General features: G+C 72.0%; 59 protein-coding genes. 28 read left to right on the forward strand and 31 right to left on the reverse strand.

Features of this window, described 5'->3' with window-relative positions:
- The first annotated feature begins 398 nt into the window (after window positions 1-398).
- The gene (locus tag ABTY56_RS31285; RefSeq protein WP_350632723.1) at window positions 399-824 is read left to right on the forward strand and encodes a DUF7144 family membrane protein; all 426 of its coding nucleotides are present in this window, start codon (window positions 399-401) and stop codon (window positions 822-824) included.
- 73 nt (window positions 825-897) lie between these two features.
- Here ABTY56_RS31285 and ABTY56_RS31290 read toward each other — a convergent pair whose 3' ends face one another.
- Window positions 898-1,506 carry a TetR/AcrR family transcriptional regulator gene (locus tag ABTY56_RS31290; protein ID WP_350632724.1) on the reverse strand — a complete coding sequence of 203 codons (609 nt, stop codon included), beginning with the start codon at window positions 1,504-1,506 and terminating at the stop codon, window positions 898-900.
- A gap of 91 nt (window positions 1,507-1,597) precedes the next feature.
- On the opposite strand from ABTY56_RS31290, the gene ABTY56_RS31295 reads away from it, so the two are divergent.
- Together ABTY56_RS31295 and ABTY56_RS31300 are read left to right on the forward strand one after the other, a co-directional pair.
- Window positions 1,598-2,026, forward strand: a complete 429-nt coding sequence (locus ABTY56_RS31295) for a nuclear transport factor 2 family protein (RefSeq protein ID WP_350632725.1) — start codon at window positions 1,598-1,600, stop codon at window positions 2,024-2,026.
- On the forward strand, window positions 2,023-2,925 hold the full coding sequence (locus ABTY56_RS31300) for an NAD(P)H-binding protein (RefSeq protein ID WP_350632726.1): 903 nt from the start codon (window positions 2,023-2,025) through the stop codon (window positions 2,923-2,925). Before ABTY56_RS31295 ends, ABTY56_RS31300 begins: the two co-directional genes overlap by 4 nt.
- A gap of 38 nt (window positions 2,926-2,963) precedes the next feature.
- Here ABTY56_RS31300 and ABTY56_RS31305 read toward each other — a convergent pair whose 3' ends face one another.
- From ABTY56_RS31305 to ABTY56_RS31315, 3 genes are all read right to left on the reverse strand, one after another.
- Entirely contained in the window at window positions 2,964-3,746 is a 783-nt protein-coding gene (locus ABTY56_RS31305; RefSeq protein ID WP_350632727.1) for a DUF6083 domain-containing protein, read from the reverse strand.
- A 414-nt stretch (window positions 3,747-4,160) separates the two neighbouring features.
- A complete protein-coding gene (locus ABTY56_RS31310) occupies window positions 4,161-5,252 on the reverse strand; it encodes a Fic family protein (RefSeq protein WP_350632728.1) in 1,092 nt (363 codons plus the stop codon).
- A complete protein-coding gene (locus tag ABTY56_RS31315) occupies window positions 5,249-5,920 on the reverse strand; it encodes a DUF6426 family protein (RefSeq protein WP_350632729.1) in 672 nt (223 codons plus the stop codon). Before ABTY56_RS31315 ends, ABTY56_RS31310 begins: the two co-directional genes overlap by 4 nt.
- Before the next feature lie 520 nt (window positions 5,921-6,440).
- On the opposite strand from ABTY56_RS31315, the gene ABTY56_RS31320 reads away from it, so the two are divergent.
- Complete coding sequence (locus ABTY56_RS31320; RefSeq protein WP_350632730.1) at window positions 6,441-7,484, forward strand: hypothetical protein; 1,044 nt, start codon at window positions 6,441-6,443, stop codon at window positions 7,482-7,484.
- 148 nt (window positions 7,485-7,632) lie between these two features.
- Here ABTY56_RS31320 and ABTY56_RS31325 read toward each other — a convergent pair whose 3' ends face one another.
- The 3 genes from ABTY56_RS31325 to ABTY56_RS31335 all read right to left on the reverse strand — a co-directional run bounded on the left by ABTY56_RS31325 (window position 7,633) and on the right by ABTY56_RS31335 (window position 9,897).
- Window positions 7,633-8,241, reverse strand: coding sequence for an ABC transporter substrate-binding protein (locus ABTY56_RS31325; RefSeq protein WP_350632731.1), 609 nt, complete (start codon window positions 8,239-8,241; stop codon window positions 7,633-7,635).
- Complete coding sequence (locus tag ABTY56_RS31330; RefSeq protein WP_350632732.1) at window positions 8,238-9,026, reverse strand: 2OG-Fe(II) oxygenase; 789 nt, start codon at window positions 9,024-9,026, stop codon at window positions 8,238-8,240. The genes ABTY56_RS31325 and ABTY56_RS31330 overlap by 4 nt, the downstream gene beginning before the upstream one ends.
- A gap of 217 nt (window positions 9,027-9,243) precedes the next feature.
- Window positions 9,244-9,897: a TetR/AcrR family transcriptional regulator gene (locus ABTY56_RS31335; RefSeq protein WP_350632733.1), complete on the reverse strand. Its 654-nt coding sequence runs from the start codon at window positions 9,895-9,897 to the stop codon at window positions 9,244-9,246.
- Window positions 9,898-10,038: 141 nt separating this feature from the next.
- Here ABTY56_RS31335 and ABTY56_RS31340 point away from each other — a divergent pair, with 141 nt between their 5' ends.
- Entirely contained in the window at window positions 10,039-11,049 is a 1,011-nt protein-coding gene (locus ABTY56_RS31340; protein WP_350632734.1) for an alpha/beta hydrolase, read from the forward strand.
- Window positions 11,050-11,059: 10 nt separating this feature from the next.
- Complete coding sequence (locus tag ABTY56_RS31345) at window positions 11,060-11,932, forward strand: AAC(3) family N-acetyltransferase (RefSeq protein ID WP_350632735.1); 873 nt, start codon at window positions 11,060-11,062, stop codon at window positions 11,930-11,932.
- 334 nt (window positions 11,933-12,266) lie between these two features.
- Here ABTY56_RS31345 and ABTY56_RS31350 read toward each other — a convergent pair whose 3' ends face one another.
- Window positions 12,267-13,226, reverse strand: a complete 960-nt coding sequence (locus tag ABTY56_RS31350; RefSeq protein ID WP_350632736.1) for a hypothetical protein — start codon at window positions 13,224-13,226, stop codon at window positions 12,267-12,269.
- 267 nt (window positions 13,227-13,493) lie between these two features.
- On the reverse strand, window positions 13,494-14,417 hold the full coding sequence (locus ABTY56_RS31355) for an NADP-dependent oxidoreductase (protein ID WP_350632737.1): 924 nt from the start codon (window positions 14,415-14,417) through the stop codon (window positions 13,494-13,496).
- A 125-nt stretch (window positions 14,418-14,542) separates the two neighbouring features.
- Between ABTY56_RS31355 and ABTY56_RS31360 the strand changes: the two genes are divergently transcribed.
- Window positions 14,543-15,634, forward strand: a complete 1,092-nt coding sequence (locus tag ABTY56_RS31360) for a GlxA family transcriptional regulator (RefSeq protein ID WP_350632738.1) — start codon at window positions 14,543-14,545, stop codon at window positions 15,632-15,634.
- Between the two features lie 43 nt (window positions 15,635-15,677).
- On the opposite strand, the gene ABTY56_RS31365 is transcribed toward ABTY56_RS31360, so the two are convergent.
- From ABTY56_RS31365 to ABTY56_RS31375, 3 genes are all read right to left on the reverse strand, one after another.
- A complete protein-coding gene (locus ABTY56_RS31365; protein WP_350632740.1) occupies window positions 15,678-16,424 on the reverse strand; it encodes a hypothetical protein in 747 nt (248 codons plus the stop codon).
- 114 nt (window positions 16,425-16,538) lie between these two features.
- On the reverse strand, window positions 16,539-17,105 hold the full coding sequence (locus tag ABTY56_RS31370; RefSeq protein ID WP_350520601.1) for a Uma2 family endonuclease: 567 nt from the start codon (window positions 17,103-17,105) through the stop codon (window positions 16,539-16,541).
- A 136-nt stretch (window positions 17,106-17,241) separates the two neighbouring features.
- On the reverse strand, window positions 17,242-18,417 hold the full coding sequence (locus ABTY56_RS31375; protein WP_350632741.1) for a serine hydrolase domain-containing protein: 1,176 nt from the start codon (window positions 18,415-18,417) through the stop codon (window positions 17,242-17,244).
- A gap of 343 nt (window positions 18,418-18,760) precedes the next feature.
- Here ABTY56_RS31375 and ABTY56_RS31380 point away from each other — a divergent pair, with 343 nt between their 5' ends.
- A complete protein-coding gene (locus tag ABTY56_RS31380; protein WP_350632742.1) occupies window positions 18,761-19,480 on the forward strand; it encodes a GbsR/MarR family transcriptional regulator in 720 nt (239 codons plus the stop codon).
- 64 nt (window positions 19,481-19,544) lie between these two features.
- Window positions 19,545-19,958: a hypothetical protein gene (locus ABTY56_RS31385; RefSeq protein WP_350632743.1), complete on the forward strand. Its 414-nt coding sequence runs from the start codon at window positions 19,545-19,547 to the stop codon at window positions 19,956-19,958.
- 17 nt (window positions 19,959-19,975) lie between these two features.
- On the opposite strand, the gene ABTY56_RS31390 is transcribed toward ABTY56_RS31385, so the two are convergent.
- Together ABTY56_RS31390 and ABTY56_RS31395 are read right to left on the reverse strand one after the other, a co-directional pair.
- On the reverse strand, window positions 19,976-20,593 hold the full coding sequence (locus tag ABTY56_RS31390; RefSeq protein WP_350632744.1) for a hypothetical protein: 618 nt from the start codon (window positions 20,591-20,593) through the stop codon (window positions 19,976-19,978).
- Window positions 20,594-21,453: 860 nt separating this feature from the next.
- Complete coding sequence (locus tag ABTY56_RS31395; RefSeq protein WP_350632745.1) at window positions 21,454-22,314, reverse strand: LysR family transcriptional regulator; 861 nt, start codon at window positions 22,312-22,314, stop codon at window positions 21,454-21,456.
- 98 nt (window positions 22,315-22,412) lie between these two features.
- Between ABTY56_RS31395 and ABTY56_RS31400 the strand changes: the two genes are divergently transcribed.
- From ABTY56_RS31400 to ABTY56_RS31425, 6 genes are all read left to right on the forward strand, one after another.
- Window positions 22,413-22,766, forward strand: a complete 354-nt coding sequence (locus ABTY56_RS31400; RefSeq protein ID WP_350632746.1) for a carboxymuconolactone decarboxylase family protein — start codon at window positions 22,413-22,415, stop codon at window positions 22,764-22,766.
- 409 nt (window positions 22,767-23,175) lie between these two features.
- Window positions 23,176-23,919 (forward strand): DUF4232 domain-containing protein, encoded by a 744-nt coding sequence (locus ABTY56_RS31405; protein ID WP_350632747.1) that lies wholly within the window; start codon window positions 23,176-23,178, stop codon window positions 23,917-23,919.
- A 55-nt stretch (window positions 23,920-23,974) separates the two neighbouring features.
- Window positions 23,975-24,103, forward strand: coding sequence for a hypothetical protein (locus tag ABTY56_RS31410; protein ID WP_350632748.1), 129 nt, complete (start codon window positions 23,975-23,977; stop codon window positions 24,101-24,103).
- 247 nt (window positions 24,104-24,350) lie between these two features.
- Entirely contained in the window at window positions 24,351-25,127 is a 777-nt protein-coding gene (locus tag ABTY56_RS31415) for a DUF4232 domain-containing protein (protein ID WP_350632749.1), read from the forward strand.
- A 385-nt stretch (window positions 25,128-25,512) separates the two neighbouring features.
- Complete coding sequence (locus tag ABTY56_RS31420; protein ID WP_350632750.1) at window positions 25,513-26,268, forward strand: DUF4328 domain-containing protein; 756 nt, start codon at window positions 25,513-25,515, stop codon at window positions 26,266-26,268.
- 1,100 nt (window positions 26,269-27,368) lie between these two features.
- Entirely contained in the window at window positions 27,369-28,010 is a 642-nt protein-coding gene (locus ABTY56_RS31425) for a DedA family protein (RefSeq protein WP_350632751.1), read from the forward strand.
- Between the two features lie 79 nt (window positions 28,011-28,089).
- On the opposite strand, the gene ABTY56_RS31430 is transcribed toward ABTY56_RS31425, so the two are convergent.
- Entirely contained in the window at window positions 28,090-28,833 is a 744-nt protein-coding gene (locus ABTY56_RS31430) for an ArsR/SmtB family transcription factor (RefSeq protein ID WP_350632752.1), read from the reverse strand.
- 438 nt (window positions 28,834-29,271) lie between these two features.
- On the opposite strand from ABTY56_RS31430, the gene ABTY56_RS31435 reads away from it, so the two are divergent.
- The 3 genes from ABTY56_RS31435 (at window position 29,272) to ABTY56_RS31445 (ending at window position 31,312) form a co-directional block, all read left to right on the forward strand.
- Window positions 29,272-29,643, forward strand: coding sequence for a hypothetical protein (locus ABTY56_RS31435; protein ID WP_350632753.1), 372 nt, complete (start codon window positions 29,272-29,274; stop codon window positions 29,641-29,643).
- 210 nt (window positions 29,644-29,853) lie between these two features.
- Window positions 29,854-30,099 (forward strand): hypothetical protein, encoded by a 246-nt coding sequence (locus ABTY56_RS31440; RefSeq protein WP_350632754.1) that lies wholly within the window; start codon window positions 29,854-29,856, stop codon window positions 30,097-30,099.
- A gap of 262 nt (window positions 30,100-30,361) precedes the next feature.
- On the forward strand, window positions 30,362-31,312 hold the full coding sequence (locus ABTY56_RS31445; protein WP_350632755.1) for a hypothetical protein: 951 nt from the start codon (window positions 30,362-30,364) through the stop codon (window positions 31,310-31,312).
- A 111-nt stretch (window positions 31,313-31,423) separates the two neighbouring features.
- On the opposite strand, the gene ABTY56_RS31450 is transcribed toward ABTY56_RS31445, so the two are convergent.
- The 6 genes from ABTY56_RS31450 to ABTY56_RS31475 form a co-directional block, all read right to left on the reverse strand.
- Complete coding sequence (locus ABTY56_RS31450; RefSeq protein WP_350632756.1) at window positions 31,424-32,161, reverse strand: hypothetical protein; 738 nt, start codon at window positions 32,159-32,161, stop codon at window positions 31,424-31,426.
- A gap of 15 nt (window positions 32,162-32,176) precedes the next feature.
- Window positions 32,177-32,488 (reverse strand): hypothetical protein, encoded by a 312-nt coding sequence (locus ABTY56_RS31455; RefSeq protein WP_350632757.1) that lies wholly within the window; start codon window positions 32,486-32,488, stop codon window positions 32,177-32,179.
- Between the two features lie 45 nt (window positions 32,489-32,533).
- On the reverse strand, window positions 32,534-33,274 hold the full coding sequence (locus tag ABTY56_RS31460) for a hypothetical protein (protein ID WP_350632758.1): 741 nt from the start codon (window positions 33,272-33,274) through the stop codon (window positions 32,534-32,536).
- A gap of 65 nt (window positions 33,275-33,339) precedes the next feature.
- Complete coding sequence (locus tag ABTY56_RS31465; RefSeq protein WP_350632759.1) at window positions 33,340-33,732, reverse strand: hypothetical protein; 393 nt, start codon at window positions 33,730-33,732, stop codon at window positions 33,340-33,342.
- Between the two features lie 179 nt (window positions 33,733-33,911).
- Window positions 33,912-34,829, reverse strand: a complete 918-nt coding sequence (locus tag ABTY56_RS31470) for an undecaprenyl-diphosphate phosphatase (protein WP_350632760.1) — start codon at window positions 34,827-34,829, stop codon at window positions 33,912-33,914.
- A 339-nt stretch (window positions 34,830-35,168) separates the two neighbouring features.
- The gene (locus ABTY56_RS31475; protein ID WP_350632761.1) at window positions 35,169-36,029 is read right to left on the reverse strand and encodes a YhjD/YihY/BrkB family envelope integrity protein; all 861 of its coding nucleotides are present in this window, start codon (window positions 36,027-36,029) and stop codon (window positions 35,169-35,171) included.
- A 1,015-nt stretch (window positions 36,030-37,044) separates the two neighbouring features.
- Here ABTY56_RS31475 and ABTY56_RS31480 point away from each other — a divergent pair.
- The 3 genes from ABTY56_RS31480 to ABTY56_RS31490 are packed head-to-tail and all read left to right on the forward strand — an operon-like array spanning window position 37,045 to window position 39,537.
- Entirely contained in the window at window positions 37,045-37,602 is a 558-nt protein-coding gene (locus tag ABTY56_RS31480) for a TetR/AcrR family transcriptional regulator (RefSeq protein ID WP_350632762.1), read from the forward strand.
- Window positions 37,599-38,492, forward strand: coding sequence for an aldo/keto reductase (locus ABTY56_RS31485; protein ID WP_350632763.1), 894 nt, complete (start codon window positions 37,599-37,601; stop codon window positions 38,490-38,492). The genes ABTY56_RS31480 and ABTY56_RS31485 overlap by 4 nt, the downstream gene beginning before the upstream one ends.
- Window positions 38,493-38,517: 25 nt before the next feature.
- A complete protein-coding gene (locus tag ABTY56_RS31490) occupies window positions 38,518-39,537 on the forward strand; it encodes an NADPH:quinone reductase (RefSeq protein WP_350632764.1) in 1,020 nt (339 codons plus the stop codon).
- 56 nt (window positions 39,538-39,593) lie between these two features.
- Here ABTY56_RS31490 and ABTY56_RS31495 read toward each other — a convergent pair whose 3' ends face one another.
- Together ABTY56_RS31495 and ABTY56_RS31500 are read right to left on the reverse strand one after the other, a co-directional pair.
- Window positions 39,594-39,779 (reverse strand): hypothetical protein, encoded by a 186-nt coding sequence (locus ABTY56_RS31495; protein WP_350632765.1) that lies wholly within the window; start codon window positions 39,777-39,779, stop codon window positions 39,594-39,596.
- Window positions 39,780-40,559: 780 nt separating this feature from the next.
- Window positions 40,560-40,733 (reverse strand): hypothetical protein, encoded by a 174-nt coding sequence (locus ABTY56_RS31500; RefSeq protein ID WP_350632766.1) that lies wholly within the window; start codon window positions 40,731-40,733, stop codon window positions 40,560-40,562.
- A gap of 349 nt (window positions 40,734-41,082) precedes the next feature.
- Here ABTY56_RS31500 and ABTY56_RS31505 point away from each other — a divergent pair, with 349 nt between their 5' ends.
- Complete coding sequence (locus ABTY56_RS31505) at window positions 41,083-41,577, forward strand: hypothetical protein (RefSeq protein ID WP_350632767.1); 495 nt, start codon at window positions 41,083-41,085, stop codon at window positions 41,575-41,577.
- A gap of 109 nt (window positions 41,578-41,686) precedes the next feature.
- Here ABTY56_RS31505 and ABTY56_RS31510 read toward each other — a convergent pair whose 3' ends face one another.
- On the reverse strand, window positions 41,687-42,676 hold the full coding sequence (locus ABTY56_RS31510) for an aldo/keto reductase (RefSeq protein ID WP_350632768.1): 990 nt from the start codon (window positions 42,674-42,676) through the stop codon (window positions 41,687-41,689).
- A gap of 479 nt (window positions 42,677-43,155) precedes the next feature.
- On the opposite strand from ABTY56_RS31510, the gene ABTY56_RS31515 reads away from it, so the two are divergent.
- Window positions 43,156-43,626 carry a hypothetical protein gene (locus tag ABTY56_RS31515; protein WP_350632769.1) on the forward strand — a complete coding sequence of 157 codons (471 nt, stop codon included), beginning with the start codon at window positions 43,156-43,158 and terminating at the stop codon, window positions 43,624-43,626.
- Window positions 43,627-43,846: 220 nt separating this feature from the next.
- Here ABTY56_RS31515 and ABTY56_RS31520 read toward each other — a convergent pair whose 3' ends face one another.
- Window positions 43,847-44,620, reverse strand: coding sequence for a glycosyltransferase family 2 protein (locus tag ABTY56_RS31520; RefSeq protein WP_350632770.1), 774 nt, complete (start codon window positions 44,618-44,620; stop codon window positions 43,847-43,849).
- 203 nt (window positions 44,621-44,823) lie between these two features.
- Between ABTY56_RS31520 and ABTY56_RS31525 the strand changes: the two genes are divergently transcribed.
- Window positions 44,824-45,336, forward strand: a complete 513-nt coding sequence (locus ABTY56_RS31525) for a DUF1877 domain-containing protein (RefSeq protein ID WP_350632771.1) — start codon at window positions 44,824-44,826, stop codon at window positions 45,334-45,336.
- 98 nt (window positions 45,337-45,434) lie between these two features.
- Here the strand turns inward: ABTY56_RS31525 and ABTY56_RS31530 are convergent, their stop codons facing one another.
- On the reverse strand, window positions 45,435-46,133 hold the full coding sequence (locus ABTY56_RS31530; protein ID WP_350632772.1) for a restriction endonuclease: 699 nt from the start codon (window positions 46,131-46,133) through the stop codon (window positions 45,435-45,437).
- A 277-nt stretch (window positions 46,134-46,410) separates the two neighbouring features.
- Here ABTY56_RS31530 and ABTY56_RS31535 point away from each other — a divergent pair, with 277 nt between their 5' ends.
- Complete coding sequence (locus ABTY56_RS31535; protein WP_350632773.1) at window positions 46,411-46,722, forward strand: hypothetical protein; 312 nt, start codon at window positions 46,411-46,413, stop codon at window positions 46,720-46,722.
- Window positions 46,723-46,904: 182 nt separating this feature from the next.
- Entirely contained in the window at window positions 46,905-47,201 is a 297-nt protein-coding gene (locus ABTY56_RS31540; RefSeq protein WP_350632774.1) for an antibiotic biosynthesis monooxygenase family protein, read from the forward strand.
- Window positions 47,202-47,350: 149 nt separating this feature from the next.
- On the opposite strand, the gene ABTY56_RS31545 is transcribed toward ABTY56_RS31540, so the two are convergent.
- Window positions 47,351-47,854, reverse strand: a complete 504-nt coding sequence (locus ABTY56_RS31545; protein ID WP_350632775.1) for a hypothetical protein — start codon at window positions 47,852-47,854, stop codon at window positions 47,351-47,353.
- Window positions 47,855-48,263: 409 nt separating this feature from the next.
- On the opposite strand from ABTY56_RS31545, the gene ABTY56_RS31550 reads away from it, so the two are divergent.
- Entirely contained in the window at window positions 48,264-48,854 is a 591-nt protein-coding gene (locus tag ABTY56_RS31550; RefSeq protein ID WP_350632776.1) for a hypothetical protein, read from the forward strand.
- Window positions 48,855-49,079: 225 nt separating this feature from the next.
- On the opposite strand, the gene ABTY56_RS31555 is transcribed toward ABTY56_RS31550, so the two are convergent.
- The 4 genes from ABTY56_RS31555 to ABTY56_RS31570 form a co-directional block, all read right to left on the reverse strand.
- Window positions 49,080-49,829 carry a hypothetical protein gene (locus tag ABTY56_RS31555; RefSeq protein WP_350632777.1) on the reverse strand — a complete coding sequence of 250 codons (750 nt, stop codon included), beginning with the start codon at window positions 49,827-49,829 and terminating at the stop codon, window positions 49,080-49,082.
- A gap of 314 nt (window positions 49,830-50,143) precedes the next feature.
- Window positions 50,144-50,986 carry an alpha/beta fold hydrolase gene (locus ABTY56_RS31560; protein ID WP_350632778.1) on the reverse strand — a complete coding sequence of 281 codons (843 nt, stop codon included), beginning with the start codon at window positions 50,984-50,986 and terminating at the stop codon, window positions 50,144-50,146.
- A gap of 5 nt (window positions 50,987-50,991) precedes the next feature.
- The gene (locus ABTY56_RS31565; RefSeq protein ID WP_350632779.1) at window positions 50,992-51,642 is read right to left on the reverse strand and encodes a dihydrofolate reductase family protein; all 651 of its coding nucleotides are present in this window, start codon (window positions 51,640-51,642) and stop codon (window positions 50,992-50,994) included.
- Between the two features lie 181 nt (window positions 51,643-51,823).
- Complete coding sequence (locus ABTY56_RS31570) at window positions 51,824-52,561, reverse strand: TetR/AcrR family transcriptional regulator (protein ID WP_350632780.1); 738 nt, start codon at window positions 52,559-52,561, stop codon at window positions 51,824-51,826.
- A gap of 95 nt (window positions 52,562-52,656) precedes the next feature.
- On the opposite strand from ABTY56_RS31570, the gene ABTY56_RS31575 reads away from it, so the two are divergent.
- Entirely contained in the window at window positions 52,657-53,799 is a 1,143-nt protein-coding gene (locus ABTY56_RS31575) for an FAD-dependent oxidoreductase (protein ID WP_350632781.1), read from the forward strand.
- Window positions 53,800-54,077 lie beyond the last annotated feature (278 nt).

Raw genomic sequence — 54,077 nt, forward strand, 5'->3', positions numbered from 1 at the left:
CCTACGACTACATGAACTCCCGCTACGGCAGCCCGAACGCCGCCTGGGCGTTCTGGCAGACCCACCACTGGTACTAAAGCCGGCACCGTCGGTCTTCCCCCGTGCCCCGGGGGTGGACAGGTGCCACCGGGGTGACCCGTGAGGGCCCGGCCCCGCGCATATCGCGCGGAGCCGGGCCCTCACGCCGTTCCCCGGCCCGTACGGACCGTCGTCCCGGCCCGGCCCGGCCCGTGTCGGCGGGGACGGGGACGGGGACGGGGGCGGCGCCGGGGTCGGACCTCGGGGCCCGGATGCCGTTGGTCTACGTGGCTGACGCCCGGAACGGGTGGCAACCTGGAGGAGGGTTTCCTGGCGGGTCGCCCGGTCCGGCGACCCGGTTGCCCGGAAGGAGCGACGCCATGGCCGGTAGTGCCACTGGGCCTGGTCGTAGGCCCGTGACCGTCGAGCGGGCCTACGCCGGCGGATGGACCACGTTCGCCGCGGTCATGCTGCTCATCGGCGGCATCCTGGCGGTCCTGGAGGGGATCGCCGCCATCCTGAACGACGACCTGGTGGTGGTCACCCGGGACTACGCGTACTCGATGAGCACCACCGGCTGGGGATGGATCCACCTCGTCCTCGGGGTGCTCTTCGTCGCGACCGGGACGGCGCTCTACGGCGGCGCAGCGTGGGCGAGGGTCGTCGGTGTCGTCGTCGCCGGGCTCGGGATGATCGCCAACTTCCTCTGGCTGCCGCACTACCCGTTCTGGGCGATCGTCCTGATCACGATCGACGGGTTCGTCATCTGGGCGCTGTGTGCGGGCACGACCAAGACGCTGGACTGAGGCGGGCCGACGCGGCCCGTGCGGCGCCACCCGCACGGCCGGCGGCTGTGGGGCAGCGCCGGGTCTCCGCGGTTCAGTCGGTGGTCACCGGTCCGCGTCCGACGGGGCCGCCGAGTGCGGAACGTGCGTAGTCGGCCAGCCGCCGTCGCAGCTCCTCGCGGGGGACGTGCTCCTCGTCGGTCAGATGGCCGACGAGATCGGCGCGGGTGGCGGCGAGTAGGGCGTGGGCCGTGAAACCGGCGTCGGCCAGGCCCGGGATCCGCTCCAGCAGGTCCCGGAGCAGGGCGTGCCAGTGCTCGTAGTGCTGCGTCCGGTAGGGGCTGTCCGCGCCGGTTCCCTCAAGGGCCAGTGCGAGGTGGCGGTTGTCGAGTTTGAAGCACAGGAGGGCGTCGAGCAGCGCCGGTGCGCGTTCGAGCGGCGGGGTGGCCGGCCCCAGTGGGGGTGGTCCGGAGTCGACGGCTGCGCTGAGCGGCTCGAGGCGGGCTCCGTACAGCGCGCGGATCAGCCCGGTGCGATCGCCGAACGCCCGGAAGAGCGTGCCCTTGCCGACGCCGGCCGCGGCCGCGATGTCAGCCATGGTGATCTCGTCCGGGCTCCGGCAGTCGGCGAAGAGGGTGTCGGCGGCCGCGAGGGCGGCGGCCCTGTTCCGGGCCGCGTCCTTGCGGGGCGCGCGATCGGGCATGGGTTCCTCCAGTTGCAATCCGGACCGGCGGTCCGTATCTTCTCCCGCAGAAGCGGACCGCTGGTCCGTATCGTATGGGACGGAGGACCCCATGCCCGCATCCACCTCGCCGGCCGAGCTCTACCGCCACAGCCTGCGCCTGCTCCTCGACAAGGACATCGCCGCCTGGGTCGACCTGTGGTCCGAGCGCGGCGTCATGGAGTTCCCCTTCGCGCCCCCGGGCCTGCCCCGGCGACTGGAGGGCAGGGACGCCGTCGCCGGCTACCTGCGCGACTACCCCGACCACATCGACCTGCACGACTTCCCGGACCTGCGGATCCACGAGACAACCGACCCCGCGACCATCGTGGTCGAGATGCGCGGCGTCGGCCGCCTGGTGAAGACCGGCGCGCCCTTCGACATGACGTACGTCGCCGTCGTCGAGGTCCACGACGGGCGGTTCGCCTCGTACCGCGACTACTGGAACCCGCTCGCCGCGGGCGACCTGACCGCACAGTTCGCGGGGAGTGTCGTCCGATGACCGCCGCCGTCCTGGTCGTGGGCGCCACCGGCACCACCGGCAGCCGCACCGTCGCGCAACTGATCGCCGCCGGCCACCGGGTCAAGGCCGCGAGCCGCCGCGCGACGCCGCTCCCCGGCACCCAGCCCGTCCGCTTCGACTGGTACGACCCCGCCGGCTTCGCCGGAGCCGTCGAGGGCGCGGACCGCGCCTACCTGGTCCCACCCGTCGGCGACCCGGACCCGGCCGCGGTCATGCTCCCGTTCCTCCGGCAGGCCCGGGACGCGGGCGTGCGGCGCGTCGTCCTGCTCAGCTCCTCCGCCGTACCCGAGGGCGGGCCGGCCGTCGGGGCGGTGCACCGGGCGCTGCCCGGCCTGTTCGACGAATGGGCGGTGCTGCGGCCCTCCTGGTTCATGCAGAACTTCACCGGCGCGCACGCCAACGCCCGGAGCATCCGCGAGGACGGCGTCATCATGACCGCCACCGGGGCCGGGCGGGTCGGCTTCGTCGACGCCGACGACATCGCCGCCGTCGCCGTCCATGCGCTGACCGGCGACCCCGCCCCCAACACCGACCTGGTCCTGACCGGGCCCGAGGCCCTCCGCTACGACGACGTCGCGGCGATCGTCGCGAAGGTCACCGGCCGCCCCGTGGTCCACCACAGCCTCACGCACGAGGACCTGCGGGCACGCCTGGCCGCCCTGATGCCTCCGGAGTTCGCCACACTGCTCGCCGACCTGGACCTCGCCATCGCGGAGGGGGCCGAGGACCGTACCACCGACACCGTCCGACGCCTCACCGGTCGTCCGCCGCACAGCTTCGAGACGGTCGCCCGCCGGGAGCTCGCCGAGGCCCGGGGACACGGCCCGCACGACGGGCACCCCGGCCCGGACGTCACGCCGGCACCGAGTGCCGGCTGAGTGCAGCGCCCCGGCGGCGCACGTGCCGCCCCGACGGCTCACCCGTCATCCTGGTCCGCTCCGACTCGGCTGCCTTCAGTGCGGGGGCGCGGCACGGGGGGTGCGATCTCGGGTGAGTCCGGGCCGACACCCGGCAGGTCGGTCCACAGCCAGGCGTTCCGGGTGGCGAGTCGTCGCAGCCGGCCTTCGTTCTTCGGGGTGCGGGCGATCAGCCAGGTTCCGTCGGCGCGCTCGCCCATGCGATTGAGCGCGACGTAGATCGGGTCGCCCAGCTCGTCGGGGTCGGCGGCCTGGACCCGGAGCCACTCGTCCCAGCGCGACACCTCCACGCGCATGCTGCCGCGATCGTCGGCCTCGTTCTCGGTGAAGAGCGCGCCCTCCTGCTCTGCTGCCGGAGAGATGCCGTACTCGTTGGGGGCGAGCCGAAGCGGCGTGTCCTCTCCGGTGACGATCCGGTAGCTGCGACCGCGGACGCCGAGCATGCGCCGCACGTCGTCGAGTTCCGGTTCCAGGGTGCCGACCCGTGCGGGACAGACGGCGTAGTGGATCACTCTGCACCGGCCCGCCTTCCGGCCCGGTCTCACCAAGCCTTCGTCGTCCTCGTGCCAGGCGACCCTGGCCGGCACGCGGTGGCTGGGCAGGTCCTTGGGTTGCAAGGGGATCCACTTGCCCCCGGTGGACATCCTCCACTCGACCGTGGTCAGGCACTCCTTGCAACGCGAGTACGGGGAGTATCTCTCCCCCACGGGCCTGCCGATCGCGCTGGCCCAGGTCTCCAGGGTCTGCCTGCGGGCATCGTCGCGGCCATCGCCTTCGCTCACTTCTCGGCCACCCCACGTTTCTGACGTAACGTCAAAAGCTCATCTGACGTGAGGATAAGTGGCTGCGCTGACATCATGGAGGTGTTCCGCGGGCATTCGAGACGCCGGCACCTCCCAGCCCTGGTGGAGGATCATCAGCGAGGAGTGGTCCCACGCGGCCGAGTGCGGCCGGCTGTGGCAGCCACTCGCCCCGGGCGGGCCGTTGGTCGCTGCGGGGCCGCCACCGTCGGCGGGGCCGCCACCGTCGGCGGTGACCTGACCGTCAACGGCGATCCAGGGCAACCTGCGGGTCCACGGGGCGTTCCGTGCGGACAGCTGACGGTCACGCTGGGACGGCCGCCCGGCGGGAGGAGGAGCCCGCCGCGGCGGCCGTCCGCATGGGGCGGGGCTGGTTGCCCGGTCCTTGCAGCGCTGTCAAGAGGTCTGGACCTCATCGGGCAGGCGGGCGGCGAAGGGTGTGTCGAGCAGCGCCAGCAGGCCCGGGTGGACCAGGGCTCCGGGCAGCCGCGGGTGGCGGGTGAGCAGCCCGGCCCGACGCAGCCGGGCCAGCGCCGGGCCCGGGTCGTACGGCAGCCGTGACCGCAGCCAGTCGGCGGACACCGCCGGGGCGGCGGTGAACCGGCGCAGCACGCCCACCGCCTGCGGGTCCTCCCGTACGGCGTCGATCGCTGCGGTGAGCAGCCGCCGGTGGGCGGCGAGGGTGGTGGTGCGGTGCCGGGCGGTCTCGGTGACGGCGTCGGCGAAGACCGTTCCCCAGCGCGCCCAGTCGCCGTCGGCCCCGGCCACGATCGCCTCGTCGTGCGTGGCGCGCCGGGCCTCGACCCAGCCGTCCAGGTCGAGCAGCAGCCCGGGCAGCAGGCCGGCCGCGACCAGGTCGCACTGGGCGAGCAGCCGGGCGAGCCGGCCGTTGCCGTCCGGGAACGGGTGGACGGTGTAGAGCCGCAGCACTCCGAAGGCCGCGAGGTCCAGGGCGGGTGAGTCGGTGTTCACGGTCCAGTGGTGCCAGCGCCGGAGGTGCCCGCGCAGCGGCCGGCCGGGCGGGACGGCGATCGCGAACCGCCGTCCGTCCGGCCACACCACGTGGGCGTCGGTGCGGCGCAGCCCGCCGCCGCCCGGTACGGACGGGTCCTCCGCGACGAGCAGGCGGTGCAGGTCGACGAGCGCGTCGGGGGTGAAGCAGGGCCGCTGTCCCGGCCGTTCGCGGAGCTCGGCCCGGACCGACGCCACGGCGAGCAGTCCGGCCTCGGCGCGGTTCCCGGCGGAGGCCGCGGCCTGGTCCGCCAGCCGGCCGGGGTCCGCGCCAGCGAGCCGGCCGGGGTGGAGGCGCGTCCTCAGCCGGGGCCGGTGGAACAGGTCGGGGTTGTCCAGGCCGGCTGCGGCCTCGCGCAGTTCGGCCAGCGCGGCGAGGGCCGGACCGCGCGCCTCGGCCGGCACGGCCTCGGCCCCGGGCGGGGGCACGACCGGACGGACCGGCCGTGCCCCGCTCGCGGCGAACAGTGCGGTCATCCGCAGGGGCCGGAGATCAGCGTGCCGGTCGGCTGGCTGACCGTCACGTACTGGACCTCGTTCTGGCCGAGCCAGCTGGTCGTGGTGATGGCGTACTCGACCGTCTGGTACTCGACCCCGAGCGCCCAGGTGCCGTGGGCCGGTATGTCCACCGAGACCTCGGTGGACTCGGTGGACACGGTGTTGAGCTCGTGCCCGACGGTGAGCTTCAGTGCGTTCAGCGCCTCGATCCCGAGCTCCATGCTCACCTTGTACGACACCGAGTAGCTGGCCGTGGTCTTGATCGTGACCTGGTGGTCGTACGGGTTCTGGACGCAGTCCTTGCGGATCACCTTCTTGTTGATGATCTTCACCGGCGTCGCCCGGGTGCCGGGGCCGGCGCCGGTGGAACCGCCGCTGGTCGGCGTCCACTCCGGCTGGACCGGGTCCGGGTCCGGCTGCGCCCGTCCGATCACCCTGATCACGTCGTCGTTCGGGAACGGCGTGCCGTCCGCCGGGACGTTGTCCAGGTCCAGGACGAAGTTGTCGTCGGTGTAGTCGTGGTCCCAGGGGTCGCACGAGGTGTAGCAGTCCGCTGCGAAGGCGGCCTGCGGCAGAACGGTCGCCGGAACGGCGGTGAGGACGGTGACACCGAGCGCGACTGCGCTCAGGGCGGTCCGGAGCTTCACGGGGGTCTCCACTGTGGGCGATCGAGGGTCGGACGGAGGTCCGCGGCCGCCCCGGCGCTCCCGGGTCGCGGTGCGCGGGCGGCGGCCGGCCGTCCGCCGTCGAGTCTGGCCCGGGTTGTCGTGGCGGACATCGGTAGACCTACGCAAGATGGTTACTGAGCAGTTGTCCTGGCGGGGCATCAGGCATCAGGCATCAGGTTGCGGGCAGCGGACGGTCGTCGGTGTTCGGCGGCAGCCGGTGTCGGCGACCTCGCGGGAGTGGTGACCTGACCCGTCGTCGCCTGGTGGCACCGTGGTCCTCCCGCCGGGCCGACACTCACGACCCGGCCTCCCCCGCGCGGGGGAAACCGATGGTCCGTGGGACGGATGTGGTCGGCGTGGGTGGCGCGGAGTCTTGGAGCGTCGGCAATCCGGACATACGGGGGTCACGGTGGTTGTTCCTGCGAACTCGGAGACAGGTGGCGTTCCTGCGCCGCCGAGCGCGAGCCCGGGGCGGATGGTGTGGCGGCGGCGGTGGCCCGTGTGGGCGCCCGTGGCGGCCGCGTTCTGGGGCGTGCTGTACGCCGCGGTCGAGGTCACCTGGGCGGTGACGGGCGCCACCGTGCCATGGACGGCGCACTCCGCGTACGTGCCGGGGGTTCAGCTCTTCCAGGCGGCCCTCGCGCTCCTGGCCGGCGGCGCCTGCCTGGCCGGCACCCGAACTCTCGCCAAGCCCGGCCGGGTTGCGATGGCGACGACGCTGATCGTGGCGCTCCCGGTGTTCGTCGTGGGAACGGCCGGGCTGCCGATCTACTTCGTGACACTCGTGACGCTCTCGGGGATCGAGAGCGCCACCGGGCTGGCCCAGGTGCTGTTGGACACGGCCGGTGCCGCCCTCCTGCTCCTCGTCGGTCTGTCGTACCGCCGACGGCTGCGCGGAGACTGCCCGCGCTGCGGGCGGCCGCACGCCGGCGCAGCCGACGGCCCGCTCGCCCACCCCGCCGCATCCCGGGCCCCGAGGCGGACCCGCGTCGCGGTGTACCTGCTCATGGGCGGACTCCTGCCGTGGGCGGGGGCCAAGACCATCTGGACGCTGGGCGGCGACGCGCTCGGTGTCGCGGGCGACGACTGGCAGAGGTTGACGAGCGTCGGCGCGTCCGGGCCGTCGAAGGCGGCCGCGTCGGCGGGGATCGACGTGACCGTGCTGGCCGCGATGGTCGGGATCTTCCTGCTGCTGGGGTTGCTGTACGCGTGGGGCCAGGTGTTCCCCCGCTGGACGGTGGTCCTGTCCGGGCGGCGGGTCCCGCGCCTGCTGCCGTTGATCCCGGCCTGGCTGACCGGCATTCCCCTGACGATGTACGGGGCCGCCCTCATCGTCATGGCCCCGCTCACGGCCGTCGGCGTGCTGCCCGAGATCAAGCCGTCCCCGCCGTTCACCACCGGCTCGGGGATCACGTGGATGGTCGAGTTCGGCGGCCTGGCATTCGGCGGTCTGGGCGTCGGCCTCGTCGTGGCCGCCCGCTCCTATGCCGCCCGCACCCGCCCCGTCTGTGCCAACGCCGCGGCAACGGAGAGGCCCAGGTAGCCGGGCACCGGATTCGCAGCTTCCCGCCGGCGATCAACGAGCGGCCGCGACGGGTCCCGGCCGCGAACGCGCCCGGTCGTCACGGTTCCCGGTCGCGACGGCTTCCGGTCGAAGCGCGCACGATTGCCCGGCGGGCCGACCGGGGTACTCAGCGGGGACAAGAACGCTTCCTGCTCGCCGCGTTCGGCTCGGGGGAGGTGAGCCAGCCGTCCTGCACATCCCAGGTGCCACCGTCCGCGGTGGCGCCGCGTAGGCCGTCCAGGGTGCCGGGGCCGGCCAGGGCGGGCAGGTGGGGATCGCCGAGGGAGGCGAACGCGACGGTGCGGGCCGGGTCGAAGTCGGTCGACTGCCGCAGGCGGCGAGCGAGTCGGGCGAAGCCGGGGACGGCGGCTGCGATCACCCAGGCGTCGGGGGTCTGGGCGGTCAGGCGGCGCGCGGGGCGCAGCCAGGAGGCGGCGCTCTCCGGCCAGTCCACCTCTGCGAGGACCGTGCCGCCGCGCGCCCGCCAGGATTCGGCGAACGCGTAGGCGGCGGCGCGGGAGGCGTCGTCGCGGCTGTGGCCGATCGCGACGGTTTCGATGCCGGGCTTGGCGGTGGTCAACAGGCCGACGAGAGCGGCGAGTTCGACGCCGGTGTGGGGTCGGGGTGTGGCTGGCCCGCTGTTCGGCCCGTCGTTCGGCCCGTCGTTCGGCGTGGTGATCGGCCCGTCGTTCGGTGCGGCGTTCGGCTCGGTGTCCGCGGCGGTGTGGGCGGTCACGAGGCGTCGTGGAAGACGAGGCCGAGGGTGTGCCTGCGGCCGGAGCGGACGGTGCTGACGCCGTGCCGCATCGGCGCGGCCGACCAGCCCCGCTTGGTCGCCACGGGCCGGTCGCGCGTGGTGAAGACCAGGCCGTGGCCCTGCGGGAGGGTGGTGGACGAGCCGCGGGACTGTGCGCGGGCGCGCTGCTCGGTCATGAGGAACTCGCCGCCGGTGAAGTCGGTGCCGGGTGCGTCGAGGCCGATGACGACCTGCAGGGGGAAGAGCATGTCACCGAACACGTCCCGGTGCAGGGCGTTCCAGTCGCCGGGGCCGTACCGCAGCAGGATCTGCGCGGACCTCGCCTGGCCGGCGGAATGGCACAGCTCCAGCCACTCGTCGAGGTCGTCGGGCCACGGTGCGGGGGCGCGGAGCCTGGTGGCCCAGGCGCGGGCGACGGGCAGCAGGCGGGGATAGAAGGACTCGCGCAAGTCCCGCACCAGGGAGGGAAGTTCGTGGGTGAAGTAGCGGTACTGGCCGGAGCCGAAGCGGTGGCGGGCCATGTCGACGGTCGTACGGAAGTGTGCGGGTTCGTCGTAGAGGGCGGTGATCGTCCGGCATTCGGCGGGGGTGAGGAGCGGGCCGGTGAGGGCGTGCCCGTACTCGTCGAGTTCGCCCGCCAGGGCCGCCCAGTCGGTCCCGGCGAGACGGTCGGCCACCGGGGCGGCGGTCAGGGTGCGGCCCGGCGCTTCGCCGGTCGGCAGCAGTGCGCCCGGCGGGCTGTCCGTCGTCCTGTACGCCGTCATTGGTCGGTGTCCCTTCGCGGTGGTCCGGTGTGCTTCCCCCACGGACAACCCTCCGGCTTCCTGCTCCGCATGTCCGGCGGGTTTCGGACGCCGCTCTGGTGGTGGAGGACCCGGCGGTGTACGTCAGGCGGTTGCGCCGCGCGGACAACCGACACCCCGTCTCCACCACCGAGCCTGCCGCTGCGACCCGACCGCCCGGCGCGTACCGTCCGGCGCGTCAGGGGATCCGGGCCTCGATGTGGGCGAGGTGGGCGGCGAGGATCTCCTCGAAGGCGGCGCGGCGGTCTGCTCCGAGGGGGCGGATGTCGCGGGCGAAGTGGGCCAGGGTGGGGAAGCGTTCCGGGTCGGCGCCGAGCACCGCGACGCGGAACTGCTCCATGGCCTGTTCGTACTCCGTGGGAGTGATGGTGCTGATACCGGCCTCGGAGGCGATCAGCGAGGCGAGGAGGATCACGATGCGGTGGTACCGCACCGGGACCTCCTCGTCGGGCAGGCCGGACGCGCGCAGGGCCTGCAGCAGCTCCTCCATGACCAACCGGGATCCGGTGCCGCCGGACGCGTAGCGTCCCCACACCGTGGCGAGTTGGGGTTGCTCGCCGAAGGCCTCGCGCAGGCGCAGGGCCAGGGCGGTGATGCGCTGCTTCCAGTCGCCCTCGGGGTGGTGGCCGTCCATGGCGGCCAGCAGGATCCGGTCGGCTACCGCGCGCAGCAGTTCGGTCTTGTTGCGGAAGTGCCGGTAGAGGCTGGAGGAGTCGGTCCCGAGTGCTGCGGCGAGTTTGCGCACGCTGAACGACTCGGCATCGCTCGTGCGCAGCAGGTCCGCCGCCGTGTCCAGGATCTCCTCGGTCGACCATCGCCTTCGGCCAGTCATCTCGCGCCTCTCGTCCCTGTCGTCCGGGCTCAGCCTAATCCATGCACTTGCTGTTGCACGCACTGCGTGCATACTGAGGGCATCGCACCGTCCGACCACGACGAGACGCCCGGCATCCGGCCGGGAGGGGGAGCAGGACACATGAGTGGGACCACTGCCGCGACACGGCCGCCGGAACCGGATCTCTCGACGATCACGGCCGAGGAACTGCGCGCCTACCGCGACGCGGAGAACCGCTGGCGGGCGTCCGGCCCGGCGCGGGCCGTGCTCGGGGAACCTGATCCCGGCGCCGAGATCGCCTGGCAGCAGGTGGCGCTGCCCGGCCGCGACCTCCCGGTCCGGGTGTACCGGCCGGTGCCGACGGGAGACGGCGAAACCGACGCCCGGACCGACCTGCCACTCGTCGTCCACGTCCACGGAGGCGGCTTCGTCGGCACGGCGGCGCAGTGCGACTGGACCAACAGCCACCTCGCCACCCAGCTGCCCGCCCTCGTCGTCTCGGTCGAGCACCGCCTCCTCGCCCCCGACAGCCCGCTCGCGGACGCCGCCGACGACGGCTGGGACGTGCTCCGGCACGTGGTGCGGCACGCCGCGCAGTGGGGCGCCGACCCTGCGCGCGCGGCCGTGTTCGGCGAGAGCTGCGGTGCGCTGATCAGCGCACTGACGGCCATCCGGGCCAGGGAAGCCGGCCTGGAGCTCAAGGCGCAGGTACTGGTCAACCCCGTGGTCGACGTGACCGGGACGATGTTCGACCATCCCTCGATGGCCGAGTACGCGTACAGCCCGACCAGGGCCCTGCCGCAACTGCGGTTCGTCCAACGGCTCGCCGTTCCGCCGGGAGCCGACGCCGACGGCGACGCCCATGCCGACGCCAACGACGACACCGGTGCCCGCGCACGCGCCGTCTCGCCGCGGTACGCCGACGACCTGAGCGGGCTCGCCCCGGCGCTCGTGGTGGTGCCCACCCGGGACGCGCTCGCCGACCACGGCCGCCGCTACGCCGAGCAGCTGCGCGCAGCGGGGACTCCCGTGCGGCTGTCCGAATACCCGGGAGCGAAGCACGCGTTCCTCACCATGCCCGGCCTGGAACCCCAGGCCGAGGCCGCCCAGGCGGAGATTCTCGCGTTCCTCCGCGCGGCCCTGGCGCGGTGAGGGAGGAGCGATGCACCTCCACGATGCACCCACCCTCGGCCGACAGAAGACAGAAGACAGGGGTAACGAGATGAACACCGCTCCACCTGCGAAGCCACCGACCGCGAAGTCACTGAACGCGACGGCCTTACACAGTGAGTTCGAATCGCTGGGCGTGCGGCCCGGGTCCGTACTGATGGTCCATTCGTCGCTGTCCGCCTTCGGGCAGGTGGACGGAGGGGCCGAGGCGGTGGTGCAGGCCCTGCGCGCGGCAGTGGGGCGGACGGGCACGATCGTCGTGCCCACCTACACCCGGCAGGTCGCCGATCCTCACCCTGACAGCCACGCCTTCGACGACCCGCGAACGGTCGCAGCACGCGCGGCCGTCCCGACCTTCCACGATGCGCTACCCACGGAGATGGGTGCGATCCCCAGCGCCGTGCTGGCGCACCCGGACCGGGTCCGAAGCCGACACCCCCAGGCATCCCTGGCGGCCCTCGGCGCGGACGCCCGCACGATCTGTGCGGCGCAGCCACTCGGCTACGCCCTCGGGAACGGTTCGCCCTTCGCGAGGATCCATCAGCTGGGCGGGTCCATCCTGCTGCTCGGAGTCGGGCACAACCGCAACTCGTTCCTGCACCACGCGGAGTCCCTGGTGCCCACCCACCGGAAGAAGCTGCGTCGCTTCCCGCACCTGGTCGACGGCGAGCGGGTATGGGTTGAGACGATGGACGTCGGCAACGACAACGACACCTACTTCCCGCTCATCGGTGCGGAGTTCGCCGCCCTGGGACTGTCCCGCAGCCGCGTGATCGGATCGGCTCCCTGCCAGTTGGTGCCCGCTGTCGCCTTCGTCGACTACGCGCGGAAGCGCCTGTCCCAACTGCTGCCCCACAGCCGATGAGTGACAGCGGCTCGCGTCGGACCTGGCTGCCGCGGGCTCAACCACCGCGGATCGGCGGTAGTACCGACTGTCCCGTGGTTCCGTGGTCCTGCGGCTGACGCGGCGGGTTGAGATCGATCCGTTCCGGCTCGCCAGGGCGGGGCGCGGGCGGCGTCGCCACGTCCGTGGCGGTGTGAACCTTCGGTGTCGGGGAGACGGGCGTCGCCGGCCCGGCGGGTGTCGCGCGGGGCCGTGCGACGACGGCCCGGAGAACGCATGGGCAGTGGGCGCCCGTGTACACCCCGCACGCGGTGACTGCCCCGAGCGCTCTCGGGTCAGCCCAGCTCAGCTCGGGTCAGCCCGCGCGGCTGCGGTGGGTGCCGCGTCCACCGTCCTCCAGCGTCCGAAGTCGGGCGGCCGCCCCCTGCCCGGCTTCACGGGCCCGGGAGGCCTCGGCGCGGGCGGCGTCGGCAGTGTCCTCGGCGGCCTGGACCCGGTCGTCGGCCCGGGCGACGGCCGTCCGCGCGTGGCCGTCGCGCTCCCGGGCCTGCGCGAGGCCTGCCGCGGCCCGCTCGGCCTCGTCCTGGGCCTGCCGTCGGGCCGAGGTGGCGCGGCGGAGTTCCCGCTCGGCTTCGGCGGCCCGGTCGGCCGCCTCCCGCTCGGCCCGCTCCGCGGCGGCCACCGCGGAGCGGGCCTGCTCGCGTTCCCGCTCCTGCTCCCGCTCTTGCTCCTGCTCGGCACGTGCCTGCGTCCGAGGCCGTGCCGCTGAGCCCTTCCGCTCCTCGGCCGACAGCCGTGGCTCCGGCCGCTCGGGCTCCGCTCCGAGGGGAGCGGCCCCCGGCCACAGGGGTGGCTCCAGGGCGGCGGTGAGTCGGCCGGCCGCCAGGGCCCGGGCCGCATCCGGGTCCGCGAGGGCGGCGGACAGTGTGCGGTCGAGGTCGGCGGCCGCGTCCGCACCGAGCGGGTGTCCGGCCGTGGTGGCGTCCCGTTGCGCCTGCTCGGTCAGTTCCCGGACCAGCCGGCGGCGCCGGTCGGTGAGCGTGCGCAGCCGGTCCCCGGCCAGGTGCTGCTGGGCGTCCCGCAGCTCCTGGCCGAGGTCCAGGAGCCGCCCGACCAGGTCCCCGTGCCGGTGGGCGAGGAGGTTGGCGGCCCAGGCGGCGAGGGTGGGGCGGTGCAGGGCGCGGACACGCTTGGCCAGCTGCGGGTCGGACTTCTTGACCTCGTCGGCGCGCGCGTTGCGGGCGGCGGTGAAGTCGGCCGGCGCGAGGGCGTAGAGCGTGTCGGCGATCTCGTCGAAGACTGGCGTGTCGGCCATGTCTCCGGACTCTACGGCGGCTGTCGCCTACGGGCCCGCTGCGCCGGCCCGTACCTCGTCACGGCGGGCCCGGACGGCGGTCCGGATGCTGCTGCAGCGTTGCGGCGCGCTCCCACCGTGGCGGCCGGGCGACGTCACCGCGGGGCCGGAAGCGCCCCGCGCTCCGCCGCGACCCGCGATGCTGCCGCAGCCGAACGCGGCCCGCACTGAAGCTATCTGACGCAACATCAGATGGCGTCTCGGTGAGCGGGCCGCAGGCGCCCGGGGTCAGGCGACCGTCAGGACGATCTTGCCGGTGGTGCGGCCCTGCTCGCCGAGCTCGTGCGCCTTCGCGGCCTGCGACAGCGGCAGGACCGTCTCCACCACGGGCCGCAGCGCGCCGCGCTCCACCAGGGCGGCGATCTCGCGCAGGCCCAGGTGGTCCGGCTCCACCAGGACCCACTGGGCCCGCACGCCGTCCGGTGCGGCGGGCACGTCGTCCGGGCCGGGCAGGGTGATCAGCCGGCCGCCGGGCCGGAGCACCTTCAGGGAGCGCTGCGCCGTCTCGCCGCCGAGGCCGTCCAGCACCACGTCGACGTCGGAGACGGCGTCCTCGAAGCGCACGGCCCGGTAGTCGACGACCTCGTCCGCGCCCAGCTCCCGCACCAGGTCGTGCTTTCCGGCGCTGGCGGTCCCGATGACGTACGCGCCGCGGGCCTTGGCGATCTGCACCGCGAAGTGGCCGACCCCGCCGGCCGCCGCGTGCACTAGCACCCGCTCCCCGGGGCGCACGTCCGCCGTGTCCACCAGCGCCTGCCAGGCGGTGAGCGCGGCCAGCGGCAGCGCGGCGGCCTCCACGTGGGTCAGAGAGGCCGGCTTGGGGGCGAAGTGGCGGGCCGGCGCCACCACGTACTCGGCGTACCCGCCAGCCTGGCGCGGGAACAGGGGCATCCCGTAGACCTCGTCGCCGGGGCGGAACACGCCTACGCCGGGCCCGGCGGCCTCGACCGTGCCGGACACGTCCCACCCGACCGCGGGGACGTCGCCCCACTCGATGAGGGCGCCCCCGGCCCGGGTCTTCCAGTCCACCGGGTTCACGCCGGCGGCGTGTACCCGCACCAGGACCTCGTTCAGGCCGGGTTCGGGGCGCTCGACCTCGCGCTCGACCAGGTTCTCGGGCCCGCCCCACTGCTCCACGACCACCGCTCGCATGCTGTCCTGCCTCGTTCTTCGTTCCGTTCGGTGCGCCGCCGGTTCCCCGGCGACGCAGTCCACGATCCGGCACCTGGGACCGCCACGGTGTTGGCCGTCCGGCCACTATGTGACAGGATCTGGCCATGGGTACGGCGCAGCGGACGGGGGCAACGAGGGCAGCGGACATCGCTCGGGACGCGGACGAATGGGAGCCCGAGCCCGAGCGGGCGGCGCGGAAGGGCGAGTGGGCCAAGCCCCGGCGCCACCGGATCGCCGTGCTCGCCCTGCCCGGCGTCCCGCCCTTCGAGCTCGGGATCCCCTCCCGGGTCTTCGGCAGCGCCCACGACGCCGACGGCCGCCCGCTCTACGACGTCGTCGTCTGCACCGCCGACAGCGCCCCCGTCCTCAGCGACGCCGGCTTCACCGTGCAGCCGGCCGCCGGCCCCGAGGCGCTGGCCGCGGCGGACACCGTGATCGTCCCGCCCACGCACGCCATGCCCGAACTGGGCCGCGGCGGCCCGCTGCCGCCCGAGGTCGAAGCGGCCATCGCCGGCATCCGGCCCGGCACCCGGCTGGTGTCCATCTGCTCCGGCTCGTACGTGCTCGCCGCGGCGGGGCTGCTCGACGGCCGTCCGGCCACCACGCACTGGAACCTGGCAGCGGAGTTCCGCCGGGCCTACCCGGCGGTCAAGGTCGACGAGGACGTCCTCTTCGTCGACGACGGCGACGTGCTCACCTCCGCCGGCGTGGCCGCCGGCGTCGACCTGTGCCTGCACGTGATCCGCCGCGACCACGGCGCCGCGGTCGCCAACCGCACCGCCCGGATGTGCGTCGTGCCGCCCTGGCGGGACGGCGGACAGGCCCAGTACATCGACCGCCCCGTCCCCGAACCCACCGTCGCCAGCACCACCGCCACCCGCGCCTGGGCCCTGGAACACCTCGGCGAGCCGCTGCCCCTCACCCGCCTCGCCGAGCACGCCCGGATGAGCCTGCGCTCCTTCACCCGCCGCTTCCGCGACGAGGCCGGCATGACCCCGGTGCAGTGGCTCACCGCCCAACGCCTGGAACTGGCCAAGCAGTTGCTGGAGAGCACCGACCTGTCGATCGACCTGGTCGCCCACCGGTCCGGCTTCGGCTCCGCGAACTCCCTGCGCGCGCACATGCGGACGGCCTTCGGCGTCTCCCCGGCCGCCTACCGCCGCACCTTCAGCCCCCACGAGCCCGCCCCCGCCTGATCCCCGAGCCCCACGACGCGGACGGCGGTGCCGTGCGGGCTCGTCACCAGTCGGCGCCGATCTGCTCCGCGACCGCGAAGTCGCACTCGCAGTCGGGGCAGGTCGCGCGGCCGAAGACGTAGGTCAACGCGTGCGCGACCTCGGGCCGGCCCTCGGCGAGGGCGAGGTCGTGGAGGCGCCGGCCGATGCCGTCGAGGTCTGCGGGCGGCGAGGGGCGCAGGGCCCTCGTCTCGATCGTCTCGACGCCGCCGTCCGCGAGCGCGTGATCCTCGCTGCTGGAGAAGAAGCCGCGTTCGCCGAAGACGACGTACAGGCCCGCCTCGCAGTCCGGGCAGGAGACCGTGTACTCCTCGCTCCCGAGCCCCCAGGCCAGCTCCTCACTCCAGCCGACGACACCCTCGAAGGCCAGCGTGGCCTCCATGAGGTGGATGTAGTCGGCCCGGTCGGAAGCCGTCCGGCGGTACGTGCCCACGGCCGTCAGCAGCGCGGAGATCTGCGGTGCGTGCGCCGAACGCACGTCGCCTGCCTTGTGGGACTGACCGGCGCCGGCCACGATCGCACCCGCCAGGACAAGGGCGTTGACCGCCTGTTCCCGGTTCCCGCCCGTGGCCGTTTCGGCCAGCCAGGGCAGTGCCGCGAAGCTCGCCGAGTAGACGGTGCCCTGGTGGCACAGCGCCGACCACAGGTCGCTCCAGAGCTCCGCGCTCGGCTCGGCGGCGATCCGGTCGAGCAGCGCGGGTATGTCCCCGGCGGCTCCGTAGGCATGGTTGAGTCGCGACCAGTCCGTCATGCGCCGATCCAACCAGGTCCGCCACCGAGGCGACATGAGCACCCCCGCACTGCGGGCCACCCTCTCGCCGCGACGCCGACGCCGATGCCTATCCCCAGGCGGGGTCTCCCCGGCTCAGAAACCCGAGGTGTCGAGTTCGAGGTCCAGCGGCTGCGGCAGTCGGAGCGGGGTGCCGAAGGGGTGGGGGCCCTCCACCAGGGTGTAGCCGAGTCGGCCCGGCTGGGAGAACAGCGTGCAGGTGCGTTCCTGCCGGTCCACGAGGAGGTACACCGGAGCGCCGAACTGGGAGTAGCGCCGGCGCTTCGCGGTTCGGTCGGTCTCACCGTTCGACGGTGACGTCACCTCGACGACGAGCACGGTCTGGTCCGGGAGGAGCGCTCCCTCCGTCTTCGCCAACTCGGCCGGTACGACGGCGAGGTCCGGCACGTAGAAGTTCTCCGTGCCCGGCAGGTCGAGGTTCCCGGAGCCGGCGCGGAGGCCGAGCTCGCGCATGCGGGGACCGATCTGTTCACGGATCAGGTCGACAGCGGTCTCGTGGGCCCAGGACGGTGACACAGGGGTGATGACTCCCTCGACGATCTCGACCCGGTCACCTGCGATGTGCTGGATCGCGTACTTGAGGGCCTGCTCCGGATTCGGCACCGTGCTGTAGTCACCCGGGCCGGCATGCGCTGTGCTCATGGGCTGCTCTCCCTGTCCGGATCATGTGTGCTGCGGCCCGGCTGTCACGGCCGGAACATATGGCCGACCCTGGTACGGCACCCAGTTACGTTACTGGGTGCCGTCGTACCGTGTCCGCTCCGTTCGCGTCGGCCGTTCAGGCCGCGGGCTCGGCCGTCCCGCCCTGCCCCGCCTGCCCGCCGGCGAACACCGCCTTGACGAGCCTGTCCAGCGCCTTCGGGAACTCCTGTGCCGGGTCGGTGGCGGAGTCCCCGGTGGTCAGCCCGGCCGTCAGGGTCCTTCCGCCGTCGGGGGTGCTGATCATCAGTGCTCCGAAGCCGCCCGGGGCGCCGCCGTTGTGGTGGACGATGGTGCCGTGGTCCGGGCCGAGGTCCTGTACGAACAGGCCGAGGCCGTACCCGAGCATCCCGTGCGGCGTGCGCATCTCGTCCAGCAGTGGGGCCGGCAGGAGCCTGCCGCCCAGCAGTGCGGAGAAGAAGGTGTGGAGGTCCCGGGTGGAGGAGATCATGTCGCCGGCACCGATCAGCAGGGAGAGGTTCTGGCGGGTGACGTCGACCACCTCCCACCGCTCGGCGTCCTGGTAGCGGTAGTAGCCGTGGGCGTGCGGTTCGGGGAGGTCCGGGGAGGTGCCGGGCACCGCGGTGTCCCGCAGGTCGAGCGGCTGCAGGATCCGTCGCCGCATCTCCTCGGCGTACGAGCGGCCGCTGATCCGCTCGACCAGCAGGGCGGCCATCGTGAAGTTGGTGTTGGAGTAGCTCTGGTCCGTCCCCGGCTCGAACCGCGCGGGGCGGGAGAGTGCGAACTGCACCAGCTCCTCCGGGCGGTAGCTGTGGAACCGGTTCTCCACCCAGGCCTTGCCCACCGAGGGGAGCCCGGGCACGAACGTCCCGTCCGGGTCGAGCTCGCCGGTGTAGTTGTACAGCCCGCTGGTGTGCTGCAGCAGCATCCGTACGGTGATCCGCTCGTCCAGGCCGAGCTCGGGCAGGTGGGCGGCCACCGGACTGTCCAGCCCGATCGCGCCGTCGGCCACCAGCTGCAGGACCAGGGTCGCGACGAAGGTCTTGGTGGTGCTGCCCACCCAGAACCGCCCGTCGGCCGGCGGCTCCTCGGTCGTGCCCAGCTCGCGCACACCGGCGGTGCCGACCCAGGCGCCCCGCTCGTCGTGCACCCGCATCTGCATCCCGGCGAACCCGGCGTCGACGAACGCCTGGACGGCCTCCTGCAGGTCGGGGCGGTCCTGCCCGGCGGTGGCCTGCGACAGGGTGGCCTGCGACAGGGCGGGCTCCGGCTGGTCGATGGGGGTGACGGACATGGTGGTGCCTCCTTCGGATCCGCCGGCGGCGGACATCGGCGTGGAACCCCGACTGGCTCCCGCCAGTGTTCGGGGATCGCTGAACGTTATCGACGCTACATTGCGTTCATGAATCGGTCAACGTTCAATGGGGGCTCACTTTGCTTGCACAGTAAGGCATCGGCTGCCATCCAGGGGTCTAGCTTTGCAATGACCTTGACGCTTAATGCAATGGGAGATCGAACCGTCCTTTGCAATGAGGTGCAGCTGAATGCATACTGTGCGGTGAGATCCGCAGGCGTCGCGCGCCGCACGCCGCACGCCGCACGCCGCGCGCACGTCGGCAGAGGGGAGACGGGTACCGATGCCCGGAGGCAGGCTCACCAGCGAGGACCGCCGGCAGATCGCCGCAGGGCTGGCGGACGGGCTCGGATACGCCGAGATCGGCCGACGCCTGGGACGACCCGCCTCGACCGTCATGCGGGAGGTCACCCGCAACGGCGGGCCCGACGACTACGGGGCGACCAGGGCGCACGAGGCCACCCGGCACCGCGCGCGCCGGCACAAGCAGGCCGGGCCCGCGGCGGCGGTCCCCGACAGTGGCCACGGGCGCGACCCGCGCGCGGTCCGGGACATCACGGAGTCCTGGAGCGCCGTCCTGGTCCGGCAGGGGATGCCCCGGGTGGCGGCCGGGGTGCTTGCCTGCCTGTACGTCACCGACTCCGGCGCCCTCACCGCCGCAGACCTGGTCCAGCGGCTGTGCGTCAGCCCGGCGTCGATCTCGAACGCCGTCACGTTCCTCGAACAGCAGGGGATGCTCCGGCGGGAGAGGACTCCCGGCGTGCGCCGCGAACGCTACGTCATCGACGACGGCACCTGGGCCCGGACCCTGCTGGCCACCATGCAGATGAACGACGTCCTGGTGGCCGAGGCGAAGCGGGCGGCCGGGATCCTCGGGGACACCACCCCGGCGGGCGCCCGCTTCGAGTCCTCCGCCGGACTCCTGCTGCTGGTGAACGAGGCCCTCCGCCAGGGCGTGGAGCAGTGGCGGAGGAGCCTGGCCGAGGGCTCCGACGGGGGCTGAGCGCCGGCCGCCGGCACTCACATCCCGGTAGCTCAGACGGGTTCAGCGTGAGAGCCTCACGATCATGGCCACTGACACCGAGGTAGGCGAGCTGTTGCACCAGCGCGGCTGGCGGACGGCATTCACGGTCGCAGAAATGGTGAACGCGTGGGCCGCCCTGGTGAGCGTCATCGAGCGCGGCTACGGCGATGACATCCACGAGTTCACCAACGACCTCTACTGCCGGAACTGGCTCCACGAAGCGTGGCTCCTGCTGGACGAACACGTCGTCCAGCTCTGGACCCCACGGATCAGAGCCCTGGACGATCGGTACAAGGCAGCCACCATCGACGACGACGGCCAAGCACTCGACCGGTTCCACAAGGTGCCCGGCCCCGATCTGTGGTGGTGGCGGCGACACCCCCGCATCCTCACCGGCGACCTCGGGCGATCACTGCGCTCGGCCGGTGCCGTCGGCACCGACCCGGACCCGGCCTGACCCCCAGCCTGGCGGGGTTACGGGACAGCTCTTGTCGGCTGCTTCTGCCAGCGGGCCCGGTGGAAGATCGGTTCGACGGCGACGACGCAGAACGCGTGCATCGGCCGGTTCGTGTGCTTGGGGTCGAAGAAGCCGACGATGTCGCCGAGGAAGCTCTCGCCGTGCTGATGGATGTGCGGCTCCCCGGCGACGCGGTCGCCGACGTCGGTGAGCAAGTCGCCGATCCAGAACAGGAGCTCGGCACGGGCGGTGATGACGATCGTCGCGGCGTGCTCGGCGAAACGGGCGGGGTGGCGATCGGCACGGCGACGGACGTCGTCCGGGCGGCCGGCGGACCGTGCTGCCGGGGCCGTCACCCTCAAGGGCGCCGAGGCGCGGCGCATCCGGCGCCGCAGATCCGGCCAGTGCGAGGGCCGCAGCCCGGTGTCCTCGCGGGCCAGGAGCAGCGGCAGCGGACGGGCGTCGCCGACGAAGGTCGTCGGTCGGTCGCCCGACGGGACCGGGATGTGGACGGCGCTGTGCGGGCTCGTCGCGGCGACGCGGAACAGGGCGCCGAGCCGTAGGAGGTCGGCGCGGCTCGCCGTCAGAAAGGCGACCTGGCGGTCGGGCGGGTGCACGAAGGTGTTGCGGAGCATGGGACCGGTGCTCAGGACCCGGCTGAGCCCGGACCCCGGATCACCGACCGGATGGCTCGTCAGTGGTAGCCGCATCCGCCCGTCGTCAACCCCCATGCGCCCAGTACAGCACCCGTACCGGGCGGTCCGACACTCCTTTTCCGGACCGCCCCCGGGGGACGGGCCGCAACGCGGCGGGTGGGCGCGCGGGGGCCGCGTCAGGCGGCGGCTTGTCGACTTCCGAGGGTGCCCCCGCACCCGGGCGTCGTCACTCGTAGACCCGGGCCGCGCCGAGCTGCCAGGCGACCGACGCCCAGGTCACCGGCTCGACCGGCGGAACGCCCGACCACCTCGGCGGCCTGCCGAGCGAGGCACCCAGCCAGCTGTCCCAGGACTCCAGGAACCCGGCCGGCGAGGCGCTCGCCCAGCCGCCACCGTCACCGGCCCACTCGCCCCGGGCCCGCCTGTCCGCCCGCCAGGCACGGTCCCGGGCGAAGTCGGCCGCCAGGGCGCGCAGCCGCGTGCGCAGTTCCCCCGAGGTGGTGACCGGCGGCTCGCCGGTCAGGGCGGCGGGATCGGCGAGGCCGGCCGACGGCGCGGCGAGCAGCCGGCACTGCCGCGAACGCGAACGGGGTCCGGTACCTGGGTAGGTACCGGACCCCGTCCGACAGTGGAGCGCCAGGCCCGGGTTGCACGGACTCTTCCTACTGAAAGTAGGACGTGCTCTGGTAGCACCGCTGACGCCTGACGAGGAATCATTCTCCCTCGCGACAAGAAGAATACTAGCAGCTCAGGACCCGTGCGCCGAACCACGGTGCGAGGCCTGGGCGGCTTCCCCTCTCCCGGGCCCGCGTGGCCGGCGCGCTCCTTCTCCGACACCGCTACCCGGCCGACGCGCAGAGGGCGTCCGCGTAGGCGGGGATCAGCGGGGAGCGGTCGGCCCGGCGCCAGGCGAGGACCAGGCGGCTCGGCGGGAGGTCGTCGACCGGGCGGTAGGCGATGCCCTCGATGCGGTGGCGGGCGGCGGCCTGGCCGGGCACGAGTGCGACGGCGCGTTGCCACAGGACGGCGTGCAGGCACTCGTCCAGGGACCGGACCGCCGGTCCGTCGGTGCTGTCGGAGGTCGGCTGCCAGAACGTCCGCCAGGTGGGGTCGGCGGTTTCCGGCAGGCGGACGGAGCTGCGGTCGGCGAGGTCCCGGGCGCTCAGGCTGCGCTGACGGGCCAGCGGGTCGTCGGCGGGGAGGGCGGCGTAGCAGCGGTCCTCGCGCACCGTCCGCGTCGCCAACCCGGTCTCGTCGAACGGCCCGTAGGTGATCGCCACGTCGACCTGGTCGGCGGTCAGCCCGATCAGCGGGTCGCGCAGGTCGCCCTGGTGCAGCCGGACGGTCGTGTCGGGGCAGCTCCGTGCGAAGGCCCGGGCCGCCGGGAAGGACAGGGCCTGCTCGCCCGGTCCGAGCACCCCGACCCGCAGCACCCGCTCGCCCGCTGCCCGCAACACCCGTTCCCGGGCCCGTTGGGCGTCGGCCAGCAGGGCGCGGGCCTCCACCAGCAGGACCCGGCCCGGCGCGGTCAGTTCCATGCCCCGCGGCGTCCGGACGAACAGTGCGCAGCCGAGGTCGGCTTCGAGTTCCCGGATGCGCTGGCTCAGGGGCGGCTGCGACATCCGAAGGCGCCTCGCGGCCCGCCCGACGTTCGCCTCCTCCGCCACCGCGACGAAGTAGCCGAGTCTGCGCAGGTCCATGGGGGCCACGATAGCGACCGGAAGCGATAGCCGGAGCATGCCCACCCAGTCCGAAACGGTCTTGGACGCACCGTGCGCCGCGCGGCTTGGATCGGGCCATGACCTACCAACAGCCCTCGGACCTGCGCACCGTGCCGACGGTCCGCGCCCTGGCCCGGGACGAGTTCGACGCGTTCATGAACTTCCACGAAACCGTCTTCCGGGAGGGCGGGACGATCCCGCTCAAACTACGCGAACTGGTCGCGCTGGCCGTCGCGATGACGACGCGGTGCTCCTACTGCATCGACACCCACACCCGCGGCGCGACGGACGCGGGGGCCACGCGCGAGGAGATCGCCGAGATCGGCTTCGTCGCCGCGGCCGTCTGCGCCGGCGGCGCGATGGCCCACGGCCTGCTCGCCCTGCGCCTCGACCGTGAGCACCACCACCCCGGGAAGGACGCCTCCGAGTAACCCGGCCCGCGATTACGCGATTACGTGGTCTTCGGACCGCTGATCGCGGCCCGCGACGAACGGTCCGCGATCCGCCGCCCCTCCGGGTACGGCCGCGGTGTGGGTGAGCCTGCCCGCACCGCGGCCGTACGCGTTTCCGGTGCCGTCCAGCCGTCGCGAACTCCCGCGCCTCCGCGGCCCTGCGCCGTTCGACGCCCGCCCCTCCGTTCCCCCGGCGTCCCGTTCCAGCGTTCCAGGCTCGCTCCATTCCTGCTGGTCAGAGCCCCATTCGCCGTTCCACCCTCCCCATCGTGCCGTCAGGTGTGGTGGCTGGGACGAAGTGCCCTGCAGGCTTCGGTCATCAAGCCTCGGTCATCCGATCGACGCACCGGCTCACCAGCTGAGCGAACGCCGAAAGGGGCACCAGCACATGTCCGTCCGCACCTCCCGCACCCGACTGATCACCACTGCCGTGAGCGTCGCGATCGCCGCCCTCTCGATGAGCGCGTGCAACGGCGACGGGGACATCAAGTCGGCGGGACCTGCCCCGACGGTCACGGTCACCCCGTTCACCGCATCGCCCACCACGCCGGCGGCCCCCGCGTCGCCCGCCGCCCCGTCCGCCGGCGCCCCGTCCGCCGCTGCGCCCACCGGCAAGGCCCCGGCCGCCACCGCGTCCAAGCCCGCCGCCAACACCCCGGCCTCCCCCGCACCGAAGGTGCCCGCCGCCGCCGCGGCCGCGAACCCCTCCATCTGCGAGGGCTCCAACACCAAGACCACCGCCGCGCCGCTGAACCGCCCCGTGAACCACATGCTGCTCACGGTCACCAACATCGGCTCCACCACCTGCTACCTCCACGGCTACCCGGCTGTCCGCTTCGGCGAGGCCCAGTCCGTGCCCCCGGTCATCGACGACTCGAAGCCGCAGGCCGTCGTCACGCTCAAGCCCGGCGAGTCCGGCTACGCCTCCGTCAACCTCTCCTCCACCGACGGCACCGACGGCTCCAACGGCCACACCGTGACCTCCCTGGACGTCTACTTCCACGGCCCCTCCGGCAACGAGAGCGTCGGCGCCGGAGCCCACCCGTCGCTGCCCGCCAAGGGCACGTACGTCGACGACTCCCTCAAGGTCACCTACTGGCAGCAGTCGATGGACGACGCCGTCTCCTGGTGACACCCGCACCACCCCGGAACGCCAACCGCACCCGGCCCGAAAGCAGGCAACCACCATGCCCGACACCGCCCGCAGGATCGCCCGTCGTCTGGCCGTCTACGCCGGTACGGCCCTCCGGATCCTCGTCCTCGGCCGTCCCGACGACCCGGACCTCGTCCGGAGGGCCGGCCTCACCCCGCGCTGACGCGGTGCCCGCGAGTGAACGCGCCTGGCCCACCTGGCCGACCGGATGTCAACCGCGCCGTGCCCGACCGGATGTCACGGTCCCGTCCCTGTCATGTCCTGGCGATTGTGACGCCACAGATGCCACCAAATTCTTTCTGCCACACGTCCTTTGAGCTGTCCGAGCGCCTCGGCGCCGATCAGCACCGATCAGCACCTGTCAATGCCGATCAGCACCTCTCACTGCCCACCGTCATCAAGGAGTCACCATGTTCGTCCGCAACCGTCGTTCGCTGCTCGCCTCCGCCGCCCTCGTCGTCGGGGCAGGGCTGGCGTTGACCGCGTGCGGGCCCGACAACTCCGACACGGCCGGCGGCTCTCCGGCTCCCGCGCCCACCTCGGCCGCCGCCGCGCCGTCGACGCCGGCCGGCCCGGCCACCGGTGCCCCCACCGCGAGCACCCCGACCGCCGGGGCGTCGCACACCGCCACCCAGCCCGCGAAGACACCGCCCGCCGCGAGCCCGTCGGGCGCCGCCAAGCCCGGCGGTACCCAGCCCGCCGGCACCCAGCCCGGTGGCGGGGACGCGGGCACGGACGCCCGGCCGTGCGACATCCAGAACCTCACCATCCAGGCGGCGCCCCGCGCCGGGGCGCCGACCCAGTGGGCCATCGAGGTCCGCAACACCGGTACGGGCACCTGCAGTCTGAGCTCCACCCCGGGAGTCAACCTGGGCAACTCCAGCACCCGGGACCAGAGCAACAACATCATGCCGATCCTCGCCAGCGGCACGCTCCGCTTCCCGGTCCCGGCAGGCCGCAGCGCCTACGTGGTGATCGACCTCGACCCGAGCGGCGCCACCACCGGCACCACCCCGGGCATCAACGAACTCAACGTCCTCGTCGACGACGACGACACCAACATGCCCCTCGCCAACACCCACAACTTCCCGCTCCCCAGCGGCACCCACGTCCTCAACCCGCAGATGGGCATCTACCGCCCCACCCTGGCCGAGGCCGTCACCTCCATGTCAGCGGCCGGCAAGTAACGGGTAACGCAGACCACGCCGATGCGCCGACCGATCCGGCTCCGTCGCCCGGCGCCCGGGGGTCGGCTCCCCGGGCCCGGATCCCGACTCCCGGCCCCGGATGTCGGAGCGATCTGCCACTTATCCGGCGATACCGCCTCTGAGCTGGGAGTTCTCCTGGCCGACGACGCCACGGATCCCCTAAAGTCGGCGCGCCCGCCCCGGTCGGGGTGGTGGCGTACCGGCGTGCACGGTCGAGCACGCGGCGATTCCAGGAGTTGACGATCTGATGGTGTGTGTGGCGTGCGGGGCACGCCCTGCGGGTACGGACAGCGGCCGCTGCTTCGGCTGCGCGGAGGCGGCCCCCGGATGGGCGGCGGCGCTGAGCCCGGCGAACGGCCTTGCCGTGGCGGTCTACGCCCTGCTGGCGTTGGACGCTGCGCTGGCGGCGGTGGCGGTCGCGGTCGACGTGTGGTCCGACGTGCTCCTGGGCGGGCTGGCGGACGGGCCGGGCGACGTCGACCTCGATGACTTCGAGGCCCTGGACTCCGCGGCGCGAACGCTGAACTCGGTGTACATCTCGTTGGCGCTGGCCACCGCCGTGGTGTTCATCGTCTGGTTCTACCGCATCCGCAAGAACGCCGAGCTGCTCCTGCCGAACGGGCACCGCCTCGGGCGCGGCTGGGTCATCGGGGCCTGGTTCACCCCCGTCGTCCTGCTCTGGTTCCCCTGGCAGCTGATGGCGGACTGCTGGCGGGCGAGCGCGCCGCTGGACGCCGACGGAAGGCGACGCACGCCGTCGGAGGCGGTCGTCGTCCTGTGGTGGTCCACCTGGATCGGCTCGATCATCGTCGGCCGGATCGCCGCCACCATGGTGAGGCACGTGGACCTGTCGCTCCCGGGCGACCTCGAAGACCTGCGCAACACGATCCGGGTCGAGGCCGCCGGGTCGGCGCTGCGGCTGGTGGCCGCGATCGCGGCGATCATGGTGGTCAACCGCCTGACCGCCATGCAGCAGACCCGCCGGGCCGACATCAACCCGCTCGCCGCACGGGCCGCCCAGGAAGCCCGGGTCCAGGCCGTGGTCTCGGCCTCCGCCGCTGCTGCCGCGCCCGCCGAAGCGCCGCGTGACGCCGCACCGGAGGGCAGCCCCTCCGCCTGACGACCCACCCGCCCGGCCGGGGCCCCTCGGTCGGGCGAGTGTCGGACACCGTCGGTGCCGACGGTGAAATCACCGACGATGATGTTCGCCTGGATCACCGGGCCGTTGACGGTGCCCTCGATCCTGTTCACGGTCCGGAAGCCCGGAGGCTGCTCCCCGTCCGAATGCCGCTCGGGCAACGCCTGGCCCTCCCCCTCCCGCAACGAGCCTTCCCCGCAGCAGCTTTACACAGCGACGACGCCTCGGGAAGCCGGAGCTCCGATCTCCGCCGCCGACTTCCGTGCGACCGTCAATCGCACCTCTCGGCAGGCCAGTTGGCCGAAATCGTCCTGCGGAGCCCGCCGACTTCGGATACCGGCGCACCTTCGGCGGGGTGTGGTTTGCGCGCTCACCAGCTCCGGCGTCCGAGCGCGCCACGCGGCCCGAGCGGCCCGTGTCCGAGCGGCCGCGCTACCCGGCGGTGAGGCCGAGCGCGGCCCGGACGGCGGCTGCCTGCGTACCGGCCCCGTGGCTGCGGGCGTCCGCGACGTACTGTTGTGCGCTCGTGCCGTCGGACGCGGTCCGCAGTGCCGCCAGGGCCGGTGATCGCTTGACCACTCCAGTCGCCCGCGCGCGGTACGGCGCCCGGGCCGGACGGAGGGGCCCCCGTCGCGTCGTCGCGCTGCCGCATCCGGCTGTCGTCCGGCTGGTCGCCGGCGTTCGGCATGGCTGGTTCTCCCCCTGGTGCGCGCCGCGCAGCGGCTCACCGCGTTCGACGGCTGCGCGAATACAGACGATCACCCGCGTACGACCTGGGTGGGGCCCGTGGCCAACAGTCGCCGGCGACCGGGCCGGTGGTCGGGGGGCTTCACGTGCGCGGTGCCCGAGCAGCCCTGGTACCCGGACGTCACCCACGGGTCCCTCACTGTTCGAGGCCGGCCGCCGCTGACCTCTGGTGATCGGAGCAGCACCAAAAGCGACGACACGTCGACTCCGGCGTGGCGGCCGACGACGCCGTCGACCTCGGCCCGGACCGCCCCCTCCCCGCCCGACGGGGACGATATCGGGACAAGCGTTAGATTGGGGCGAGAAGGGGCACGATCGCCGACGAGGTGTGGCCGATGCACTCGATCCTCGACTGGCTGCGCGGCCTGTCCGGCCCGGTCGTGTACGCGGTCATCGGCGGCATGGTCTTCACCGAGGACGCCCTGTTCTTCAGCTTCTTCATCCCCGGCGAGACTGCCGCCGTATTCGGCGGCTTCCTGGCCCACCAGGGCCGGGCCTCCCTCGGCTGGATGGTCCTGGTCGTGGTCTTCGCGGCCGTCCTCGGCGACTCCGCCGGTTATGAGATCGGCCGGCATCTCGGTCCGGCCATTCTTCACACCCGCCCGCTGCAGCGCCATGCCGGTCGGGTCGGTACGGCCCAGGACCTGATCCGCCGGCGCGGGCCGGCCGCCGTCTTCGTCGGCCGTTTCGTCGCCTTCTTCCGCCCGCTGGTGCCCTCGCTGGCCGGGATGTCCCGCATGCCGTACCGCCGGTTCCTGTTCTACAACGCCCTCGGGGGAGTCGCCTGGGGCGTCGGATTCACCCTCCTCGGCTACTTCGCCGGTGCTGCCTACACCAGGGTGGAGGGCACGGTCGGCCGGGTCGCCGCCATCGCGATCGGTGTGATCATCGCCGTCACCCTGCTGGTCTGGTTCCTGCGGCGGCACCGCGCGCGGGGCCGTGAGCCGTCGGACGACAGCGACGGCCGGGATTCCTGAACCGGACGGTCCTGCCCGTACGGTCGCGTCCTGCCCGTACCGAAGGCCGCCGGGACCACTGCCGTCCGTCCCCGGGCGGCTACTGCCCACCGTGCGTCGTCATGACCCTCTGGTAGAGGACGGTGCGGGATCGACGGGTGCGTTGCACCAGTCCGGCCCGGTGGAGGATCTGCAGGTGGTAGGAGACGGTCGCAGGACTGAGGTGAACGCGCTGGGCGAGTTCTCCGGTCGTGCGGGGCTGGGCGAGTTCGGCGAGCAGCTTCGTGCGCGTCGGACCGATCAGTTCCCCGCCGCGCCCGGCCGGGAGGCAGTCGTTCGGCCCGACCGGGTAGACGATCAACGGCAGGCGGGGGGCCGGCGCGCCCGGGGGCTCGGCACCACAGAAGGTCGCCCGTCGCGCGAAGACGCTCGGCACGAAGATCGCGGCATCGGCGTCGAGGTGCGACGTGGGAAGCCCGGGGATCGCCAGGTGGACGTTCAGAGCGCCGTCGTCCCACTCCAGATTGGGTGCCAGGTCGTCGACGGCTGCTGCGATGCCGTGCTGGGCGATCACGGTGGCGCGGGCGGCCACGTCGCCTTCCATGCGTGCCCGTATGCCGGGCCAGTGACGCGCGAGGGCGGTGTGCCAGAACTGCTCCAGCTCCACCGCGACGCGCTGTGCCAGGTACTCCTCGCCCCGTTCCATGGCATCGAGGAGCAGCCGGGGCGGCCGGTCGGCCGCGGTGTGCCCCCACGAGTGGCCGCCGACGGCCGCGGTGAGCTCGTAGCGGATCCGTTCCCGGGGCGTGGTGGCGACGCGGTGCAGGGCTTCGTCCAGGGGCATCTGGAAGCCGGACGGTTCCGGCCGGAGGAAGTCGGGAGCGTAGCCGAGTGGGCCCCTCCCGCGACGACGGCGAGTAACCCCAAGCGCCGCGCTGACAGGGCCTGTACGGCCGAGGCCCGCCACGCGGGGTCGAGTCGGCCGGGCGAGCGCGCAAGGGAGAACAGCAGATCCTTGGCGATGTCGAGCGGGGTCATGGCGAACCTGACCTTGCCCAGCCCCTGCCTGCCGAGGTTGATCCGGATCACGAGCCGCCCCCCGCGTCGAGATTGCCTTCGAAAGAAATCGAATCATTCGACGGCCGACGTGTCACCGGGGTTCTCTGGATCCCGTGCCTGACACCACGGGCGGTCAGCCGGATTTCCGCCGGGATCCGCCGGTTGACGAACGGGTGCCCCGCACGGACATTCCAGGTCCCACAGACATCTCCGAGGGAGTCGCATGAAGCTCGTGAAGGCAGCACTGACTTCTGCTGCCGTCGTCGCGGCCACGCTGGGCGTCACCACCTCCGCGCACGCGACGACGCAACACTGCAACAGCAACGGCAACTTCTCCATCTGCGCCTACGCGACCTGGTACCGGTACGTGGGGGACACCTACGCCACGGTCTCGCTGTCCTCCGGCCACTACACCGACTACCGGTGGACGATCACCCCCTCCAGCGGCAACGCGCAGACCGGCCTGTTCTACCCCGGTCAGAGCGCTTCGGCCGACTTCTCCGGCAGGGTGAACGTCACGGTGTGCGTCAGGGAGGCCTCGCTCGGCACCGTGTGCGTGGGCCCGTTCTCCCCGGACACCAGCAACGCCGGCTGATTCAGCGCCCGCAGCGGTCCGCTCCGGCCATGGCAGGCCGGGGCGGACCGCTGCAGCATGAGCACGATGTCCGGCGACGGGGCCGACCACGGGCAGGGGCCGGGGGGTCGTGGCGGTGATCGATTGGCGACGTTTCGGCAGATCAGCCCCGGTATCCGCCTCCTGTCGTGACGCTTGGTCAGCACCCCCGCCGGGCCCTAGAGTGCGCGCATGAACCTCCGCACCAAGAAGACGCTGGGTGTCCTGCTCAGGGGCGCCATCATCCCCACCTTCTGGACCGTTCAGGTCATGGTCCAAGAGCGGCAGATCGTGCTGAGACCGGCCTTCTTCGTCTTCCTGGCGTTGCTCGTCGCGACCACCGGGTACGCGTGGTGGTGGTACGGCGACTCCCCCAAGGCGGTGGCCTACCGGGCGAAGGCGGAGGCCAAGAAGGCCGCCCGGCAGCAGTCGAACTGATCGCCCGAACTCCTGACTCCTGTTCACCCGCATCCCCCCTCAGAAGCCGTTCGCGCACCGGTCCTGCGGTGGTCAGTCCCGCTCGTAGTGCGCGAGGTACCAGTTGCACGCAGTCCCGCTGGTCGCGCAGGAAGCGGACCAGGAACGCACCGGGCTCCACCGGGCTCGGTATCGCCCATCCTGGCGACCGGGACCGACAACGCCCGCGCGTGTGGGAGACTCCGCCCGAAGTCGATCACGGGGGTGTGCGGTGGGGCGTGTCTTGACGTGGGTGGTCCGGTGCTGCGCGGTGGGCGCGTGGGCGGCGATGGCGGTCGCGTTGGTGTGGGCCTTCGGACTGGGTTCCGGCGCCCTGCAACCGCAGAGCGACCTGCTCCTCCTCGGATGGGCCGGCCTCGGGCTGCTCTGGCTGCGGCTGGTCGCCCTCTGGACGCGAGCCGCCGTGCGCGCGTGGGCGCGAACGAGGGCTGGCCGGGTGCCGCTGTCCAAACAGCCCACGCGGAAGGCCCGCGAGCCCAGGGTGCCGGGGAGCTTCCACACCCGCGCCTGGGTCCATGCGCGACACGCCGCCGTCTGGGTCCTCATTCCGCTCGCCGCGGCGGTGCCGACCTCGCTCCGCGAGATGGACGGCGGCGATTCCGTCCGCCACCTGAAGCAGGCCGGAGCGGTCACCGTCACCGCGACGGTCGTCAACGCCTCCGACGTCGAGGAGATCGAGGACGACGGCAAGGTCACGGGCTACCACGCCGACCTCGTCCTCGCGATACCGGGCGGCCCCCAGGTCACCGCCTACGGGGTCACCCGCGAGGAGCCCCACCCGGACGGCCGGGTCCGCGCCCTGTGGGCGCCCTCCTCCCCACAGCTCGGAGCCGTCGTCAACGACACGAAGGACCTCGATGCCTTCGTCCGCACCGGTTGGACGTGGCACGCCGAGAGCATCGGCATGTTCGTCTTCTTCGGACTGTTCGTCGGCGCCGGCATCGTGCCGCTGTCCGTGTCCGCCGGCACCGACGCCCTGCACGACCTGACGTGGCGGCCACTCGTGCAGACCGTCAACACCACTGTGCTGACACTGCTCTTCCTCTGGATCCGCCCCTTCCTGGCCGCGCACGGGCTGGGAGCCGACGTGGCCGCCGCGACCACGGTCGGATTCGGGATCGTCCTGCTGCTCCTCTACTTCGGCCAGTCATTCCGGGCATGCAGCGTCACCTGACCCGACGACGCCGGCTCTCGGCGGGCGCTTCGTTCCCGACGGCCGAGGTCGGGTCCCGCACCGGATCGGGCCGGATCTGACCTCGGCAGTGCGTACCTGCTCCGCCGGCTGTCAGGCGGGCTTGGCCGACACGGGCCAGTGGCCGCCGGGGAACTGGCTGTTGTCGACGGCGTTGCCGTGCAGCGCGGCCATCTCCTTGGCCTGGGCGCCGAGCAGCACCATCAGGGCGGAGACCGCGGCGACGATCACCGTGGTGTTGACTCCGGCTTCCTCAAGGATGATCAGGAAGCCCGCCCAGGAGAAGACCACCGAGCCGAGGGCCGCGATCGCGGCGATGGTGGCGCCGATGAACTTGACCAGCACGAGTGCCAGCGCGAGGTAGAAGGCCAGGCCGGCCGCCGCGCACAACTCCAGGGAGGTGGAGGTCTTGTCGCAGGTCCCGCCCAGCGCGGTGGCCGCCGCTGCCTGGCGCGGGATCTCCTTGCCGTAGGCGTCGGCCGCCGGGCCCTTCCACTCCCCGGTCGATCCCAGGATCTGCGGCTGGAGTTCGCCGGTGACGCCGTTCGCCAGGCCGCGCAGGGTCTCCCACTGGAAGCCGTGGATCATCAGGTAGACCGGGGCGGCGGCGCCCTCCAGACACTCCTTGATCTTGTTCAGGATCCAGGCGCCGATCTCGCAGATCTTCTTCCCGAACCAGATCACCTTGTCGGCCAGCCAGTCGGGCACCCACCACCGGTCGGCGGCGTCGTTCGCCTTGCCGGGGACGGAGTCGAGTTTGGCCGACAGGTCGGTCAGGCCCGAGGTGAGCTTGTCGACCGTTGCCTGGTACTGCGCCGCTTGGTATGCCACGTCGATAGCTCCGCTTCAGTTGCCGGTTATTGCCGCGAGGTCGGCCGAGGTCTTCTGCTCGTGGTGGTCGTAGTTGTCCGCCACCTTGCGCAGGGCGTCACCGACGGCCTTGAGGTTCTGCTCGCCCTCCTGGGCCCGGTCGTGAACGGCCGTCAGGACCTCCGCGTAGGCGCTGACGATGAGTTGGAAGACACCGGCCTGGAAGCGGTCCATCGACATCGAGCTGACGGACGTGGCGATCTTGCCGAGCTGTTCGCCCTGCTGGTCCCAGATTCCGGCCTCTGCGCGGAGTGTGTCGGTCGTGACCTTGAAGCCGTCGTCGGCCATGGTGTCGCTCCCTTCCGGGTCGTGCGGCCCTGCGGCCGGTGTGCGTTACGGGTTGCGCAGCTTGCTCGGGTCCGCCAGCAGTGCCAGGGCCTCGCGCAGCATCCTGTCGGTGCCCGCGGTGGCCTCCTCCTTGGCGGACCGGACGGCGTCGGCAAGGTTGCTGCGGGCCTTCGAGAGGGCGGCGGCCAGCGCGTGGTTCAGCGCGGTGTTGCCGGCCGCGGCCGCCCACCGCTCGTCCGGCTCGCAGGAGACCAGCCCGCCGCGCGAGAGCACCACGGTCACGTGTCCGGCCTCGTCGCAGCCGCGCCCCTGCACCGGTGCGCCCGGTGCGCCCGCCCGGTCGAGCGCCGTCAGTACGTCCTCGGCCAGCACCTCCAGCGGCCGCGGGGTGACCTGGCTGACGTCGCCGACGAGCAGGGTCAGGTCGGGTGCGGTCGCGGCCCCGGCGTCCGCCGCCGTACCGTCCTCGGGCAGCCGGTCCGGTACGGCCGCCCAGGCCGCCTGCCCGGCGTCCTGCTGCCAGACCGACAACCGGTTGACGGCGGCGGCCTGTCCGGCCTCGACCGCCGCGCCGCCGAGCGCGTCCGGTGACAGCCGCTGCTGCCAGCCGGCCGCGACCACGATCGACAGCGGGAGGTCCTCCGGGTCGAGCACGACGGTCACCGAGCCGGTGCGGTCGGCGCCCTCGGAGCGCTGCGGGAGGACGTCGAGGGTCGCAGCGAGCGCATGGGTGAGGTCGCCCAGGAAGGCGCTCATCTGCTGCAGATCACCCAGGGGGTCGTTCATGGCACAGGCCTCTCGTGCCGACTGACCGTGTGTCGGCGGCCATCGGTTGACGTGGTTGGTGACGGTCAGGAGCGCGTCGCTGCCGTGAGGGTCAGCTGGTTGCACAGGAGGGCCAGTGCGACGACCGCACCGAGAAGCACCCAGCCGCTGGAGGAGACGTCGGAGTCACCGAGGAAGAGGGTGGCGGCGACCACTGCCGCCAGGCCGGCGGCCCCGCCGACCACGGCCGCCGCGCGCCGGACGCCGCGTACCGGAACCGGGCGGCGCACCGCGAGAACCACGGCCGCCGCGGTGACAGCGGCCACCAGGTACAGCGTCGCGTCCACCCACCAGGCAGGCGCCCATGATCTGCCGTGCCAGACCAGCAGAGGGCAGAGCAGCAGCGGGCACTCGGCCATCAGTCCGAGCAGCACGGTTGTGGTTCGGTCGGCGTTCTTCGGTCGAGCCTTGTCGCTCACGTGGGACCCCCGTCTCCGCGCGTACTATACACAGCCCGAGCACGGCCGTTCGGGGCGGACCGCGAGTACTGGCGTACCGTCATGCGCCGCCCTCGACGACGCCCGAGCCCCCCGTCCGCGCCGCTGCCACGCCCCCCGGCCTCGCCGCCACCGCGCCGTACCGGTGCTCGGCGCGGCGCTCAGACCGTGAGGTAGACCAACCCGCCGAGCCCGGCCAGTGAGCAGTACCAGGCGAACGGCTTCAGCGTGTGCGTCCTGAAGTACCTGCTGAGGAAGTGCACGGCCGCGTACCCGCCCACGAAGGCGAGGGCGCTCGCGATCGGGAGCTGTGCGCCGAGGTCGGCGCCGCGCGCGTCGATCAGCGCGGGCAGTTCGAACAGGGCGGCGGAGCCGATCACGGGCGCGGTCAGGAGGAACGCGAAGCGGGCCGAGTCCTCGTGGGACAGACCGTTGAGGACGCCGGCGCCGATGGTGATCCCCGTACGGCTGATCCCGGGCAGGAAGGCGGTGATCTGCGCTGCTCCGATGCAGATCGCCTGTCGGTAGCTCAACTGGACGATCCGACGGTCCGACTGTCCCTCCGCGGAGAGGTGCCGGTCGCCCGGCGCGACGTACGGCTGCGCCCGTCGTCGGCCGGAGCCGTCGCGCCGGAGCACCTCGACGCCGAACAGCATGAGGCCGTTCACGGTGAGGAACACGGCGGCGGGGACGGGCTTGCCCAGCACCGCCTTGAACACCCCGCTGATGGCCAGCCCGGCGGCACCGACGGGGGCGGCCCCCGCGATCACCAGCCAGGCGAGGCGCTGGTCCGGGTCGCGGATCATCCGCCGGCGGACCGAACTGCACAGGCCGCGCGCGATCCGCGCCCAGTCGTGCCGAAACCTGAGCACCAGCGCCAGGGTGGTGGCCAGGCGCAGCCCGACCAGGACGGCCAGGTACGGCGAGCCCGGCGCGGAGACGTCGAGGTCGTGCCGCCAGCGTCCTCCGATCAGAGCGGGCAGCAGGATGCTGTGGCCGAGGCTGGAGACCGGGAACAGTTCGGTGACACCGTTCAGCAGGCCGACACCGACGGCCTCGGGATAGGTCAGGAAGGACATGTTCGACGACGACTTTCGCAATCGGCGGGAGGCCCGTGCACGGCCTCCGCACGAGGGTGACGCCGCTTCCCCCGTCCCCCGGCGGAGCGAGGGTACTACAAGATGATCTATGTATTCCGCTGTCTCATCGGTGGTCACGGCCTGCTGCGCAACCGAGTTGACGCACCGACAGCGACCGGAGGTGTCGGCGTCGTCGGGATCTCCCCGCAGGCAACGAGGCCGCACACCAGAGCAGTTGGCGCCTCCCACCGGGTATCTCCGCGGCTTGACGTTCATCGTCGTGGCCATCGGCGTGGCTGCCCAAGCAGCGCCCGGCCGGAGAGCCGACGACCGCCGGGCTCAGTGCCTCCTGGTCAGGTGGTCCAGGACCGTATGGCCGCGGGTCGTCTGCCAGCGTGAGCGTGCCTGCTGAAGGACCGTGTCCCATTGCTGGCGCACCTCGTTGTCCGGCGGTCGTTCGCCCCGGCCGATCCTGTCGAGCTCGTCCCTGACCTCCTTCCCGAGCGCCGCCGAGCCCACGATCGCGAACATGGCTCCGAACAGGGCGGAGAGCATGGCGAAGACCGCCCCGATCGCGCCGTAGCGGTTCGTGTAGGAGTTGAAGAGGTGGGGCAGGTAGACGCTCATGGCCACCGAGTAGCCGGTCAGCAGAGTGGCCCCGATGATCCCGAACGGCACGAGGTCGAGCCACGGGATCCGGCCGGCGGACAGGAGCCGACCGCTCCAGATGAGGAAGGCGGCGGTCAGTGGTGCCTCCACGACGGCTGCGACCAGTTCCAGCGGTCGGTGACCGAGAGCGGCGTGCACCCAGCTGCTCAGCGCGGCGTACACGGCCAGCAGCGCGATCCACTTCAGGCCGTTCACCGTGTTGCGGACACTCAACGGCTGGAGTTCCCAGCCCTGCTCGAAGAGCCGCTGGGCGGCCCGCGCGAAGCTCAGCACCGAAACGAGGAGGAAGGCGATCCCGAAGAGCCCCGCGGTGGTCCACCCGCTCGACGGGGCGAGCATCTGGCGTACGGCTTCGGCGCCGGCCCCGGTGAGGCCGTAGCGGTCGATGACGCGCTGGGCGACGTCCTTGCCGCCGAAGTGGGTCACGAGAGCACTGCAGAGGATGGCCAACGGCACCAGGGCCGTCAGTGCGGCGGAGGACAGGGCCATCGAGCGGTCGAAGCCCACGAGACGCTGGAACCGGCTGACCACGCGCAGCGCGAACGCCGGGCGGAGCCAGAAGGTCGCCGTCCTCAGGAGAGTCTCGCGGCTGATCCGTCTCGTGTGGCCCTCCGGAGTAGCGGTGTGGCGAGGCTGAGCAGAAAGGAAGCGAGGGAAGTCCGGCAGGTCCGTGCAGGCCCTTCGAGCCAGTGCGGCGGACCGTCGCCGGAGTGATCCTCGCGCGGTGGGTGCTGCCCGGGCCCGGCAACCCGCCGGGCGAGTACCCCGATCCGCTCACGGAATGCGCTGATCTCCCCCCGGGGGGACGTCGAGGGCGGCGCCGATGCCGCCCGCCGCCGGCCGGTACTCCCGGTGAAGCCCCTCCGGCAGGAGTGCCGTTCTGGCTGACACGGTGAGCACCGTACACGAAACAGACAGCGAGGCCGCCGATCTGACAGTTCCCCAGCTCGTCCGGGACAGGTGGGGGAGCGACCTGTCGGACGAAGGGCTGCTCCAGCGGTTCACCGAACCGGGCTGGACCTACCAGGAACAGCTGCCCCGCCGGTGCCCCGACTGCGACCGACCGCTGCACTCGCTGCGCCGCCCGTACGAGTCCGGCGGCCGCCAGTACCGGTACGTCGCCGTGGTCTGCCCCGTGTGCCCCCGCGCGTTCACACTCGCCGACCTCGGCGTGAAGACCTACGACAAGCTCCTGCGGACCGCGCCCACGGCGTCGGCGGCGTCCACCGCCCCCACTGCCCCCGTGCCCCGACGCACGAAGGCCGCTCCCACGATGACGGTCCGCGCCGCGGCCAGGCTGCTGGCCGGCCTCGACACGGGCCCCTGCCCGGCCGGACCGGGTGTGACGGTCACCGCGGTCCGACTGCCGAACCCCGCCCGGGAACCCGCACCCGCTCACCGATCTCACGCCTCCTGGACGCCCGGGCCGGGCCGCAGGCCTTCCCCGAAGTGTGATCCCCGCCACATTCGCCGCACGGCAAACAGAACGGCGGTTCTGTATAGTGAGATCACAAGAAGAACAACGATTCTTTTTACAGGAGGTGTGGTGCCTCGACTCACCGACGCACGCAAGGAACTCCGGCGCGCCCAGATCACCGAGGCCGCCGTACGCTGCTTCAGCCGCAACGGCCTGGAGCGGACCTCGATCGCCGACATCACGGCCGAGTCCGGCCTGTCGACGGGCTCGATCTACGCCCACTACCGCAACAAGGCCGAGCTGGTTCAGGCCTCGGCCCACGCGGTGCTCGCCAAGCGCGCGGAGGTCCTCGGCGAGTACGCCGGGAGCGACACCCCGCCCGACCCCGACGAACTGCTCGCCTGCCTGATCGCCGGCATCGACCCGGTCGAAGCCCGGGTCGGCGTGCAGACCTGGGGTGAGGCAACCAACAACCCGGCCATCCACGGCATCGTCGTCGACACGATCGACCGGATGCGCGCGATGGTGCACGACAGCGTCACCGCCTGGCTGGTCAAGGTCGAACACCTCGAGTCGGCCGAGGCTCAGGAGCGCGCCACCCCGATCGCCCACCGCGTGCAGAGCCTTTACCTGGCCCAACTGCTGTATACCGCCCTGCAGTCACCGGCCGAGGAGACCGCGCCATGACCACCCTGACCGCTCCGTTCGCCGGCCGCACCGTTTTCCGGGTCGGCTACGGCGCCCTGCAACTCGAACGCCTGCACCACAACCGCGGCGAGGCCGTCGCCCTGCTGCGCCGCGCGGTCGAGCTGGGCGTCGACCACGTGGACACCGCCCAGTTCTACGGCTTCGGGTTCGCGAACCAGGTCATCCGCGAGGCGCTGCGCCCCGAGGGCGGCGTCCTGGTCGTCACGAAGGTAGGGGCCGACCCCAACCCGGGCGGGCCTCTGCCACTGCGTCTCGCACAGCGCCCCGAACAGCTTCGCGCCAGCGTCGAGGACAACCTGCGCAGCCTCGGCGTCGACCGGCTCCCGGTGGTCAACCTCCGCCGGCTCGACTCCGGCCCCGGCCTGCGCCCGCACGGCGACCAGGTGGTCGACCTCGACGACCAACTCGAAGTGATGACCGCCCTGCGCGACGAGGGCAAGATCGGCGCGATCGGTCTGAGCAGCGTCACCCTCGACGGCCTGCGCCGCGCCCTGCCGGCGGGCATCGCCTGCGTGCAGAACGCGTACAGCCTCGTCTCGCGCGACGACGAGGACATGCTGCGGCTGTGCGCGGCCGAAGGCATCGCCTGGGTGCCGTTCTTCCCACTCGGCGGGTCCTTCCCGGGCCTGCCCAAGGCGACCGACGAGCCGGCGGTGCACGCCGTGGCCGCATCCCTGGGCGTCACACCCTCCCAGGTCGGCCTCGCCTGGCTGTTGCACCGCGCCCCCAACGTGCTGCTCATACCCGGCACCGCCGACCCCGCTCACCTGGAGGCCAACACGGCCGTCGGCGCGATCACTCTCGACGCCGCCACCCTGGCCACCCTCGACGCCATCGAGTCCCGCTCCGCCGAAGTCCCCATCGGCTGACCAGTCCCCCGACCAGGACGGAATCATGAAAGCCATCGTCTACCGCGACAACGGCGGCCCCGACGTTCTCCGGCTCGTCGACCGCGACCTGCCCGTGCCCGGCCCCGGCGAGGTCCGCGTCCGGGTAGCCGTGTCCGGGATCAATTCGACGGACCTGCAGGCCCGTTCCGGCCCCGCCCGTACCAAGCAGTTCTCGGAGGTCACCCCGCACCTGGACGGCGCCGGTGTGATCGACGCCGTCGGTGCGGGCGTCGACCGGAGCCGGGTCGGCCAGCGGGTCTGGTTGTTCATGGCTGCCGCCGGGCGGCCCACCGGCACCGCCGCCGAGTTCACCGTCGTACCGGGCGAGTTGGCCGTGCCGCTGCCTGACGAGACCGGCTTCGACGTCGGCGCCGCGCTCGGTGTCCCCGCGCTGACCGCGCACCGCGCGCTCACCGTCGCCGAGGACGGCCCGCGCCGCCTGCGGCCGGGGGCGCTGGACGGCGCGGTCGTGCTCGCCGCGGGTGGGGCCGGGGCGGTCGGGCACGCCGTGATCCAGCTCGCCCGCTGGGCCGGCGCGACCGTGATCAGCACGGTCAGCGGAGCGGAGAAGGCCCGACTGGCCACCGCCGCCGGCGCCCACCACGTGGTCAACTATCGAGAGGGGGATCCGGCCGCCGAGATCCGCAGGATCGCCCCGGACGGCGTCGACATCGTCGCCGAAGTGGCGCTCGGCACGAACATCGCACTGGACCTGGCCGTGCTGCGAGCGCGCGGCACGATCGCTACCTACGCCAACGACGGCGGCAAGCCGGTCGAACTGGACGTGCGGCACAACATGGTGCTCAACACGCGCCTTCAGTTCCTGGTGCTCTACACGGCCGGTCCGCAGGCGCGCGCCGCGGCCGCCGAGGACATCGCCGCCGCGGTCCGCGACGGCGCCCTTCCGGTCGGCGAGGAACACGGCCTGCCACTGACCCGCTTTCCGCTCCACCGCACCGCCGACGCGCACCGCGCAGTGGAGAGCGGCACAGTCGGCAAGGTCGTGGTGGACATCACGTCCTGACGCCACAGTGCGCCCCACCTCGCCGTGACGGCAGATCCCGCCCCGGACCGGCGCTGTCAGCTGGCGGCGGCAGCGTGAAGTGCGTCCAGGAGCGCGGTCTGTTGCTCGGTCGGCTTCCCTTCGGTGCGGGCCTTCGCCTGCTTGCGCAGCCACGCGCCAGGCCGGAAGGACGGGTCGTCGCCCAGGCCGGTGCGGTTGACCGGGCCCGTGACGGTGCCGCCGGCGCGGAGGTAGCCGAGCATCCGGCGGTAGGAGCGGTTCCGGTCGGAGTCCAGGCACCACAGCGGGTCCGTGGCGGCGAGCTCGGCGCCCAGGCCGCGGTCGAGCTCGTCGGCCTTGCGCTGCCGGCAGGTTCACTGCAAAGTCCCAGTGGTCGTGTGAGTCTGCGGGTCGCGGCGGTGCGAGGAGTACGGGCCGGGCCGTCACGAACGCATCGAAGCTCCGGTTGAACGGGGTGACCTTCCCAAGTCGCCTCGCACCACCGGAGCTTCGATGTGCCGCCAGTCTGGCACCGTCTGCCTGATCAAGTCGCCCGCTGTGGAAGGCGTGGCGGGACTCCCGGCACAACAGCACGCCTGCCGCCCACCTGCCGGCCGCGATGATTGGCGACGACCGCAGGGAGAACCGCGTGACCGGAGCCCTCACCGTTACCGACCTCGGACTCGACTTCCCCCCACGTCGTCCAGGCCGTGCGGATCCTGCGCCATCGCACCGACCTCAAGACCGGGACCGTCAGCCGCCAGACCATCTACGCGATCACAGACCTGACCTCGCAACAGGCCTCGCCGTAGCGGCTCGGCCACCTTGCCAGGTCGCTGCGACAGCCTTGCCCCGGCGCCGGCCACCCTGCCGCCTGTCGGTGAGAGATCGACGGCGTCGGTCCGGGTCATTGCCGGGTTTCCCGATATCCGCCCCGGAACCGGGGACGTCGAAACAATGGCGGCGGCGCCCGGCATGGACAGGGGGAGACGAAGCGGCCCGCCGGGTGTTCCGGCGGGCCGTTTTCGAAGGGGCGGCAACGGCTAATTCCTCCTGATCACCTTGCCGGCGATCGAAACGAGCATCTGTACGTTCTTCAGCGTTCCCTGCGCGTTGAACCCGTGGGCTTGGTGATGGTCGTCGTGGATGTGGAGGGTGTGCTCCAGCTTCCCATCGGCGTCGTAGATCTCCACCGTGTACTCGTGGTAGTCGACCATGGTTCCCCCAGTTCGACGGTGACGCGTCCCTTGGCGAAAATCAAAGTACCAGCGGGGAAGAAGCGAGTCAGTATCAAGCGACTGTTGTGCGTGGGGCATTGACGGCGCATCGAGGGGCGTATTCGGGGGCGCGGGGCATTCATGCCGTGAGCATGACGGCGAATTCCGGTCCGGGCGATTGTGCGGATTTCACCGGCGCTTTTGACGTGCGCCGATCGAAATCGTCGGAAGGCGCTGTTCTTCGCGTCCCCGGACACACGGCCCGAGCGGTTCCGGAGTCCGGGCCCGCCGGTGGTGCCACGGTGTAGCGTCACCGTGGGGGCCGGAACGGCGGTCGGAGGTCTGTGACATGGCGACAGCGGTGCTCACCCGGTTGACGGACGAGTGGCGGCGGGCGGCGAACCGGCACCTGACACCGACCAAGCGATCGCTGGTGGTGATGTGGGCCGCCTTCGGCACCACCTTCGGCACGGTGCGGGTCATCACGCACGGCATCAGGGGCGGCTGGCTGCCCTGGGGCGATGTCTCGGCGGGCGGAAAGCACCTGCACCACTACAACATCGGCATCGCGGCACTGGCCGGGGTCGGCCTGGTGGCCGTCCGCGGCGACGAGCAGGCGATCGGCCACCCGGCCGTGGCCGCCGTCTACGGCGCGGGTGCGGCCCTGATCACCGACGAGTTCGCGCTGCTGCTGGACCTGCAGGACGTCTACTGGGCCGAGCAGGGCCGGGTGAGCGTCGACGTCTCGTTCGGGGTGCTCGCCGTGCTCGGGGGCTACCTGACCGCCGCGCCGTTCTGGCACGAGATCGTCAGGGCCACCCACCGCCGGCTGACCGCCGGATGAGGATCCGGCCGGCGAAGGTGCCGGGGCGGGCGTAGCCGGTCAGCGGCGACGGTTGAGTGGTGCAGCCGTGCAGGCGGGCAGCCGTGCAGCCGTTCAGCGGTTCAGCGGTTCAGCGGTTCACCGCCCGCATCCCGTTCTCGTCGTAGCGCTCGCCGGCCGCCTCGGGCACCTCGGCCTCGATGCGGGCCAGGTCCTCGTCGGTCAGCTCGACGTCGACCGCGCCCGCGTTCTGCTCCAGGTAGGTGCGGCGCTTGGTGCCGGGGATCGGCACGAGGTGCTCGCCGCGGGCAAGGACCCAGGCGATCGCCAGCTGGGCGGGAGTGACCTGCTTCTCCGCGGCGATCTGCTTGACCTTCTCGGCGAGCCGGAGGTTGGCCGCCAGATTGGCCTCGGTGAAGCGCGGGTTGGTGCGGCGGAAGTCGTCCTGGTCGAGCTCGTCGGGAGAGCTGAAGCGGCCGGCGAGGAAGCCGCGGCCGAGCGGGGAGTACGGGACGAAGCCGATGCCGAGCTCCCGGCAGGTGGGGAGCACCTCGGCTTCCACGTCCCGGGTCCAGAGCGAGTACTCGCTCTGGACGGCGGTGATCGGGTGGACGGCGTCGGCGCGGCGGATGGTCTCCGCGCTCGCCTCGCTCAGCCCGATGTACCGCACCTTGCCCTCGGCGACCAGTTCGCCGAGCGCGCCGACGGTCTCCTCGATGGGTACGGTCGGGTCGACCCGGTGCTGGTAGTACAGATCGATGTGGTCGGTGCCGAGCCGCGCGAGCGAACCGTGGACGGAACTGCGGACGTGCTCGGCCGAGCCGTCCTGGCGGCCCACTGTCGACATGTCGCCCGGCACGGCGCCGTCCATCCGGTAGTTGAACTTCGTGGCGATCACGTACTCGTCACGGTGTCCCCGGACGGCCTCGCCGACCAGGGACTCGTTGGTGAGCGGTCCGTAGACCTGCGCCGTGTCGAGGAAGGTGATGCCGAGGTCCAGGGCGCGCCGGATGGTCGCCACGCCCTCGTCCTGGTCGGCCGTGCCGTAGAAGGCGGACATCCCCATGCAGCCGAGGCCGATGGCCGACACCTGGAGGTCCCGCAGACTGCGCTGTCGCATGTGGCGTGCCGGCCCTTCGTCTCGTTCTTCCCGTCGACCGAGGCTTCTCCGCCGCCTGCTCCGAGCGGACCGGCCGGGCCTCGTGCCCTCGGAGAGGACCTTACGGTGCCGGTGCCGTCCGGTGGCGGACCGGCACGTCGGGTGCGGACTGCTTGTGCGGCGATGACGCGACGCTGTGGGCGGTGCTGGGGCTCTGGGCGGTGACCTCGCCCCTCGCGGTACTGGTGGGTGGCGGTTGGCTGGTGTGGCGGTCCGTCCTGGCGGGCCGGTGGTCGGCGCCGCCATGGCCGCCCGTGCTTGATCTCCCGGTCCGCGCTGTGGCCAAGAGCGCCCAGGGCAGCGCGAAGATCTCAGATCTTCCGCCGTCTGCTGCCCGCCGTTGTCGAAGGCGGCGACGACCTGGCCGCGTCCCGGCCCCGGCCCGAGATTGCCCGAAAACCCGTGCCGTGTTCACACTATCGATGTCATAGTCGGACGTTGTGTGGACAACGCTTGCGCCGCTCATCGGCGTCCTGCTCGGCGGGCTCATGTCAATGCTGGCCCAGCGCTCGGCAGGACGCGCCTTGGAACGCGGCGAGGTGCGCCGCAGTGCTCGTGAACGTGCCGAGGCGCGCCGCAACGAGCGGCTTACTCACCTCATCGAATTTCTGTCCGCGGTGCAGGAAGCCGAACGAGTCGCGGTGGATCGGTATCACCACAACCTGGCTGACGAGCAGTGGCAGGCCCGGGCGCGGCAGGTCCTTGACAGGGTGTGGGTGATGCAGAAGACGATCCACCTACTGTGCGCATCCGAGGTCAGCGAAGCGGCCCGCAGCCTCGCGTGCGCAGTGCAGGAGGTGATCAGGAAGGGCCCCGAAGATCCGGAAGATCCGCAGGACGAGAAGGTCTGGGCGCACATCCGTCCGAGCCGACAGGCATTCCTTGATCTCGTGCGCGACCAGCTGAGTTGAACCCCGGAGCGATTCGGCAGCTGTCGTGAGCGACCCGGGACACGCAGCACCAGCTCCGGCCTCCATTGCGCGGCGAGCGTCATCTACTTCGCCGGCTTCTCAGGGGATGCGAAGCCCGCCTTGGCGCGGGAGGCCTGCATGTCCACTGATCAGCAGCACACCCCCGAATAGCCCCTTGGCCCATCGACAAGCTGATCACGATCACTTCGGAATGACTCGTTCAGATGCGCGACTTCCGCACCGAGTGCCACACCGCGCCGGACAGCGCCAGCGTGGACCGCGGCACCGACAGGTGCTCGTGCTCCCGGTACAGCCGCCAGTTGTGCTCCACCAGCGCCAGCTTGTTCGAGGACAGCGACCCCGCCCGGCCGGCCCGGTAGACCGCCAGCGGTTCCTGCAGACCCCGGGCGGGGTGCCCGTCCCTCATGATCGACAGCCACAGCGCGTAGTCCTGCCGCTTCGGCATGTCCGGCATGAGCCTCGTGCCCAGCGCCGTCCGGTCGTACATGGCGGTCAGCGCCCCGATGTGGTCCTGCACCAGCATGTCGCGGTACGTCACGCGTTCCCGTGCCGCGACCACCCGCCCGTTGGGCGTGAAGTCGCAGGCCTCGCCCGTGTGGTCGCCATCGACCTTGTAGTACGAGGTGAACGTCAGCGGGGCATCGCCCCCGGCGGCGAACGCGAGCTGCCGCTCCAGCTTCTCCGGGAGCCACATGTCGTCGCTGTCCAGGAACGCCACGTACTCCCCTCGCGCCCGGGCCAGGGCGAGGTTTCGGGCCCTGGCCGCGCCGCCCTGTTCGGGCGCCGCCTGCGGGAGCACCCGCTCGTCCCGGCGGGCCAGGTCCTGCAGCAGGTCCATGGAGCCGTCGGTGGACGCGTCGTCGGTGACCAGCAGTTCCACGTCCGCGTGGGTCTGCGCGAGCACGGAGCGCACCGACGCGCCGAGAGTGGTGGCCGAGTTGTACACCGGCATCACCACGGAAACCAGGGGCACTGCGTGCTCCTTACCAGCTTGGAGTTGCACATGAGGATGTTGTCGCGGGGCAAGGCTACGCGGGACCGCCGCTCGCCGTGCGCGCCGCCCGGGTGGGCCGTCGCGTCGTCGGCCGCGTCGCGGACCTGCGCCGCCGGCACAGCCACCGGCAAGAAGCAGCGTCCACGCCCAAATCCGGTGGACAGCGTCGGGATACTGCCGTCATGGCCGTCACCCAGCAACTCGCCCGAGTCCCGGCGGAGTACCTCGCCGCCTGCCGTCAGTCAGCCGATGAATCGCACGACGGAGCCCATCACTGGGATCCGTCGGCCGCGGACTGTCTGGATCTGGACTGGGCGCCGTCCATGCTGGAGCGTGCCTGCGAACTGACCCGACTCGACGCTGTTCACCTGGAGGCGCTCAAGCGCGCGACCGACGGCGACCGCGGCATCGATGTGGACTTCCTCAACGCGGGCCCGGACCCGATCGCCTTCTTCAGCAACTCCACTCCGACGGCCCTCTGCGCAGAGGCAGTTGCCGAGGTGTCGGTGCTGCTCGGAGAGATCGACATCCAGGCGATCCTCCGGTCGGTCCTGGACAGCGGCAAGGGTTCCGAGCTCGGCTACGGCTTCATCGGCGATCCGACGGAGTACCTGCTCGGCCACTTCGGTGCGTTGCGAGAGTTCTACGCGGAGGCGGCCCGGAGGGGTCTCCTCGTCGTGGAGTGGTTGGACTGACCGCGCGCCGGCTTGGCCGCGTTCGGCTCGCTCCCGGCGCCGCCCGCATCCGTACGTAGGCCCTGCGTCGCGGAGCGTTCGTCGGCAAATCCGTCCGTTCACTTCTGGTAGGTGCGCTTCCACCGTGCCAGATGCTGCCGATCGCCCTGCCCGGCCCCGTTGATCCCGGGGAAGGAGAGCAGGCCGGCGCCGTTGTTCCACAGGCCGAGCAGGTCGCGGTGCAGTGCCCAGATGCCGTGCTCGGTGCACAGGTCCTGGGCGGGGCGGGTGAACCGGGACGTGGTGACGAACACGGCGACCTCGGCGCGGTGATGCCGGAGTGCGCCCATCAGGTCACGGATCTCCCGAGCGGGGATCGCGTTGCCCGGCGCGTACCTCTTGCACTGCACGATCATCGTCCGGCCGTCCGGCAGGACGCCCTTGATGTCGGCGCCGTTGTCGCCCGCCCCGCCGACCCTCTCCACCCGCGTGCAGCCGTCCCGCCTGCACAGCGCGGCCACGAAGTCCTCGAACTCGGTACCGGTCATCCGGTCGACCTCGGCCAGCGTGCGATGCCCGGCCGCGACGGCGTCCCTCTCCCGCCACCGCCGGTCCTCCCGCCGGGCGGTGCGGTCCCTGCGCCACAGCATCCAGCTGCCGGCCACGACGCCCGCGACCGCCGCCGCGACCACGACGTACACCCACACCAGGTGCCAGAAGACGACCAGCAGCACGGCAGCGACCAACCCGCCGATCCCGAACACCTTCAGCCTGGCCGCCCGCCGCCTGGCCGTCGCCGACCTGCGCTTCCTTCCCATCCCCGCCCCCTCGCGTCCGCCGGATCCGACCTGGCATCCCTGCCCCACCGACAGCCGGAGCGAACGCCCTGGAAGCCCCCGGCTGAAGCACGCCAGGCACTGCGAGCGCGCCGCAGCTTCCCTGCTGCGCCCATGACTCGGGGGCGCGGGCGTCCTGCGAGATGCTCTCCGACGAAGGACCGGAAGGTGTGACCGGGCGGTGGTCGGAACCAATGCCCGGGCAGCCGAGTCCCTTATGCAGGAAGGGAGTTCGGGTTCGACGTCGATGGGGGCCGGGATGCGTCACAGGTGGCCGACCGACCAGGAGCTGCGGCAGACCTTCCACGAGGAACTGGAGCGTGTGCTCGTGCGCGGGGGCCCGCGGTCCTGCACCAGGTTGGACGAGGACACCAGCGAGGCGCTCTGGGCGATCGCCTCGGCGGAGCCCGCCGACCGCAAGGCTTTGGTGCCGGCGGCCTACCGGGCCTTCGCCGGCCGGCTGGACGGCAGCAACGCGGCTCGCCGGCACGAGGACCAGGAGCGCTGGTTCGAGGAGCGCGAGCAGCGGCGGCAGGGCAAGGCGGGTGCGGCGCCGGGTCCACTCTCGTGACGATCGGGTTCGGGGTGTTGAGATCGTGCACGCAATCTTGCCGCGTTCCTGGCCTGCATCGCCGACCGTGAACCGTATCTCCGACTCGCGGCCTGACGACCGGAATTTCCGGCCGCGTGTACTAGGATCCGCCACTAGCATCACTCGGTCGACCGTTGCTCACCCAATTGGTAGGAGACCCGATGATCGGCGTGCTCGTGACTTTCACGCAGACCGAAAAGTTCGATCGTTCAACTGTCGCAAAGATTGCCGGCGAACTCCGCGGACCGTTCGAAGGCATGCCCGGCCTTCGCTTCAAGAGTTTCATGCTCGACGAAGACGGGCTTCGGGCAAGGAACTTCTACGTGTGGGATGACGAGGAGAAAGCCCGCGCCTTCTTCACGGAGGAGATCGTCGGCAAGGTGACGGGGATCTATGGCGTCCCGCCCACAATCGAATTCCTCGATGTCGTGGGGTTCGTCGACAACTCTGGCGCCTGATTCTCGAGGAAGCTGTCGCGCAAACCCTTGATGCCCCGGCCGATTTGTACCATCTGGGTGCGCCGCAGAGCATCCATACATGGTGATCGAGGTCAACCGCTGCTGCGGCCCGGACGCCCACGGGGCGAAGGCGATGCTCCCCCTGCTCGCTACTCCTCCCAGGCGCTTTGTCCCGGCGGTCCGAGCGGAGCCAGACCGGTCTGCGCCAGGGGCTGTGCGGGGCCAAGAACGGGGTCGATCTCGGTCAGGATCTCCTGTAGCTGACGAGCACCCATCGCAACGCGGTCGTCAGTGCCCCGCGAAATCTCCTCACACAACAGGATCGCGTTGTCCCGGTCGTCGGAGAAGATGCTGAACACATCCACGACTGCGGTGTGGATCCACTCGCTGTGATTCTCGTCGGCGACTGCCAGTGCGGACGCGACTATCGTCAGACCGACCCTGTCCTTTCGCCGAAGCACGGCTTCCGCGGTCACCCGGGTGACGAAGGTGTCATCCGGATCGAGCATGAGGTCCAGCAGCGGCCCGAGGGCCTCCTGCATCTCGGCGAAGCCGGCCAGGCCGTGACCGGCATCGGCCCGGTCCCGGTAGTCGTGGCTTCGCCCGAGCTCGCCGAGCGCCACGACAGTTGCATGCCGCCGGTCATTGTCCACTGGCCCACCCCTCCCAGGAATTCCGGTCAAGGTACCACCGAGGAATCCTCTGAGTGATCGCCAGGACAGGCCTGCAGTCGAGGTGGCGGTGCTCATCGTCGACGGCTCGAAATTCGAGGCCTCGGCCTCCATCAACCTGACCGACCCCGACTCGAAATGGCGTCACCCGGACCGGATGATGATTGCGACTCGATAGTGACGGTGGGGTGCCGGCTTCGGTACCCGGTTGTTGCCGTTCGTGCGGAGTCCCGGTGTGCCGGGGCGGGAATGAGAATGGGACGGGGGAATCGATGCTCGGGGAGGCGTGATGAAGCGCAGGGGGCGGCGCCGGGGGGCGGGGACGATGATGCTGGCGGCCGGGGTGGCGGTGGCGGCGTGTACGGGGCAGGGCGGCGGCGGGGAGGTTCCGGTGCCGCCCGTCGAGGGGCCGACGCCGACCGGGCGCGGGGTGGTGCTTTCGGATCCCGCCCCGGCCTCGGCGCAGTGGATCGTGGACTACCTGGCCACGCCGGGCACCAGCCCGGCCGCGTGTCCGGTGCCGGCCCTGGAGGACCTGATCGTGTTCGACAGCGACGGCCGCGGTCGCAGCCGCGCGGCCGTGGTGTGGCTGGGGGAGGGGGCCCTGGCGTGTCTCGCGGTGATCGACCGCTCGCGCGGCGGCACCGGGATCGCCGCCACCGACGAGCTCGGTGCCCTCGCGGCCCAGGAGACGCCGATGGGGATCGGGGCGAGCACCACCCTGACGTTCTTCACCGTCTTCCCCGGAGATGCGGGGCAGGTCGTGATCAGGGATGACGACGATAACGTGTTCGCGGCGTTGCACCAGCGAGTGGTGGACGTCGGCGGCGGCCGCAGGTTCACATTCGTCGAGTACGCCTACCGCAACCCCGTGCGCGTCGTGGCCTCGGCTGACCCGTCGGTCTCGCCCCTGTCGGCCCGGGCACGGGTGTGTCCCGCCAGTGGCGGCACGTGCCGCCCGGCCGGCTTCGCCATCCCGTAGGGCCACCAGGAGAGGACCCGTTACTCCACCGCGCCGTCGACGTTCGCGCTCAGCAGGCCGGGCCGCGCCGACGCGGCGTTCACCGACCGGTGCGGCCGAGCCTGGGCCAGGCGACCGCGCCCGCCGCGGCCCGGGGCGGACCCTGGCCGGCGCGTTTCGACCATGCTGCCCGAGGCGGTTCCAGGGCGGCTTCGCGGGCATGTCGGTCTCACGACCCGGCATCGATCAACTCACGGAGCGCGGCCGCATCGTGGTGCCGAACGCAGGGCGGGCCGGCCGTCCCGCCCGCGAGGGAAGAGGATCGCGCAGCCTGGCCACATACCGCCGGTAGGCCCGCGCTTCGGCCGAGGCGCCCTCGACGGCGGCGAGGCGGTCAGGGAACATCGCTCCCCCCGCGTGCAGTTGGGCATTCGTCCCGAACCGGTTGCCGTGCAGACGGCCTGTGACCAGCCGGCCCTGGTTCCGGGGAACCAGCCTGGACCGGCCGGCCACCACCGGGCCGCGGTTGACCTGGAACCAGATCTCGCGCCGGTTGCCGAACAGCAGGACACTCTCGCGGAGATCACCCACGTCGGTGTACACGTCGAAGTCCCAGTCGTCCGGAGCTCCCCCCGAGCCGTAGGACCCGCGCAGGTGGTGCACGAACCGGGGCAGGCTGACGGGGGCGCCGAACGGAATCACCGCGTCGGTCCAGGGCTCACCGGCGATGAAATAGATCCTGAACTCCAAGCCGTACAGCCGTCCGCGGACCTTCTTCTTGATGCAGAGTGAGAACGTGTCCGCGTCGTCATGGTGGGAGCGGTTCTCCGGGCGGACATGCTGACTCAGGTGCTCGAACGACAGGGTGTCCCGATCAGCCGGCAGGCCGGGGATCCGTTCGACCGAGCCGTGTTGCAGATAGAGACACATCAGGTCCACCGGATGTGTGTCGTGGGCCAGCCGGGTAAAGAATCCATCGGAAAAACTGTCCCGCAAGGTGTCTCCAGCCGTCCCGCCCTCGGCTACGTCGTGGGCACCGAGGTAAATCTACGGCCTTCGGGGCCGACGAAACAGGCGGTTTCGGCGAGCTCGATCTCGAAGCCGTGGCTCATCCGCGTCATGGTCCGGGACCTGAAGCGGAGGGGGACCAGCGGCGCGGTCCGGCGACGTGCCTGCTCAACTTGAGCACCCCGAGGTCGATCCGTCCGTGCCCGTCCTCGCCAACTCCCGTCCCTCCGAGGCCGATTCGGGCTCGGGTGCGCGGATCCGGCCCGCCGCGCCCCCGCTGTCCTCTGTCCGAACGAGAGCATCTATCCGAGCGCGAGCATCGCCTCGGTGACCTCGTTCACCGCCGTCTCGGGGATCGCGGTGGCGGCCTCGTCGAGGACGAGCAGCCGTGCCCCGGGGATCGCGCGGGCGATCGCCTCGCCGTTGCCGACGGGGAAGAACCGGTTGCGGCGGCCGTGGATGACCAGCGTGGGGACGCCGATCCCGGGCAGGCGCTCGCGCCAGCGGGGTGTGCAGTCGAGGCCGGCGAACACCGTGCCCAGCTGGTTGGCCGTGTGGACCGGGGGCGCGGTGCCGGGGGTGCGGTCCCAGATGCGCGCGGCGGTTGCGCGCGCGGTGACGGGGTCGTCGCCGAGGATCTCCGCGCCGGTGGCGGCGAACGCAGCGACCGCCCCGCGGTCGCTCCAGTCGGGCATCGGGCGCGCGAACAGCCGGTCCATCGTCGCCCGGTCGTGGCCGGGGAGGTCGTCGTCGGGCGGGCCGGGGGCGACCGGGCGGGTGCCGACCAGGGTGAGCGCCGAGAACGCGTCCGGGTGGTCGAGCACGGCCACCTGGGCGACCATCGCGCTGACGCCGATCCCCGCGAGGTGCGCGGGAGCCCCGCCGAGTGCGTCGGCGAGGGCCGCGGCGTCGGCGGCGAGGTCGCGCAGGGTGTAGGCGGGTTCCTGCGGGTCCGTCGTGGTGGACTGTCCGCTGTCGCGCAGGTCGTAGCGCACCGCCCGGCGTCCGCCGGCGGCGAGACGCTCGCAGAGCGCGTCGGGCCAGGAGAGCATGGTCGGCCCGCCCACGAGCAGGACGAGTGGTGCGTCGTCGTCACCGAACGACTCGATGGCCAGGGCGGTCCCGTTGGCGTTGACAGTGGTCATCGGGATCACCGGAGGTCCTCGTGTCCGAGGCCGCGGTCGGGTGCGCTCATGTCGCCGGTGCGGGGTGTGCCGTCGGCGAGTCCGTAGCGCAGGTACACGGTGCCCTGCGGGCCGGCTGCGGGGGGCTGGAGGAGGGTGACGTTGGTGGGTACCGTGCCGCCGTCGAACACCTTCTTCCCGACGCCGAGCATGATCGGGTGGACCCAGAGGTCGACGCGGTCGAAGAGCTTCTCGCGCAGGAGGGTCTGTACGAGGTCGAGGCTGCCGACGACCTTCACGTGCTCGTGCCGGTCGCGGATCTCGCGCACGGCGGCGGGCAGGTCGGGGCCGAGCTGCGTGGAGCCGGCCCAGGGCAGGTCGGGCTTGCCGCGGGAGGCCACGTACTTCGGGACGCGGTTGAACAGCTCGGCGATCGGGTTGTCCGGTCCGCCCTCCTGGTGCGGCCAGTGGGCGGCGAAGATGTCGTACGTCCGCCGGCCGAGCAGCAGGGCGTCCGTTCCCTGGTACGCGGCGAGGATCTGTGCGCCGGTGGTCTCGTTCAGCAGGGGCACCTGCCAGCCGCCGAACGGGAACCCCGCCGGGTCCTCGTCGGGGCCGCCGGGTGCCTGCGCGACGAGGTCGAGCGTGGTGAACAGCTCGATGTGGATGAGGCCCATGTCTGTACTCCCGATGAGTGGGTCGTCCGTCCTGGTCGAGATGTAGACCTGCCGGGGCCGGAAAACTCATCGCCGCGCGGGCACCCGGTTTCCGTACCCGCCTGCCGCCTCGCTCCGCGCACCGCCGACCGCCTCGCCCGGCACACCGCTGACCGCCGTCACCGCGTGCCGGGTTGGCAGGTCAACCGGCTGCGGGCCGCAGATTGTTGATGAGCAGGCCGAGGGCGAACGCGAAGCGGTCGGGTCCGGTGCCGGAGATCAGCTCGGCGGCATGGCGCCGGGTCTGCGGGAACTCCTCGGCGGGCAGTGCGGTGAAGCGGTCCAGCAACTCCTCGTGGCTGAGCACCCATTCCTGCTTCTGATCCTGGTCCTGGTGCCGGCGTCGTTGCCGGACCAGCGACTGCTCCAGTGCATAGGCGCTGACGTAGAGGGACAGCGCGTCGCGGGCCCATCCGGCGGTCCTCGGTTCGATGCCGCCCGCGAGCAGGATCGCCAGGATTCCTTCGCCGACCCGCAGCGTTTCCAGGTTGGTCGGCACCGCGGCCAGTGCGGCGCGCGAGACGCCGGGGTAGTCCAGGTACAGGTCGCGGATCCGGGTGTACACCCCGAGCAGTTGTTCGCGCCAGGCGGCCGGGTCCGGTTCGGGGAGCACGACCTCGGCGTAGAGCCTGCCGATCAGCAGATCGTCGATGTCGTCCTTGTTGACGATGTGCGCGTACAACGACGACGGACCGGTGCCCAGTACGGCGGCGACCCGGCGGATGGTCAGTGCGTCGTACCCCTCGGTGGCGACGACTTCCAGGGCGGCGTCGGTGATCCGTTCGACGGTGATCGGCTTCTTGCGTGGTGCCGGTGCGGCGGCCTCCGCTGCGGGTTGGGCGTGGCGGGCGGCGCGGCGTCGGTGGGGATCGGCGGACATGCCGACCACTATACGTTGACTCGATCTAAGTTCGTTGGGTAGAACTTAGATCGTCAGGGCGAACTAAGTTCGTACCGATGTCCCGGAGGTGTGTGATGCGAGTTTCCGTTGTCGGAGCCGGTCTGGGAGGCCTGGCACTCGCGCAGGGTCTGCGCGGTGCCGGGATCGAGGCCGACGTGTTCGAGCGCGACCCGGGGATCGCCGCACGGTTCCAGGGCTACCGGCTCGTGCTGGACCCGGCCGGCTTCCAGGCGGTGCGCGACTGCCTGCCGACCCGCCGGCACCCACTGCTGGACGAGATCGTCATGCACGCCTCCGCCGAGCAGCTGATCCTGGACCCGCAGCTGAACGAGATCGGCAGGCTCGGCGCGGGCCGGACCGGCATCGTGGTCGACCGGCAGGTGCTGCGACACCTCCTGCTGACCGGCCTCACCGTGCACACCGATGCCGCGCTGACCGGCTACGACGTGCCGGCCGACGGCAGCGTCCGAGCCCGGTTCGCCCGCCGCGACCCGTCCGCCGCCGAGCTGCTCGCCGACGCGGACCTGCTCGTCGGAGCGGACGGCGTCACCTCCGCGGTCCGCGGGGTGCTGTCGCCGCAGACCACCCCGACCGACACCGGCGTCCGGTTCGTCATCGGCCGCACCCCGCTGACCGACGAGTTCGCCGGCCTGTCCAAGGCCTACGGCTCGAAGATCACGGGCGACGGCGTCAGCCTGCTGCTCGGCGCGATGCGCTTCCGCACCCCGCCGAAGCAGGCCGCCGAGCAACTGGCCCCCGACGTCACACTGCCCGACATCGGCGACTACGTGCGCTGGGCCATGATCCTGCCGCCGAACGACTCGATGGGAGACCTGACCGCGCAGGACGCCGTGCTGTCCAGGACGGAACGCTGGCACCCGCAGCTGCGCGCGCTGATCGAGCAGGCCGACCCGGACAACAGCACGCTGCTGTCCATCCGGGTGGTCAAGCCCGGCCGGCGCTGGGCACCCGGCCCGGTGACCCTGCTCGGCGACGCGATCCACGCCACCTCCCCGACCGGCGGCAACGGCGCGAACACCGCGCTGCGCGACGCCGACCTGCTGCGCCGCTGCCTGATCGAGGCCGACGAAGGCCGCCGGGACCTGCGCGGCGCGGTCGACGACTACGAGCGGCAGATGTTCGAGTACGGCGCCGAGGCCGTGCGCAGCAGTCTTGAGAAGCTGCCCGCCTTCGCCCCCGGAGCGAAACTGTCCTGAGGTCGGAATCCGCCGCGTGCGACCGACCCGACCCGACCCGACCCGACCCGATCCGTCGCCGGTGCGGCATCGGGCCGCAGCCAGGGGGACGTCCACGGCCGGGAGCAGCAGTGATGGCCCACCTGGTCGCCGTGTCGGCCGGGGGTAGGCTCGGAGGCCCGCAGCGAGCCCTTGCAACGGGGATCCGAGTGGGGCGTGCGACCCTCGGTTGACGGGCGGAATGGTTCAGCGGTCGGCTCCGGGAGGCTGCGGCTCCGGAACGCGGCCGGGGCGTTCGG

The organism is Kitasatospora sp. NPDC097691 (assembly GCF_040302665.1).
GTDB lineage: Bacteria > Actinomycetota > Actinomycetes > Streptomycetales > Streptomycetaceae > Kitasatospora.

What these genes read in the sequence shown, in the direction of transcription:
- ABTY56_RS31285 (WP_350632723.1), top strand. Translation starts at nt 399, where the DNA reads ATGGCCGGTAGTGCCACTGGGCCTGGTCGTAGGCCCGTGACCGTCGAG.
- ABTY56_RS31290 (WP_350632724.1), bottom strand. Translation starts at nt 1,506, where the DNA reads ATGCCCGATCGCGCGCCCCGCAAGGACGCGGCCCGGAACAGGGCCGCC.
- ABTY56_RS31295 (WP_350632725.1), top strand. Translation starts at nt 1,598, where the DNA reads ATGCCCGCATCCACCTCGCCGGCCGAGCTCTACCGCCACAGCCTGCGC.
- ABTY56_RS31300 (WP_350632726.1), top strand. Translation starts at nt 2,023, where the DNA reads ATGACCGCCGCCGTCCTGGTCGTGGGCGCCACCGGCACCACCGGCAGC.
- ABTY56_RS31310 (WP_350632728.1), bottom strand. Translation starts at nt 5,252, where the DNA reads ATGACCGCACTGTTCGCCGCGAGCGGGGCACGGCCGGTCCGTCCGGTC.
- ABTY56_RS31330 (WP_350632732.1), bottom strand. Translation starts at nt 9,026, where the DNA reads ATGACGGCGTACAGGACGACGGACAGCCCGCCGGGCGCACTGCTGCCG.
- ABTY56_RS31335 (WP_350632733.1), bottom strand. Translation starts at nt 9,897, where the DNA reads ATGACTGGCCGAAGGCGATGGTCGACCGAGGAGATCCTGGACACGGCG.
- ABTY56_RS31340 (WP_350632734.1), top strand. Translation starts at nt 10,039, where the DNA reads ATGAGTGGGACCACTGCCGCGACACGGCCGCCGGAACCGGATCTCTCG.
- ABTY56_RS31345 (WP_350632735.1), top strand. Translation starts at nt 11,060, where the DNA reads ATGCACCTCCACGATGCACCCACCCTCGGCCGACAGAAGACAGAAGAC.
- ABTY56_RS31350 (WP_350632736.1), bottom strand. Translation starts at nt 13,226, where the DNA reads ATGGCCGACACGCCAGTCTTCGACGAGATCGCCGACACGCTCTACGCC.
- ABTY56_RS31355 (WP_350632737.1), bottom strand. Translation starts at nt 14,417, where the DNA reads ATGCGAGCGGTGGTCGTGGAGCAGTGGGGCGGGCCCGAGAACCTGGTC.
- ABTY56_RS31360 (WP_350632738.1), top strand. Translation starts at nt 14,543, where the DNA reads ATGGGTACGGCGCAGCGGACGGGGGCAACGAGGGCAGCGGACATCGCT.
- ABTY56_RS31365 (WP_350632740.1), bottom strand. Translation starts at nt 16,424, where the DNA reads ATGACGGACTGGTCGCGACTCAACCATGCCTACGGAGCCGCCGGGGAC.
- ABTY56_RS31370 (WP_350520601.1), bottom strand. Translation starts at nt 17,105, where the DNA reads ATGAGCACAGCGCATGCCGGCCCGGGTGACTACAGCACGGTGCCGAAT.
- ABTY56_RS31375 (WP_350632741.1), bottom strand. Translation starts at nt 18,417, where the DNA reads ATGTCCGTCACCCCCATCGACCAGCCGGAGCCCGCCCTGTCGCAGGCC.
- ABTY56_RS31380 (WP_350632742.1), top strand. Translation starts at nt 18,761, where the DNA reads ATGCCCGGAGGCAGGCTCACCAGCGAGGACCGCCGGCAGATCGCCGCA.
- ABTY56_RS31385 (WP_350632743.1), top strand. Translation starts at nt 19,545, where the DNA reads ATGGCCACTGACACCGAGGTAGGCGAGCTGTTGCACCAGCGCGGCTGG.
- ABTY56_RS31390 (WP_350632744.1), bottom strand. Translation starts at nt 20,593, where the DNA reads ATGCTCCGCAACACCTTCGTGCACCCGCCCGACCGCCAGGTCGCCTTT.
- ABTY56_RS31395 (WP_350632745.1), bottom strand. Translation starts at nt 22,314, where the DNA reads ATGGACCTGCGCAGACTCGGCTACTTCGTCGCGGTGGCGGAGGAGGCG.
- ABTY56_RS31400 (WP_350632746.1), top strand. Translation starts at nt 22,413, where the DNA reads ATGACCTACCAACAGCCCTCGGACCTGCGCACCGTGCCGACGGTCCGC.
- ABTY56_RS31405 (WP_350632747.1), top strand. Translation starts at nt 23,176, where the DNA reads ATGTCCGTCCGCACCTCCCGCACCCGACTGATCACCACTGCCGTGAGC.
- ABTY56_RS31410 (WP_350632748.1), top strand. Translation starts at nt 23,975, where the DNA reads ATGCCCGACACCGCCCGCAGGATCGCCCGTCGTCTGGCCGTCTACGCC.
- ABTY56_RS31415 (WP_350632749.1), top strand. Translation starts at nt 24,351, where the DNA reads ATGTTCGTCCGCAACCGTCGTTCGCTGCTCGCCTCCGCCGCCCTCGTC.
- ABTY56_RS31425 (WP_350632751.1), top strand. Translation starts at nt 27,369, where the DNA reads ATGCACTCGATCCTCGACTGGCTGCGCGGCCTGTCCGGCCCGGTCGTG.
- ABTY56_RS31430 (WP_350632752.1), bottom strand. Translation starts at nt 28,833, where the DNA reads ATGCCCCTGGACGAAGCCCTGCACCGCGTCGCCACCACGCCCCGGGAA.
- ABTY56_RS31435 (WP_350632753.1), top strand. Translation starts at nt 29,272, where the DNA reads ATGAAGCTCGTGAAGGCAGCACTGACTTCTGCTGCCGTCGTCGCGGCC.
- ABTY56_RS31440 (WP_350632754.1), top strand. Translation starts at nt 29,854, where the DNA reads ATGAACCTCCGCACCAAGAAGACGCTGGGTGTCCTGCTCAGGGGCGCC.
- ABTY56_RS31455 (WP_350632757.1), bottom strand. Translation starts at nt 32,488, where the DNA reads ATGGCCGACGACGGCTTCAAGGTCACGACCGACACACTCCGCGCAGAG.
- ABTY56_RS31460 (WP_350632758.1), bottom strand. Translation starts at nt 33,274, where the DNA reads ATGAACGACCCCCTGGGTGATCTGCAGCAGATGAGCGCCTTCCTGGGC.
- ABTY56_RS31470 (WP_350632760.1), bottom strand. Translation starts at nt 34,829, where the DNA reads ATGTCCTTCCTGACCTATCCCGAGGCCGTCGGTGTCGGCCTGCTGAAC.
- ABTY56_RS31485 (WP_350632763.1), top strand. Translation starts at nt 37,599, where the DNA reads ATGACCACCCTGACCGCTCCGTTCGCCGGCCGCACCGTTTTCCGGGTC.
- ABTY56_RS31490 (WP_350632764.1), top strand. Translation starts at nt 38,518, where the DNA reads ATGAAAGCCATCGTCTACCGCGACAACGGCGGCCCCGACGTTCTCCGG.
- ABTY56_RS31495 (WP_350632765.1), bottom strand. Translation starts at nt 39,779, where the DNA reads ATGCTCGGCTACCTCCGCGCCGGCGGCACCGTCACGGGCCCGGTCAAC.
- ABTY56_RS31500 (WP_350632766.1), bottom strand. Translation starts at nt 40,733, where the DNA reads ATGGTCGACTACCACGAGTACACGGTGGAGATCTACGACGCCGATGGG.
- ABTY56_RS31505 (WP_350632767.1), top strand. Translation starts at nt 41,083, where the DNA reads ATGGCGACAGCGGTGCTCACCCGGTTGACGGACGAGTGGCGGCGGGCG.
- ABTY56_RS31510 (WP_350632768.1), bottom strand. Translation starts at nt 42,676, where the DNA reads ATGCGACAGCGCAGTCTGCGGGACCTCCAGGTGTCGGCCATCGGCCTC.
- ABTY56_RS31525 (WP_350632771.1), top strand. Translation starts at nt 44,824, where the DNA reads ATGGCCGTCACCCAGCAACTCGCCCGAGTCCCGGCGGAGTACCTCGCC.
- ABTY56_RS31530 (WP_350632772.1), bottom strand. Translation starts at nt 46,133, where the DNA reads ATGGGAAGGAAGCGCAGGTCGGCGACGGCCAGGCGGCGGGCGGCCAGG.
- ABTY56_RS31535 (WP_350632773.1), top strand. Translation starts at nt 46,411, where the DNA reads ATGCGTCACAGGTGGCCGACCGACCAGGAGCTGCGGCAGACCTTCCAC.
- ABTY56_RS31540 (WP_350632774.1), top strand. Translation starts at nt 46,905, where the DNA reads ATGATCGGCGTGCTCGTGACTTTCACGCAGACCGAAAAGTTCGATCGT.
- ABTY56_RS31560 (WP_350632778.1), bottom strand. Translation starts at nt 50,986, where the DNA reads ATGACCACTGTCAACGCCAACGGGACCGCCCTGGCCATCGAGTCGTTC.
- ABTY56_RS31565 (WP_350632779.1), bottom strand. Translation starts at nt 51,642, where the DNA reads ATGGGCCTCATCCACATCGAGCTGTTCACCACGCTCGACCTCGTCGCG.
- ABTY56_RS31570 (WP_350632780.1), bottom strand. Translation starts at nt 52,561, where the DNA reads ATGTCCGCCGATCCCCACCGACGCCGCGCCGCCCGCCACGCCCAACCC.
- ABTY56_RS31575 (WP_350632781.1), top strand. Translation starts at nt 52,657, where the DNA reads ATGCGAGTTTCCGTTGTCGGAGCCGGTCTGGGAGGCCTGGCACTCGCG.